The 57,450-nt window shown below is 61.9% G+C and carries 48 protein-coding genes and 1 riboswitch; of the genes, 28 read left to right on the top strand and 20 right to left on the bottom strand.

Annotated features, from left to right (window positions below; all coding sequences use genetic code 11):
- Positions 1–26: 26 nt before the first annotated feature.
- Both dnaN and dnaA read right to left on the bottom strand, forming a co-directional pair.
- Positions 27–1,133 carry a DNA polymerase III subunit beta gene (dnaN, locus tag GZ092_RS11190; protein WP_293636467.1) on the bottom strand — a complete coding sequence of 369 codons (1,107 nt, stop codon included), beginning with the start codon at positions 1,131–1,133 and terminating at the stop codon, positions 27–29.
- Between the two features lie 241 nt (positions 1,134–1,374).
- On the bottom strand, positions 1,375–2,775 hold the full coding sequence (gene dnaA, locus GZ092_RS11185; protein ID WP_293636466.1) for a chromosomal replication initiator protein DnaA: 1,401 nt from the start codon (positions 2,773–2,775) through the stop codon (positions 1,375–1,377).
- A gap of 827 nt (positions 2,776–3,602) precedes the next feature.
- On the opposite strand from dnaA, the gene rpmH reads away from it, so the two are divergent.
- The 7 genes from rpmH to GZ092_RS11150 all read left to right on the top strand — a co-directional run bounded on the left by rpmH (position 3,603) and on the right by GZ092_RS11150 (position 9,309).
- Positions 3,603–3,737: a 50S ribosomal protein L34 gene (gene rpmH, locus GZ092_RS11180; RefSeq protein ID WP_007862708.1), complete on the top strand. Its 135-nt coding sequence runs from the start codon at positions 3,603–3,605 to the stop codon at positions 3,735–3,737.
- 55 nt (positions 3,738–3,792) lie between these two features.
- Positions 3,793–4,203 (top strand): ribonuclease P protein component, encoded by a 411-nt coding sequence (locus tag GZ092_RS11175; protein ID WP_293636465.1) that lies wholly within the window; start codon positions 3,793–3,795, stop codon positions 4,201–4,203.
- A complete protein-coding gene (gene yidD, locus GZ092_RS11170; protein ID WP_293636464.1) occupies positions 4,200–4,517 on the top strand; it encodes a membrane protein insertion efficiency factor YidD in 318 nt (105 codons plus the stop codon). The genes GZ092_RS11175 and yidD overlap by 4 nt, the downstream gene beginning before the upstream one ends.
- A complete protein-coding gene (gene yidC, locus GZ092_RS11165; protein WP_293636463.1) occupies positions 4,514–6,223 on the top strand; it encodes a membrane protein insertase YidC in 1,710 nt (569 codons plus the stop codon). Before yidD ends, yidC begins: the two co-directional genes overlap by 4 nt.
- Before the next feature lie 40 nt (positions 6,224–6,263).
- Entirely contained in the window at positions 6,264–7,700 is a 1,437-nt protein-coding gene (gene mnmE / locus GZ092_RS11160; protein ID WP_293636462.1) for a tRNA uridine-5-carboxymethylaminomethyl(34) synthesis GTPase MnmE, read from the top strand.
- Between the two features lie 152 nt (positions 7,701–7,852).
- Positions 7,853–8,344, top strand: coding sequence for a cyclic nucleotide-binding domain-containing protein (locus GZ092_RS11155; protein WP_293636461.1), 492 nt, complete (start codon positions 7,853–7,855; stop codon positions 8,342–8,344).
- 140 nt (positions 8,345–8,484) lie between these two features.
- Entirely contained in the window at positions 8,485–9,309 is an 825-nt protein-coding gene (locus tag GZ092_RS11150) for a hypothetical protein (RefSeq protein WP_293636460.1), read from the top strand.
- A 146-nt stretch (positions 9,310–9,455) separates the two neighbouring features.
- Here GZ092_RS11150 and GZ092_RS11145 read toward each other — a convergent pair whose 3' ends face one another.
- A complete protein-coding gene (locus tag GZ092_RS11145) occupies positions 9,456–10,001 on the bottom strand; it encodes a histidine phosphatase family protein (RefSeq protein WP_293636459.1) in 546 nt (181 codons plus the stop codon).
- A 14-nt stretch (positions 10,002–10,015) separates the two neighbouring features.
- The gene (locus tag GZ092_RS11140; RefSeq protein ID WP_293636458.1) at positions 10,016–12,001 is read right to left on the bottom strand and encodes a monovalent cation:proton antiporter family protein; all 1,986 of its coding nucleotides are present in this window, start codon (positions 11,999–12,001) and stop codon (positions 10,016–10,018) included.
- Between the two features lie 92 nt (positions 12,002–12,093).
- On the opposite strand from GZ092_RS11140, the gene GZ092_RS11135 reads away from it, so the two are divergent.
- From GZ092_RS11135 to lptC, 3 genes are all read left to right on the top strand, one after another.
- Complete coding sequence (locus GZ092_RS11135) at positions 12,094–13,086, top strand: KpsF/GutQ family sugar-phosphate isomerase (protein WP_293636457.1); 993 nt, start codon at positions 12,094–12,096, stop codon at positions 13,084–13,086.
- Position 13,087: 1 nt separating this feature from the next.
- A complete protein-coding gene (locus tag GZ092_RS11130; RefSeq protein WP_293636456.1) occupies positions 13,088–13,705 on the top strand; it encodes an HAD hydrolase family protein in 618 nt (205 codons plus the stop codon).
- 95 nt (positions 13,706–13,800) lie between these two features.
- Positions 13,801–14,409 (top strand): LPS export ABC transporter periplasmic protein LptC, encoded by a 609-nt coding sequence (lptC, locus tag GZ092_RS11125; protein WP_293636455.1) that lies wholly within the window; start codon positions 13,801–13,803, stop codon positions 14,407–14,409.
- A gap of 327 nt (positions 14,410–14,736) precedes the next feature.
- Here the strand turns inward: lptC and GZ092_RS11120 are convergent, their stop codons facing one another.
- Positions 14,737–15,201, bottom strand: a complete 465-nt coding sequence (locus GZ092_RS11120; RefSeq protein WP_293636454.1) for an RNA-binding protein — start codon at positions 15,199–15,201, stop codon at positions 14,737–14,739.
- A gap of 320 nt (positions 15,202–15,521) precedes the next feature.
- Positions 15,522–16,724, bottom strand: coding sequence for an ammonium transporter (locus GZ092_RS11115; protein ID WP_293636453.1), 1,203 nt, complete (start codon positions 16,722–16,724; stop codon positions 15,522–15,524).
- Positions 16,725–16,896: 172 nt separating this feature from the next.
- Positions 16,897–17,047: riboswitch (yybP-ykoY riboswitch) on the top strand.
- 59 nt (positions 17,048–17,106) lie between these two features.
- Here GZ092_RS11115 and GZ092_RS11110 point away from each other — a divergent pair.
- The 5 genes from GZ092_RS11110 (at position 17,107) to GZ092_RS11090 (ending at position 23,144) form a co-directional block, all read left to right on the top strand.
- The gene (locus tag GZ092_RS11110; RefSeq protein ID WP_293636452.1) at positions 17,107–17,673 is read left to right on the top strand and encodes a TMEM165/GDT1 family protein; all 567 of its coding nucleotides are present in this window, start codon (positions 17,107–17,109) and stop codon (positions 17,671–17,673) included.
- Positions 17,674–17,820: 147 nt separating this feature from the next.
- A complete protein-coding gene (locus tag GZ092_RS11105; protein WP_293636451.1) occupies positions 17,821–19,086 on the top strand; it encodes a homoserine O-acetyltransferase in 1,266 nt (421 codons plus the stop codon).
- On the top strand, positions 19,083–19,691 hold the full coding sequence (gene metW / locus GZ092_RS11100; RefSeq protein ID WP_293636450.1) for a methionine biosynthesis protein MetW: 609 nt from the start codon (positions 19,083–19,085) through the stop codon (positions 19,689–19,691). The genes GZ092_RS11105 and metW overlap by 4 nt, the downstream gene beginning before the upstream one ends.
- A 33-nt stretch (positions 19,692–19,724) precedes the next feature.
- Entirely contained in the window at positions 19,725–21,104 is a 1,380-nt protein-coding gene (gene chrA, locus GZ092_RS11095) for a chromate efflux transporter (RefSeq protein ID WP_293636449.1), read from the top strand.
- Positions 21,105–21,173: 69 nt separating this feature from the next.
- Positions 21,174–23,144, top strand: coding sequence for a SulP family inorganic anion transporter (locus GZ092_RS11090; RefSeq protein ID WP_293636448.1), 1,971 nt, complete (start codon positions 21,174–21,176; stop codon positions 23,142–23,144).
- Between the two features lie 102 nt (positions 23,145–23,246).
- Here the strand turns inward: GZ092_RS11090 and GZ092_RS11085 are convergent, their stop codons facing one another.
- The 3 genes from GZ092_RS11085 to GZ092_RS11075 form a co-directional block, all read right to left on the bottom strand.
- Complete coding sequence (locus tag GZ092_RS11085) at positions 23,247–24,401, bottom strand: cytochrome P450 (protein WP_293636447.1); 1,155 nt, start codon at positions 24,399–24,401, stop codon at positions 23,247–23,249.
- 224 nt (positions 24,402–24,625) lie between these two features.
- On the bottom strand, positions 24,626–25,042 hold the full coding sequence (gene cueR, locus GZ092_RS11080; protein WP_293636446.1) for a Cu(I)-responsive transcriptional regulator: 417 nt from the start codon (positions 25,040–25,042) through the stop codon (positions 24,626–24,628).
- Entirely contained in the window at positions 25,039–27,510 is a 2,472-nt protein-coding gene (locus GZ092_RS11075) for a heavy metal translocating P-type ATPase (RefSeq protein WP_293636445.1), read from the bottom strand. Before GZ092_RS11075 ends, cueR begins: the two co-directional genes overlap by 4 nt.
- A gap of 251 nt (positions 27,511–27,761) precedes the next feature.
- Between GZ092_RS11075 and GZ092_RS11070 the strand changes: the two genes are divergently transcribed.
- The 4 genes from GZ092_RS11070 (at position 27,762) to GZ092_RS11055 (ending at position 31,528) form a co-directional block, all read left to right on the top strand.
- Positions 27,762–27,950 (top strand): heavy-metal-associated domain-containing protein, encoded by a 189-nt coding sequence (locus tag GZ092_RS11070; RefSeq protein ID WP_293636444.1) that lies wholly within the window; start codon positions 27,762–27,764, stop codon positions 27,948–27,950.
- An 86-nt stretch (positions 27,951–28,036) separates the two neighbouring features.
- Positions 28,037–28,906, top strand: a complete 870-nt coding sequence (asd, locus tag GZ092_RS11065) for an archaetidylserine decarboxylase (protein WP_293636443.1) — start codon at positions 28,037–28,039, stop codon at positions 28,904–28,906.
- Between the two features lie 5 nt (positions 28,907–28,911).
- Positions 28,912–29,949 (top strand): PDDEXK nuclease domain-containing protein, encoded by a 1,038-nt coding sequence (locus GZ092_RS11060; protein WP_293636442.1) that lies wholly within the window; start codon positions 28,912–28,914, stop codon positions 29,947–29,949.
- A 103-nt stretch (positions 29,950–30,052) separates the two neighbouring features.
- Positions 30,053–31,528 carry a M20 family metallopeptidase gene (locus tag GZ092_RS11055; protein ID WP_293636441.1) on the top strand — a complete coding sequence of 492 codons (1,476 nt, stop codon included), beginning with the start codon at positions 30,053–30,055 and terminating at the stop codon, positions 31,526–31,528.
- 93 nt (positions 31,529–31,621) lie between these two features.
- Here the strand turns inward: GZ092_RS11055 and GZ092_RS11050 are convergent, their stop codons facing one another.
- The 3 genes from GZ092_RS11050 to GZ092_RS11040 form a co-directional block, all read right to left on the bottom strand.
- On the bottom strand, positions 31,622–32,794 hold the full coding sequence (locus tag GZ092_RS11050) for an MFS transporter (protein WP_293636440.1): 1,173 nt from the start codon (positions 32,792–32,794) through the stop codon (positions 31,622–31,624).
- A gap of 27 nt (positions 32,795–32,821) precedes the next feature.
- Complete coding sequence (locus GZ092_RS11045; protein WP_293636439.1) at positions 32,822–33,568, bottom strand: 16S rRNA (uracil(1498)-N(3))-methyltransferase; 747 nt, start codon at positions 33,566–33,568, stop codon at positions 32,822–32,824.
- A gap of 91 nt (positions 33,569–33,659) precedes the next feature.
- Entirely contained in the window at positions 33,660–34,742 is a 1,083-nt protein-coding gene (locus GZ092_RS11040; protein WP_293636438.1) for a phosphotransferase, read from the bottom strand.
- A gap of 104 nt (positions 34,743–34,846) precedes the next feature.
- Here GZ092_RS11040 and GZ092_RS11035 point away from each other — a divergent pair, with 104 nt between their 5' ends.
- From GZ092_RS11035 to GZ092_RS11025, 3 genes are read left to right on the top strand one after another with little or no spacing between them, the layout of a single operon-like run.
- Positions 34,847–37,294 (top strand): LPS-assembly protein LptD, encoded by a 2,448-nt coding sequence (locus GZ092_RS11035; protein ID WP_293636437.1) that lies wholly within the window; start codon positions 34,847–34,849, stop codon positions 37,292–37,294.
- Positions 37,287–38,690 (top strand): peptidylprolyl isomerase, encoded by a 1,404-nt coding sequence (locus GZ092_RS11030; RefSeq protein WP_293636436.1) that lies wholly within the window; start codon positions 37,287–37,289, stop codon positions 38,688–38,690. The genes GZ092_RS11035 and GZ092_RS11030 overlap by 8 nt, the downstream gene beginning before the upstream one ends.
- A complete protein-coding gene (locus GZ092_RS11025) occupies positions 38,687–39,616 on the top strand; it encodes an rRNA adenine dimethyltransferase family protein (protein WP_293636435.1) in 930 nt (309 codons plus the stop codon). The genes GZ092_RS11030 and GZ092_RS11025 overlap by 4 nt, the downstream gene beginning before the upstream one ends.
- Positions 39,617–39,884: 268 nt before the next feature.
- On the opposite strand, the gene GZ092_RS11020 is transcribed toward GZ092_RS11025, so the two are convergent.
- From GZ092_RS11020 to GZ092_RS11010, 3 genes are all read right to left on the bottom strand, one after another.
- A complete protein-coding gene (locus GZ092_RS11020; RefSeq protein WP_029527011.1) occupies positions 39,885–40,310 on the bottom strand; it encodes a barstar family protein in 426 nt (141 codons plus the stop codon).
- A 53-nt stretch (positions 40,311–40,363) separates the two neighbouring features.
- The gene (locus GZ092_RS11015) at positions 40,364–40,735 is read right to left on the bottom strand and encodes a ribonuclease domain-containing protein (protein WP_293636481.1); all 372 of its coding nucleotides are present in this window, start codon (positions 40,733–40,735) and stop codon (positions 40,364–40,366) included.
- A gap of 232 nt (positions 40,736–40,967) precedes the next feature.
- Positions 40,968–43,298, bottom strand: a complete 2,331-nt coding sequence (locus GZ092_RS11010) for an NADP-dependent malic enzyme (RefSeq protein WP_293636434.1) — start codon at positions 43,296–43,298, stop codon at positions 40,968–40,970.
- 268 nt (positions 43,299–43,566) lie between these two features.
- On the opposite strand from GZ092_RS11010, the gene putA reads away from it, so the two are divergent.
- Positions 43,567–47,646 (top strand): trifunctional transcriptional regulator/proline dehydrogenase/L-glutamate gamma-semialdehyde dehydrogenase, encoded by a 4,080-nt coding sequence (gene putA, locus GZ092_RS11005; RefSeq protein ID WP_293636433.1) that lies wholly within the window; start codon positions 43,567–43,569, stop codon positions 47,644–47,646.
- A 147-nt stretch (positions 47,647–47,793) separates the two neighbouring features.
- Positions 47,794–49,284 (top strand): sodium/proline symporter PutP, encoded by a 1,491-nt coding sequence (putP, locus tag GZ092_RS11000; RefSeq protein WP_293636432.1) that lies wholly within the window; start codon positions 47,794–47,796, stop codon positions 49,282–49,284.
- A gap of 232 nt (positions 49,285–49,516) precedes the next feature.
- Here putP and GZ092_RS10995 read toward each other — a convergent pair whose 3' ends face one another.
- Positions 49,517–49,963 (bottom strand): CBS domain-containing protein, encoded by a 447-nt coding sequence (locus GZ092_RS10995; RefSeq protein WP_293636431.1) that lies wholly within the window; start codon positions 49,961–49,963, stop codon positions 49,517–49,519.
- A 139-nt stretch (positions 49,964–50,102) separates the two neighbouring features.
- Entirely contained in the window at positions 50,103–51,113 is a 1,011-nt protein-coding gene (locus GZ092_RS10990; RefSeq protein WP_293636430.1) for a chemotaxis protein CheB, read from the bottom strand.
- A gap of 255 nt (positions 51,114–51,368) precedes the next feature.
- On the opposite strand from GZ092_RS10990, the gene GZ092_RS10985 reads away from it, so the two are divergent.
- Both GZ092_RS10985 and GZ092_RS10980 read left to right on the top strand, forming a co-directional pair.
- Entirely contained in the window at positions 51,369–51,719 is a 351-nt protein-coding gene (locus tag GZ092_RS10985) for a hypothetical protein (RefSeq protein ID WP_293636429.1), read from the top strand.
- Positions 51,716–52,315, top strand: coding sequence for a zeta toxin family protein (locus GZ092_RS10980; RefSeq protein ID WP_293636428.1), 600 nt, complete (start codon positions 51,716–51,718; stop codon positions 52,313–52,315). The genes GZ092_RS10985 and GZ092_RS10980 overlap by 4 nt, the downstream gene beginning before the upstream one ends.
- Before the next feature lie 43 nt (positions 52,316–52,358).
- On the opposite strand, the gene GZ092_RS10975 is transcribed toward GZ092_RS10980, so the two are convergent.
- The 3 genes from GZ092_RS10975 to murU are packed head-to-tail and all read right to left on the bottom strand — an operon-like array spanning position 52,359 to position 54,976.
- Positions 52,359–52,751 (bottom strand): glutathione S-transferase N-terminal domain-containing protein, encoded by a 393-nt coding sequence (locus GZ092_RS10975; RefSeq protein ID WP_293636427.1) that lies wholly within the window; start codon positions 52,749–52,751, stop codon positions 52,359–52,361.
- A 47-nt stretch (positions 52,752–52,798) separates the two neighbouring features.
- On the bottom strand, positions 52,799–54,211 hold the full coding sequence (locus GZ092_RS10970; RefSeq protein ID WP_293636426.1) for an aminopeptidase P N-terminal domain-containing protein: 1,413 nt from the start codon (positions 54,209–54,211) through the stop codon (positions 52,799–52,801).
- A 33-nt stretch (positions 54,212–54,244) separates the two neighbouring features.
- A complete protein-coding gene (gene murU / locus GZ092_RS10965) occupies positions 54,245–54,976 on the bottom strand; it encodes an N-acetylmuramate alpha-1-phosphate uridylyltransferase MurU (protein WP_293636425.1) in 732 nt (243 codons plus the stop codon).
- A 200-nt stretch (positions 54,977–55,176) separates the two neighbouring features.
- Here murU and tkt point away from each other — a divergent pair, with 200 nt between their 5' ends.
- Together tkt and GZ092_RS10955 are read left to right on the top strand one after the other, a co-directional pair.
- A complete protein-coding gene (gene tkt, locus GZ092_RS10960) occupies positions 55,177–57,234 on the top strand; it encodes a transketolase (protein WP_293636424.1) in 2,058 nt (685 codons plus the stop codon).
- Between the two features lie 116 nt (positions 57,235–57,350).
- Positions 57,351–57,450 (top strand): glyceraldehyde 3-phosphate dehydrogenase NAD-binding domain-containing protein (locus tag GZ092_RS10955; RefSeq protein ID WP_293636480.1); only part of this gene is annotated, 100 nt, incomplete at its 3' end.

The raw sequence follows: 57,450 nt of genomic DNA, 5'->3' as shown, positions 1-57,450 counted from the left end.
TCAGCGTTCTTGCGCCTGGATACGCCTCAAATTCTCATCGGCATCACAACGTATTTGAAGGCGGCGTTGTCCGGAATGGTGAGCAGGGCCGAGCTGTTGGAGTCGGCCAGCTCGATTTTCACCATGTCCTGGTTCATGTTGTTCAGGGCGTCGATCAGGTAGGTCACGTTGAAGCCAATCTCGATCGAGTCGCCACCGTAGTCAATGTCAAGCTCATCGACCGCCTCTTCCTGCTCGGCATTGTTCGAGGCCACGCGCAGCGTGCCGGGCTCGATGTTCAACCGCACGCCCTTGAATTTTTCACTGGTCAGGATCGCGGTGCGCTGCAGGCTGGCCAGCAGCGGCGCGCGCCCCAGCGTGATGATGTTCTTGTGGTTCTTTGGAATCACGCGGTTGTAGTCGGGGAACTTGCCCTCGACCAGCTTGGTCACGAATTCCATGCCTTCAAAGCTGAACTTGGCCTGGTTGCCGGCAAACTGCATCTCGATCGCGCCTTCCTTGTCGCTGAGCAGGCGTTGCATTTCCAGCACCGTCTTGCGCGGCAAAATCACTTCCTGCTTGGGCACTTCGACATCGAGCGTGGCCGACGAAAACGCCAGCCGGTGGCCATCGGTGGCGACCAGACTGAGCTGCTTGCCTTCGGCAACGAACAGAATGCCGTTGAGGTAGTAGCGGATGTCATGCACTGCCATGGCAAACGACACCTGATTCAGCAGCTCTTTCAACACCTTTTGCGGCACCGAAAACACCGGGCCAAAGCTGGCCGCCTCCTGCACCAGCGGAAAGTCCTCGGCGGGCAGGGTCTGCAGGGTGAAGCGGCTTTTTCCGCCTTTGAGAATCAACTTGTTCTGGCTTGATTCGAGCGAGACCGTCTGGTCGCTGGGCATGGAGCGCAGTACATCGATCAGCTTGCGGGCGCCCACCGTGGTGGTGAAGTCGCCGTCATCGCCGCCAAGTTCGGCAGTGGTGCGAATCTGGATTTCCAGGTCGCTGGTCGTGAGCTGCAAATGCGCACCCGTCTTGCGGATCAGTACGTTGGCCAGGATGGGCAAGGTATGCCTGCGTTCCACGATGCCGGCGACCGATTGCAGTACGCCTAAAAACTTGTCTTGGGTGGCTTTCAGAACAATCATGTTTTCCTCTGTCTATGTCTTTAATTCTTTAATTCAAATTAGTAGCAGTAGTAAGGGCGGCGCCTTTCTGTGGACAGCGTCATTATTCCCTTTCCAATCAGGCACTTGGCGGTTGTTTAACCATGTGTTGCAGCACCATGCGGGCTGCTTGTCAAACATGAACAACTTTCGATTGTCATCTGCTCCTGTGGACAAGTCGTGACTTGTTCAAAACTTGTCCACAGCTTTAAAATTTCTGGTTTCAGCCCTTGAGTGTTTGCTCCAGCACATGGAGCTGCTGGTTGAGTTCGGTCATCAGCTGGCGTTCGGCAGCCATCTTGCGTACCGCATGCAGCACGGTGGTGTGGTCGCGCCCGCCAAACAGCTCGCCAATTTCGGGCAGACTCTTTTGCGTCAGTTCCTTGGCCAGGTACATGGCGATCTGGCGCGGCCGGGCAATGCTGGCGGGGCGCTTCTTGGAATACATGTCGGCGACCTTGATCTTGTAGTAATCGGCCACCGTTTTCTGGATGTTTTCCACCGAAATCTGACGGTTCTGGATCGACAGCAGGTCGCGCAGCGCTTCCCGGGCCAACTGGATCGAGATTTCCTTGTGGTTGAACCGTGAGTAAGCCAGGATCTTGCGCAGCGCGCCTTCGAGTTCGCGCACGTTGGAACGAACATTCTTGGCGACGAAAAAGGCTACTTCTTCCGGCATCACCGCTCCTTCGACGTCGGCCTTGCGGATCAGGATGGCGACGCGCATTTCCAGTTCGGGCGGCTCGATGGCCACCGTCAGGCCGGAGTCGAAACGCGACACCAGACGCTCATGGATGTCGGTCAGTCCCTTGGGATAGGTGTCGCTGGTCATCACGATGTGTGACTTTTTCGTCAGCAGCGCCTCAAAAGCATTGAAGAATTCTTCCTGGGTGCGGTCTTTGTTGGCCAGAAACTGCACATCGTCGATCAGCAGCAGATCGAGCGAGTGGTAGCGCTCCTTGAACTCGTCAAAGGTTTTGCGCTGGTAAGCCTTCACCACGTCCGAGACAAACTGCTCGGCATGGATGTACAACACCTTGGCTGACGGGTTGTCTGCCATCAGCTTGTTGCCGATGGCGTGCATCAGATGGGTTTTTCCCAGGCCGACGCCGCCATAGATGAACAAGGGGTTGTAGAGCTGGCCCAGACTGCTGGCCACATGCAGCGCCGCAGCCCGGCCCATGCGGTTGGCCGTGCCTTCGATCAGCGTATCGAACGTCAGGGCGGAATTGAGCCGGTTCTTGAAAGCCGAGCCAGCGGCATCTTCGGCCGCTGCGACAGTGGAGGCCTGTTCGGGAATGCCTGCGGCACTGTCGAATTTTCGGACCAGCGGCTCTGACCTGGTGGCTGCCTCCCGAGGCGCGAGTGCCAGCTCGATCGGGATTCGCTGACCAGAAACCAGCTCGAGCAGCGCTGCAATCCGTGCTGCATACTGCGCCCGGACCCAATCAAGCTTGAACCTGTTGCCGACCTGGACAGTCGCTTTGGACAGGTCGGCCGCAATGACAACCACCAGCGGCCGTATCCAGGTATTGAACTGCTGCTCAGGCAACTCCTGGGCAAGATGGTCAACGCAGAGTTGCCACAAATCGTCGGTATGACCCGACACGGACACTTCGCTCATGACAATTTTTGTCCTGCAAGCCGGTGCAAAGCAGCCGTCCGCTGCTTGTGGATATTGTTAATTTTGAACACCCGCAATTGTAGTCGGGGTGGCCGGTTATCCACAAATCAGGGATTTTTTTAAAACGTGTCCGCGCTTCCTTAACCTGGCCTGGACAACTGATTTTGTGCGCAGCTCATTAAATTTGTATGACTTATCCGTCGGTACGAAGTCTGTAACGACAGGCGCAGGCCAAACCCTGGGGATAACTTTTTAGCAACCCATGACTTATCCACAGGCATTGGCCGAAACCAAAAGTTGTTCATTTCGCACAACCCATATTCACGGGGCCTTGCCACATGGTTAAACAAGCGCCAAGTTATTGATTGGAAAGGGAATAAGGGGACTGTCCACAGAAAAGCGCTCCCCTTACTACTGCTACTAATTTGAATTAAAGAATTGAAGATAAAGACAGGAGAAAATCTGCGCTGAAAAACTGGCCCGGTGGCTCGATCTATCTCGTCTTTTTCGGGTGTGAAATCGCAGGGTCCAAGGTCTATATTTCAGGCTTTCCTGACTGTCCAGCTGTTTGGCTGGTTGCCAGCTTCAAGAAATCTGTGATAATCACGGGTTTTCCCGATTCGTAGCGGCTTGAGGCTGCCTGCGCAGCTTTGTGTGTGGGTTCGTTCTGAATTCACCTTTCAGGGTGGAGCAGATGTGTTGCCGGTTGTTGAAACTTGCCAGATTGGCCGTGGTTTCGTACAGCCACCAAGATCATTCGAATCGCCAAATAAAGCTTTACAGCTGACAGCCCAGTAACAAGCCCGTTAGGGCCACCAGGATTTATCATGAAACGCACATACCAACCTTCCAAAGTCAAGCGCGCCCGTACCCACGGTTTCCTGACACGCATGAAAACCCGCGGCGGTCGCGCCGTGATTGCTGCCCGTCGTGCCAAAGGCCGTAAACGCCTGGCTGTCTAAGCTGGTTTTTTGCGGGCAATTGGAATTTATGCGCTTGAACTGATGCCTGGCGTCCGTGCAGCGGCTTAAAACCCGTGCGCAGTTCCAAGCCGTCATGGCCGGAACCATCATTGCAAAAACACAGCACTTTGCCCTGCACCGGAGTTGGCTTGATTCCAGGCGCCCGGTATCAAAAAACGCCGAACTGGTCGAGCCTGACAAATTGTTTAGACAGCAGGACATCTGGATCGGTGCGATGGTTCCCAAACGCTGGGCCAAACGGGCTGTGACGCGCAACGCCATCAAAAGACAAATTTACACGGTGAGTGCTGATTTTTCTCAGTCATACCCGCAGGCTGCATTCGTGGTTCGCCTGCGCAGCGGCTTTGTCCGAACGGAATTTACGAGTGCCGTCTCAAATCAACTCAAGCTGGCAGTTCGCCACGAAATTCAATCCCTGATGCAAGCTGGAGCCAAGGCAGCATGAGACGTATTTTGATCCCCTTGGTACACCTTCCACAAAAGGCCTTGATGGGGATGGTCACGGCTTACCGCCTGCTGATCAGCCCTTCGCTGGGTTCGAACTGTCGTTTTGAGCCCAGTTGTTCGGCTTACTCTTTGCAGGCATTGAGCCAGCATGGTGCGGTAACAGGCAGCTACCTGACATTGCGCCGCCTGGTGCGCTGCCATCCCTGGTGCGATGGAGGGCATGATCCAGTGCCGCCGCCTCAATCTGCCTCTTTTTTCAGCCGCCTGCTCACGCCTGCGGCTCTCAATTCTTCTAAAAAGACGCCGTCATGAATGACATCCGCCGCACCATCTTGTGGGTGATTTTTGGTTTTTCCATGGTTTTGTTGTGGGACCAGTGGCAGGTCGCTCATGGCAACAAAGCCACTTTTTTTCCGTCCAGTACCCAGACGGCTAAATCGACTGTCGCTGCTGCGCCAGCGTCTGCTGGCAGCGCTGCTGTGCCGTCGCCTGCTGCCAGCGCAGCGCCTGGTTCTCCGGCTGCCGTGCCTTCGGGAGCGCCTTCGGTTGCACCGTCTGCCGCCAGGGAGCGCCTGGTCATCAATACCGATGTGCTCTCCCTTACGTTCGACAGCGAAGGCGGAAGCCTGGTTCACTCGGCGTTCATCAAATACAAGGACATGACCCACAAGGAACAGGGCTTTGTGCTGCTTGATGAAAGCGCGAACCGTGTTTACGTGGCGCAGACCGGTCTGATTGCCGGCAGCAACGGTGGCACCTTCCCCACCCACAAGACGCCAATGACTTTGCTGCCAGACGAGCGCACATTCAAGGACGGGCAAAACGAGTTGCAGGTCCGGTTTGAATCCACCGACCAGGGCGGCGTAAAACTGCTCAAGACATACACCATCAAACGTGGCGCTTATGACCTGGCCGTGCGCCATGAGGTGATTAACACCGGCAGCGCGTCAGTTACTCCGCAGCTTTACCTGCAACTGGTACGAGACGGCAACAAGCCGCCTGGCGAATCGTCGTTCTACTCGACCTTCACCGGCCCGGCGATCTACACGGAAGCCAAGAAGTACCAGAAAGTCGAATTCAAGAAAATCGAAGACAACTCGGTGGATGTCGAAAAGCAAGCGACCAACGGCTACGTGGCGATGGTGCAGCATTACTTTGCCTCGGCCTGGATATTGCCCGATGGCCTGAAACGCGACCTGTTTTTACGCAAGGTGGACACCAATCTTTACGCTGTTGGCATGATCACGCCGCTGGATCCGATTGCCCCTGGCGCGACCAAAGCCATCGACGCGAAGTTTTTCGTCGGCCCGCAGGAAGAGAAAGTGCTTGAAGCCCTGGCTCCTGGACTGGAACTGGTGAAAGACTATGGGTGGCTCACCATTCTGGCCAAGCCCTTGTACTGGCTGCTCGACAAACTGCACAGTCTCATCCAGAACTGGGGCTGGTCGATCGTAGCCTTGGTGCTGTTGCTGAAAATTGCCTTTTACTGGTTGAATGCCAAGGCCTATGCCAGCATGGCCAAGATGAAGGCAATCAACCCGAAGATCACGGAAATGCGTGAGCGTCTCAAAGACAAGCCGCAGGAAATGCAGCAGGCGATGATGAAAATCTACCGTGAGGAAAAGGTCAATCCCATGGGTGGTTGCTTTCCCATCATGATCCAGATTCCGGTATTTATTGCGTTGTACTGGGTGCTGCTGTCCAGCGTCGAGATGCGTGGTGCACCATGGATATTGTGGATCAGGGACTTGTCGTCGCCTGACCCTTATTACATTTTGCCCGTCGTGATGGCCTTGACCACCATGTTGCAGACGGCACTCAACCCCGCGCCGCCTGATCCGATGCAGGCCAAGCTGATGTGGTTCATGCCGCTGATCTTCAGTGTGATGTTCTTCTTCTTCCCCGCGGGTCTGGTGCTGTACTGGATCACCAACAACATTCTGTCGATCACCCAGCAGTGGGTCATCAATACCCGGATGGGTGTTCCGCCGCAGTTCAACCTGCCGAAATTCAAATAATAAAAAGGGCCGCTCAGCGGCCCTTTACCATTGAGGCGTCATGCTGGCCCGCCATCACCATCCCATTGTTGCGATTGCCACCGCGCCGGGTCGCGGCGCCGTCGGAATTATCCGTATTTCAGGCCAGCGCATTGCTCCGGTGGTTCAGGCACTGTGTGGCCGCACACTTTCTCCACGCCAGGCAACGTACCTGGCTTTCCGGGATGCAGGTGGGCAGGTCATTGACAAGGGCCTGGCGATTTTTTTCCCTGCACCGCATTCTTTTACCGGTGAAGACGTGCTCGAACTGCAGGCGCATGGTGGCCCGGTCGTCCTGCAGTTGTTGCTGGCGCAGTGCCTTGAAGCAGCAGCTGCGACCGATCCGGTGACTGGTCAGCCGCTGTTGGAGGCGTTGCGTGTGGCCGAGCCTGGCGAATTCTCCGAGCGGGCTTTTCTCAATGACAAGATTGACCTGGCTCAAGCCGAAGCCATTGCCGATCTGATTGATGCAAGCACCGAAACAGCCGCACGGTCCGCAGCGCGCTCGATGTCAGGCGAATTCTCTCAGGCTATCGATTTGTTGCTGCAGCAGCTGATCCATTTGCGTATGTTGGTTGAAGCTACGCTCGATTTTCCTGAGGAAGACATTGATTTCCTGCAGCAGGCCGACGCACACGGCCAGTTGATGCGCCTCCTGGAGACGTTGGACAGCGTCATGCAGCGCGCCACCCAAGGCGCGATTTTGCGCGAAGGCATCAAGGTCGTGATTGCCGGACAGCCTAATGTTGGAAAAAGTTCGCTGCTCAATGCGCTGGCTGGGGTTGAACTGGCCATCGTCACCCCGGTAGCCGGCACCACTCGCGACAAGGTGTCTCAATTGATCCAGATCGAAGGCGTGCCGCTGCACGTGGTGGACACGGCCGGCTTGCGCGAGGCGCTCGATGAAGTTGAAAAAATCGGCATTCAGCGGGCATGGACCGAAATCGAAAGTGCCGATGCCGTGTTGTTCCTGCACGACCTGACTCGGAAAAATAGCGGTGAAAGCATTGACGGTGCTATTGATTACGTAGCTGAAGAAGTCCGCCTGGAAAGCGCATTGGCTATAAAACTTCCAAAAAATACACCAATTATTGATGTGTGGAACAAATCCGACATGGCCAGCCCGGAAGTCTTGCGTCAGGTGAACGGCGGCGTTTTGATTTCTGCCAAGACCGGGGTGGGCCTTCAGACCCTGCGATCACAGTTGCTGAAGGTCGTGGGCTGGCAGGCTGTGCCTGAAGGGGTTTTCATGGCGCGTGAACGTCATGTCAGCGCATTGCGCAAGGTACGCCTGCAGTTGATGACCGCCCAGGAACAGTTGGCCACCGTGGTGCCCGCACTCGACCTGCTGGCCGAAGATTTGCGACAGGCCCAGTTGCATCTGAGTTCGATCACGGGCGCATTCACTGCCGACGATTTGCTGGGCGAAATTTTTTCCAAATTCTGCATTGGAAAATAACGAAAATTTTTTGAAAAACAAAGGATGCCAAGAACGTCTTTTTCTGTTTCTACCCTGTTTTTTTTCAAAAAATAAAAATTTTAACGTATCAAAAGTAAGTGGAAGTTTAATTAACACATGGGACATGGGGGCAAATGTATCTTTGCAACACCATGAACGCACAACTTCCCGGCGCTATCCGTTTTGATGTCCAGACCCTGGTCCAAGTCATCCAGAACTGTGAGGCGAGCGACGCTTTGCGCTGTCAGCTCAGCTTGCCACACTGGACGACGCTGGCCTCGTTCATGCATCCTTTTCCCCTGAACAAGGGGCAGGTCCTGATGGAGCAGGGTGCTCGGGACGCCACGCTCTATTTCATTGAAAGCGGCGCCTTGAGTGCCCATTGCGAGGACGAAAATGCAAAAGTCCACACGGCTCTGGTCGGCGCAGGCACCGTGCTGGGCGAAGGTTCATTTTTTTCAAACCAGCCGCGCAGGGCGACAGTCTATGCATCGAGTCCGTGCAGGATGTGGTGTCTTACCCCGCTGCGTTTCAAGGAACTGGCCCGTCATCACAGTTCCATTGCGCTTGAACTGACTTTGGCAATGGGATCAGTCATGGCCAAACGCCTGTGTATTCCTCCCAAGCGGGCCGCGGTAACCTGATTCCACTTCGAAATCAATACGATATGTCGTTGCTTCGCCTTGGTCGTTGCAGACTGTTCTCCGGCTTCGCTCCTAAGCTCGGATTGATTTGGAAACGAAACGACATAAAACACGCACCAGGTTTTTTATGAAAATATTTTGTGTGGTTAAAACATGGTAAAAAGTGCGCATCAGTTGATACAAATTTAACGTCAATGCATTGTTCGGCAGGCGTTGATTTGGTCAGCACCCAGTCGCCTGGTTTCGGCGCTTTTTCCCACCTGAAGCTGAACTCCATGTTTTTTTCACGCTGGTTTTTTGCCAAGTCCCATGTCAGCAAACCGCAGTTGTCAAAACGCGAAAAGCCGTCGTTCTCAAACCTCCAGAAAGCTGCGCCCAACGAGGCCGGGCATGGACGTCAAACCGAATTAAAAATTCAGGCAAGCCGGGAAGCGGTGTACGAGGCGATTCGCGAAGTCATGACCCGCTCCGCAATCTTGTCCGCCAGTTATAAGTTCAAGGTTCTTTCACTTGACCGGCTGGGCAGCAGCTACCTCGCGATGATTGACCTGTCCAGTATCACCAGCGATGCGGTTCTTCGTCCGGCTCAAATGGAAACCCAGATTATTCAGCGGGCGCTGACAGCTCACCAGATCACCGTTTCTGCGGTCTACTGGCGGCTCAACGAGACGGCTGCGGTGAACAAGGTGCCCCCATTTCCCACCCATGCCGAAACCGCAATGCCAGGCCAAGCTGTCAACCAAAAACTGCCGACCCGGTACCCCGTTCAGGCAGAAAAGGTTGAAACTTTCCAGAATGCCATGCTTGACGCGACGGCAGACGGCTCACCGCTTCCATCTGTAAAAAAGTTGTCATCCAGAAGCGGCCTCCGCTCTTCAAACCATTTGCGGGATTTTGATGACACCGAAGCCACACCTTCGGTTTCATACGCGGCGCTCAGCACGACCCAGTATGGCGATTTGTGATGAGCAGGCAATAGGTAGGCGATTCTGGCGTCGGTGCCTATTCCTAACGAAAAGCCCACCGGAAAGAAATCAGTCAGGCGGCATGTGAAGACAGTTGTGCGGAAAATGTCCGTGGCGCAATGGACGGTCTGCAGGGCGCTGAAATCTTAAGCAAAAATACTTCGGCCAACGACAGTACCCGTGAGGTCAAGCACAAGCGCTTCACCCATCGCCATGCCTTCCCCGGTGAGTGCGGTCATGTTGACCTGGTGCGTGACCCACACTTCAAACGTGCCTGAGGGCATGTTTTTCAATGCAGCGCGCAACTGCGCTGTCTGGGCATCTCTGGTGCGCGATTCAACAAAAAATGAATTGAGCGCCGGCCACACCTTGTGACGGCCAAACGCCAGTTCAGCGGTGTCCTTGCAGCGGCACCAGGCACTGGACTGGACCACTCTGGGTTCCAGACCACGCGATTTGAACCATTGCCCGATACGTCCGGCTTGGGCGCGTCCTTCAGTGCTGAGATTGCGCTGGGTGCTGCACCGGTCCAGTCGAAAGCCTGGAGGGTCGCCAATGCCTGGATCGGTTTGCGCATGGCGCAAAAGCACCACGCAGGCGCCAGCGCGCAATCGCGCCCCCAGCGCATCGGGTTGCGCATGCGCCAGCCAGGGAACGGCCAGAAAGGTGCCGGTAAATTGTCTTCTGTTCATGCCGATGTGAATCGCTAGCCGTCCAAAAGTTTCTGTTCTGCCAGTGCCAGCGCTTCCGGTTTACCGGAAAGGACAAGGGTGTCGCCACCCTCCAGGCTGATGTTGTCAAGCGGCTTGAGCGTTTTTCCGTTGTTTCGCCTCAGGCTGACAACGCGCACATCGACCATCTGCAGTGCCATGTCGCCGAGTGTCTGGCCAACCGAACTGAGACCTGGAACCAGGGTCACCGTGGAAAGACGTTCCTGCTCCAACTCGTCCGCCGTGTCGTCGTCAGCACCGCGAAAATAACCACGCAGCAGGTTGTAGCGTTCGTCGCGCTGGTCCTGCACCACGCGGATCACGCGGCGCATGGGCACGCCCACCAGCGCCAGCGCATGGCTGGCCAGCATCAGGCTGCCTTCAATTGCCTCCGGAACGACTTCCGTTGCACCGCCTGCCTTGAGTTTTTCCAGGTCGCGGTCATCCACGGTGCGCACAATGATCGGCACCGTGGGCGCATGCGTGCGTGCGTTGGCCAGCACTTTCAATGCGCTGGCCGTGTCCAGATAGGTCACCACCACGGCGCTGGCCCGCACCAGCCCGGCCGCGATCAACGCCTGCAAACGAACCGCATCGCCAAACACCACCGAACTGCCTGCGGCGGCCGCTTGCCGCACCCGGTCAGGGTCCAGATCCAGCGCAATATACGGAATTCCTTCGCGTTCCAGCATGCGGCCCAGGTTCTGGCCGCAACGCCCGTAGCCGCAAATGATCACGTGCTTGTTGGCGCTCATGGATTTGCTGGCAATCGTGGTCATCTGAAGCGACTGCTGCAGCCATTCGCTTGACACCAGCTTCATCACGATGCGGTTGGCGTAGAGGATGATGAAGGGCGTGGCAAGCATCGACAGCACCATGCTGGCCAGGACGGGATTCATCAAGGCAGGCGGAATGAGCTTGCTGCCTTGTGCCAGCGACAGCAAGACAAAACCAAACTCACCGGCTTGTGCCAGGTACAGGCCGGTACGAAGCGATACGCCGTCGGTGGCACCCAGAACACGCGCCAGCACCGTGACCAGGATGAGCTTGAACACGACTGGCAGCGTCAACAGCATCAGCACCAATGCCCAATGGTCAACGACCTGGTGCCAGTCCAGCATCATGCCCACGCTGATGAAAAAAAGGCCCAGCAATACATCGTGAAAAGGCCGGATGTCGGTTTCGACCTGGTGCTTGTACTGGGTTTCGGAAATCAGCATGCCTGCGATAAAGGCGCCCAGTGCCAGGCTCAGTCCAGCGAGTTCGGTCAGCCATGCCAGCGCCAGCGTCACCAGGAGCAGATTGAGTACGAACAACTCTTCACTCTTGCGCCGCGCCACGATCGTGAGCCACCAGCGCATGAGGTGTTGCCCGCCCGTCAGCAGCAGGCCCAGCAGTACCGCAGCCTTCAACGCGGCAATGCCCAGGCTCATGAACAGTTCGTCGGCAGGTGAACCGAGTGCAGGAATCAGCACCAGTAGCGGTACCACGGCCAAATCCTGGAAAAGCAGGACGCCCATCACCCGCTTGCCATGCTCGGACGCCATTTCCAGTCGCTCGGCCAGTAGTTTGACCACGATGGCGGTGCTGCTCATGGCCATGGCGCCCGATAGCGACAACGCGGTTTGCCACTGCATGGTCCAGAGCGTTGGCGCCAAGACCGCCAAAAATACGGAGCCCAGGGTGACCAGCAGCATCGTGAGCGCCACCTGAAGCAGGCCGAGGCCAAACACATGGCGACGCATTGATCTCAATTTGGGCAGGTTGAATTCCAGCCCGATCACGAACATCAGAAACACAACGCCGAATTCACCCAGATGGCGCACGCCTTCGGAGTTCTGCGACAAGGCCAGCGCATGCGGACCAATCACCACGCCGACAGCCAGGTAGCCCAACATGGGCGGCAATTTGAACGAGCGGCAAATGACCACCCCCAGCACGGCGGCCAGCAGGTACAAAAGGGTCAGTTCAAGCGCACTCATTGGCTGATGGTAGCTGAAGGATATTGCGTGGCTGGTCCGTCTGAGGGGCCTTTTGGCATGGCTGTCGGTACAGGCATCGATAGAATGCAGCCATGAATTTTGATGCTGCGACTATTGATACCGGACAGGTTTTGAACCTGGCCAGGAAAACGTTCGAAATTGAAGCCGCTGCCGTGCTGGACCTGGCCAGCCGGATTGGAGATGAGTTTGTTCAGGCGGTTGGGTTGATGGGGGCCTGCCCTGGCCGCGTGGTCGTCATGGGCATGGGAAAAAGCGGTCATATCGGGCGAAAGATTGCTGCCACGCTGGCGTCCACTGGTACAGCCGCCTTGTTTGTACATCCGGCCGAAGCCAGCCATGGCGATCTTGGGATGATCCAGGCCAGCGACGTGGTACTGGCCATTTCCAACAGCGGCGAAAGCGAAGAACTGGTCGCGATTCTTCCCGTATTGGGCCGCTTGGGCGTGGCGCTTGTTGCCATGACTGGCGGCCGGGAATCCACGCTGGCAAGACAGGCCCTTATCACGCTCGACACAAGCGTTGCCAGGGAAGCCTGCCCGTTGAATCTCGCGCCTACAGCCAGCACCACGGCGCAGCTCGCCATGGGCGATGCGCTGGCCGTGGCGCTGCTCGATGCGCGCGGCTTTCGGGAAGAAGATTTTGCCCGCTCACACCCTGGCGGTGCGCTGGGCCGCAAGTTGCTGACCCATGTGAGCGACGTGATGCGCAGCGGCAGCGCTGTTCCCCAGGTCCTTGCCGAAACCTCGTTTACCGAACTCATGCGCGAGATGAGCGCCAAGGGATTGGGCGCTGCGGCTGTCGTGGACAGCCGCCATCAGGTCCTGGGAATTTTTACAGATGGCGACTTGCGCCGGCTGGTCGAAAAGGGCGCGGACTTGCGAAGTCTCATTGCTGCTGACGTGATGCATGTCGATCCGCGTACTGTAAGCAAAAGCGCACTTGCGGTGGAAGCCGTGGCGCTGATGGAACAGCACCGCATCAACAGTGTGCTGGTGGTCGATGAAACAGGAAGGCTTTGTGGCGCTCTGAGCAGCAACGACCTGATGCGTGCAAAGGTCATCTGATATGCCGGTCTCTGGTATTGCCACGTCGGATCCGTTCCTGAATTTTTCACCGGAACTTCTGCTGAAGGCCCAAGGCGTCAAGGTTGCGTTTTTCGATGTGGATGGTGTCCTGACCGATGGCGGGTTGTATTTTTCGGAGTATCCGGACGGGCATGAACACGCCCGCGAGGTGGAAGGGTTCAGGTCGTCTGGCGAAATCATCAAACGCTTCAACACACTGGACGGCCACGGACTCAAGCTGCTGCAAAAAGCCGGCATCACGCCAGTTGTCATCACGGGCCGGGACAGTGCCGTGCTGCGTGGGCGCCTGCGGGCGCTGGGAATCAAGCATTGTCACTTCGGAACCGAAGACAAGCGCCCGGCCGCCGAGCAGACCCTGAATGCCCTTGGTCTGGACTGGAATGCAGCTGCTGCGATGGGCGACGACTGGCCGGATCTGCCGGTCATGAGCCGCGCGGCATTGAGTTGCGCGCCTGCCAATGCCCAGCTGGAAGTCAGGTCACGCGCCCACCACATCACACAGGCCCGGGGAGGCCACGGGGCCGCCCGCGAATTTTGTGATTTGCTGCTGGTTGCCGGTGGCCACTATGCCGGGCTGCTGCGCGAGTACCTGGCATGACGGAAAGCTTGGAAAGCCGCACAAACCTCGGCAATGTCTTGACGCCGAGGAAAAGTGCATGGCGACGGTTTTTATCACTCTGGGACCGGACAGCCATGTACATGCCGCTTCTCATGATGGGGGCGCTGGCCTTGGGAACCTATTGGCTGGTGCGCAACACGCCAATTTTCAGCGCCCCGGAGGCCGCCAGGGAAGTGGGGCATGAAATTGATTATTTCATGCAGAATTTCACCATCAAGACCTTTGCCGAGGACGGCAAACTCAAAAGTGAAATTGCGGGAACAGAGGCCCGGCATTTTGCCGACACTGACATTCTGGAAATTGACCAGGCACGTATCCACAGCATCAATATCAACAGCCAACTCACCACATCCACTGCTAATCGGGCTTATTCAAATGGCGACGGCTCCGAGGTTCAATTGACTGGCAATGCACGGGTCGTGCGCGAAGCAAGTCGTGATGCACAAGGAAAGGAAGCACCCAGGCTGGAATTTCGCGGTGAATTTCTTCATGCTTTTTTGAATGAAGAGCGCGTCCAGTCGCATTTGCCTGTAGTCCTGATCCGGGGTGCTGACCAGTTCACCGGCAATGTTTTTAGCTACAACAACCTGGACCAGGTGGCCGTTCTCACCGGCCGCGTTCGCGGGGTCTTGATGCCGAATTCAGCAAACCGCACCCTTGCCCCTGTTTCCAAGCCCCGATGAAGCACAGGCTGCTGTCTGTAGCGTGCAAGAATTTCTCGCACAGCCCTCAGGCAGACCTGATGGCGTCAAAGTTCGAACTCTGGAATTGCCGGCTTTAAACACAGGCTCTGTATTTGGCGTCGGATGGTGAGGAAAATCGACGAATCGCATCCAGCTTTCCAGCACGGGCAGAACCACCCGGGTTTTTGCTTGTCATGGCGATGTGCGAGCTGAAATGCAAAACGGCTTCAAAACCGAAGTCTTGAAGCCGTTTCAAGCAATCTTCAGTCATAGACTGAAGAAGCTGTTTTGGCAGGCCCGTTGGCCTGTCGGGAAATAGCGCAGAGTTTAGTAGCCGCCGCGTCCACCACCGCCGCCGCCGCCGGAACGTCCGCCGCCAGCACCGCCGCCGCCGTACGGGCTACGGAAACCACCGTCGCTGCCGCCGCCGGAAGAACGGCCACCACCGCCGCCGCCGTATCCGCCGCCACCACCGCCGCCGCCAGCGCCACCACCGTAGCCGCCGCCACCGCCGCCGAAGCCGCCGGTGCGAGGAGGACGTGCCTCCATTGGACGGGCTTCGTTCACCACAACGCTGCGGCCGCCCAGAGGCTGACCGTTCATGCCGTTGATGGCTGCTTGTGCTTCAGCATCGCTGGCCATTTCGACAAAGCCAAAGCCCTTGGAGCGACCGGTGTCGCGTTCCATCATGACTTTGGCGCTGGTGACTGCGCCAAATTGACCAAAGGATTGTTGCAGGTCTTCGTCACGCACCGAGTAAGGCAGGTTGCCGACGTATAGTTTGTTGCCCATGAAGGGACTCCTCTAAAACACATAAATAAAAGCGATGGGGTCCCGAAAGCACAACAAACCTTCAATGTACCGCTGTAGCGCGCGAAACTGACCGATCACCTAACAAGTACAAACTTCAAATTTGTACCCGGATATTATGCTTCACTTCATCTACGGGACAACAGCGAAATTTCCGTTGAAATCCCCTGTCACCAAGATTTGGTAGGTAGTAACACTGAGTTTCTGAGGATTAATTTGGCGTCAAAGTTGTTTTGAATTAACCGCTGTTCTTAACAAAACAAAACGCCTGAATTGCTTGTGATTGCACTGTTTTCATAAAGTTACCAATTGACCTCATGCTCAGGCGTTGCACCAATGCGGTGAATCGAACGGTCGGCCCCTTCAAACTCTTCTTCCTGCGTCAGGCGCAGCCCCAGCGTCAACTTGAGCGTCCCATACACCACGCAGCTCATCAGCACCGCCCATGTGACGCCCAGGGTTGTTCCGATCACTTGCGCGGCAAAGCTGACGCCGCCCAAACCGCCCAAAGCCTTGCTGCCAAAAATCCCGGCGGCCAGTCCGCCCCAGGTGCCGCATACGCCGTGCAGCGGCCAGACGCCGAGCACATCGTCAATCTTCCATTTGTTCTGCGTCAGCGTGAACATCACGACAAAGACAGCGCCAGCGACAGCGCCCACCACCAGCGCGCCCAGCGGATGCATCACGTCAGAGCCTGCGCACACCGCCACCAGTCCTGCCAATGGGCCGTTGTGCACAAAACCCGGGTCGTTCTTGCCAAAAGCCAGCGCAGCCAATGTGCCGCCGACCATGGCCATCAGTGAGTTCACCGCGACCAGGCCGGATATCTTGTCTAGCGTTTGTGCACTCATCACGTTAAAACCGAACCAGCCGACGATCAAAATCCATGCGCCCAGCGCCAGAAAAGGAATGCTCGACGGGGGATGTGCCGACACCGCGCCATCCTTGCGATAACGATTGCTGCGGGCACCGAGCAACAGGACGGCCGGAAGCGCCAGCCAGCCGCCCATGGCGTGAACCACGATCGAGCCGGCAAAATCATGAAATTCGGCACCGGTGACCGATTGAATCCAGGCCTGCACGCCAAAGTGATGGTTCCAGGCAATGCCTTCAAAAAACGGATAAACAAATCCGACAATGACGGCTGTTGCAATCAATTGGGGATAAAAGCGTGCTCGCTCGGCAATGCCGCCTGAAATGATCGCCGGAATGGCCGCCGCGAACGTCAGTAAAAAGAAGAACCTGACCAGTTCATAGCCGTTTTTCGCCGCCAATTCTTCGGCGCCCACAAAAAAATGGGTGCCATACGCCACGCCATAGCCAACGGCAAAATAAACCACGGTGGAGACTGAAAAATCCACCAGGATTTTGACCAGCGCATTGACCTGGTTCTTTTTACGCACCGTGCCAAGTTCCAGAAATGCAAAACCGGCATGCATCGCCAGGACCATGATGCCGCCCAACAAGATGAACAAGGCATCTGTGCCCTGTTTTAGTGCTTCCATAAAGCGCTTTCGTGAGTGATATGTGATTGTTTGGTGCGTTTTCTGGCGGATGCAGAAAATTGCACCAAAATAAAGCAATAAACGCGCCAAAAAAATGACTGTTCGTGGTGCGATGCCACCAAGCACCGATGGCGGTCATGCCACGGGCATTCAAAAAGGCATCTATATAATGCCCGCTGTCATTGGGGAGTAGCCGCCCTTCTTTATTGAGAGGGGTTTGCGTCAACAGACTTGTCTGGCCTTGCAACAAGGCCAACATGGCGCAAACAGCATTTAGCCTGGCGAGACCTTTGACTGCACAGCCTCCAGAACTTTTAAAAGCTCGGGCCGGGGACGTCGTGCAGTCATTGGTTTTTTTGCACCGGTCTGAGCGGTTTATTTCATGGAAGCTTTCCTCGTCTCGACCGGTATCGTCGGCCTCGCTGAAATGGGCGACAAAACCCAGCTTCTCGCGCTGGTGCTGGCGGCAAAATTCAGAAAACCCTGGCCCATCGTTCTGGGCATCCTGGTGGCCACGATTGCCAACCATGCCATGGCCGGCGCATTGGGCGCGTGGGTGACCACCTTCCTGGGAGCGCAAACCCTGCGCTGGATACTGGGCGTCTCCTTCATCGCGATGGCGGTGTGGATGCTGATCCCGGACCAACTCGATGAGGGCGACCTTGACAAGAAGCCGCCCCGCTTCGGCGTGTTCGGCACCACGGTCTTTGTTTTTTTCCTGGCTGAAATGGGCGACAAGACGCAAATCGCCACCGTGATGCTGGCTGCTCGTTACGACGCCTATTTATGGGTGGTGGCCGGCACTACGCTGGGCATGATGCTGGCCAATGCACCGGTGGTCTGGCTCGGCAGCAAATTCATGCATCTGATCCCGTTGCGCGTGGTGCATATCGTTTCGGCACTCGTCTTTGCCGTGCTGGGCCTGATGGCACTGGTCGTGACTGTGTAGCTTGCTATACTGACAATGCGCCGATTTGCTCAGCTTGCGGGCGCGTAAAAAGTACCGCTAAAGACGACTCTGCACGAACCCGGACTCGCTTTCAGCGATGCCGGGTTTTTTTTGCTCCATCGTTTTTCTATAGTGGATTCATCAACAGTGCCTACTGCCCCCGTCCTTGTCGCCAAGCCGGAATCGATGCATTTTGCCGAGGTCTTGCCCTTGCGCAGCGGTGCGTCGATTCGCGCGTATGACCTGAGTTATGAAACCTACGGTCAGCTCAATGCCGACAAGTCGAACGCGGTGTTGATCTGCCATGCGCTCAACGCCTCGCACCATGTGGCGGGCGTTTATCTGGACGAAGCGGGTCAGGTCAAGGACAAGTCCGAGGGCTGGTGGGACACCATGATCGGGCCGGCCAAACCGCTGGACACGAACCGGTTTTTTGTCATCGGCGTGAACAATCTGGGTTCGTGCTTCGGCTCCACCGGGCCGATGCAGACCAACCCGGACACGGGCGAGGTGTATGGCGCCGATTTCCCGGTCGTCACGGTGCAGGACTGGGTCAACGCCCAGGCCCGGCTGCTTGATGCGCTGGGCATCCAGACGCTGGCCGCCGTCATGGGCGGCAGCCTCGGCGGCATGCAGGCATTGGCCTGGACGCTGCAATACCCGGAGCGTGTACGCCATGCGGTGGTGGTGGCCAGCGCACCCAACCTGACGGCTGAAAACATCGCTTTCAACGAAGTCGCGCGCCGCGCCATCGTGACCGACCCCGACTTTCATGGCGGCCACTTTTACCGGCACGGCGTGCTGCCCAAACGTGGGCTGCGCATCGCCCGCATGATCGGCCACATCACCTACCTGAGTGACGACGTGATGAACGAGAAGTTCGGTCGCCAGGTGGTAGCCCCCACGCTCCCCGCTGCGCGTGGTTCGCTGCCCCCCGAGGGGGCCGCTGCGCCTGCGGACCGGCAAAGCCGGATCCGCGGCCCTGGCTTGGACGGAATGGGTGCTGCCCTGGCCAACGTTGCGCCCTACCGCTACACCACCCAGGACGTCGAGTTCCAGATCGAAAGCTACCTGCGCTATCAGGGCGACAAGTTCGCCGAATACTTCGACGCCAATACCTATTTGCTGATCACCCGGGCGCTGGACTATTTCGACCCGGCCGGCGAATTTGGCGGCGATTTGAGTCGCGCGCTGGCGCAGGCCCGTGCCAAATTTTTGCTGGTGAGCTTCACCACCGACTGGCGCTTTTCACCGGCGCGCAGCCGGGAAATCGTCAAGGCCCTGCTCGACAACCAGATTGATGTGAGCTACGCCGAGATCGACGCGCCGCACGGCCATGATGCCTTTTTGCTCGATGACGCACGCTACATGGGCGTAGTACGCTCTTATTTTAAGAGCAAGGTGACGATATGAGCGGAACCACCCAACCCCATGGCCAGCCGTCGCCGGATCAGTTGTCGATTGCCCGGCTGGTACCCAAGGGTTCCCGCGTGCTCGATCTGGGCTGCGGCAATGGCGCGCTGCTCGACTACCTGATCCGGGAGCGCGGCTGCTCGGGCTACGGCGTCGAGATTGATGACGCCAACGTGCAGGCCTGCGTGGCGTGCGGCGTCAATGTGATCCAGTTCAACCTCGAAGACGGCCTGGCGCTGTTCGGCGACGCTTCGTTCGACGTGGTGCTGCAGATCGACACGCTGCAGCATTTGCGCAATGCCGAAGTCATGCTGCGCGAAACAGCGCGCGTCGGCCGCATCGGCGTCGTCGCCTTCCCCAATTTCGGCCACTGGCCCAACCGGCTGGCCGTGTTGCGCGGCCGCATGCCGGTGACCAGGGTGCTGCCCTACCAGTGGTACGACACGCCCAATATCCGCGTCGGAACGCTGCGGGATTTCGCCGCGCTGGCCCGACAAAACCAGTTGCAGATTCTCGATTCGTTCGGTTTGGAGGACGGCCAGGAAATCCGTTTGTGGCCGAACGCCCGCGCCAGCCGAGCGGTGTTCAAGCTGCAGCGGGCTTGAGGGCGCAGCAGGCTGAGCGCGAAGTCACGGACCATGGGCATTTCGTCTTCAGCTTCTGACGCGCCCGCCCGCATTTCCTTGCGCGAGGCCTTCAAATTCTGGCTGCAGCTCGGCTTCATCAGCTTTGGCGGGCCGGCCGGGCAGATTGCCATCATGCACCGCGAGCTGGTGGAAAAGCGCCGCTGGGTGTCGGAAAAACGCTTTTTGCATGCGCTCAATTTCTGCATGCTGTTGCCCGGCCCCGAGGCGCAGCAGCTGGCCACCTATCTCGGCTGGCTGATGCACAAAACCCGGGGAGGCGTGGTGGCCGGCTCGCTCTTCGCGCTGCCCTCTCTGGTACTGCTGATTTTTCTGAGCTGGATCTACATGGCCTTTGGTCAGCTGCCGCTGGTGGCGGGCATCTTCTACGGCATCAAGCCGGCCGTGGCGGCGATTGTGTTGCATGCCTTGCACCGCATTGCCCGTAAATCATTGGGAAATCCGCTGCATGCGCCCGTTCCGTGGGCTATAGCAGCTATTAGTTTCATAGCGGTAGCGGTTTTGAAGCTGCCTTTTCCAGTGGTGGTGCTGAGTGCGTTGCTGGCGGGCGCGCTGCTGGCGCGTTTTGCGCCGGGTACGCTGGTGCGCGGTGGCAAGCATTCGTCGGCGACCTCCGTCACGCACAACCCGGCCCTGATCGACGACGACACGCCCACGCCAGCGCACGCCCTGTTCAACTCGTCGCGGCTGGCCGCCGTTCTGGCCGTGGGCGCTGCGCTCTGGCTGCTGCCGATGGCGGCGCTGTTCCTGGCCTATGGCTGGAGCGGCACGCTGACGCAAATCGGCTGGTTTTTCACCAAGGCGGCGCTGCTGACGTTTGGCGGGGCCTACGCCGTGCTGCCTTACGTGAATCAGATGACGGTCGAGCATTACCAGTGGCTTAGCACCGCGCAGATGATGGACGGCCTGGCGCTGGGCGAAACCACGCCTGGCCCGCTCATCATGGTGGTGGCGTTTGTCGGCTTTCTGGGCGGCTGGGGCCAGCAGGTGCTGGGGCACGATGCGCTGTTCCTGGGCGCCGCGCTGGCGGCCTGCGTGGCGACCTGGTTCACCTTTTTGCCGTCCTTCATCTTTATCCTGGCGGGTGGGCCGTGGGTGGAATCGACGCGCGGCAACCTCAGGCTGACCGCACCGCTGGCGGCCGTGACGGCGGCCGTGGTCGGTGTGATTGCCAATCTTGCTCTGTTTTTCATAGCTGCTGTCGCTTATCCGGAAAGCGCAAGCGTGCTTTTTGATGCAAAACCCGACGGAGTGGCGCTCACACTGGTCATGCTGGCGGCGCTGGCCTTGTGGCGGCTCAAGTGGGGCGTGATTTCTGTGATTGCCGCTTCGGCGGTTGCCGGCCTGGCGCTGCGGCTGGCTGGTTGGGCCTGATCGCTCCCGCACCGATGTCGGGCCTGCCGCGCGCTGCCGGCACCCTCAGCCAGCGGTATGCTCAGGCCCATGCACGCCTCCCCTGAAAGTACCCGCGCTGCTTCGGCGCACCGCCTTGCAAGCCGACTGCTGGAGCGGCTGTTCGGCAGCTGGATCCGCTGGGTCACGCCGGCCACACTGCGCGCCGATGCCATGGCTGGCCTGCTGGGCGCGGTGCTGGTCCTGCCGCAAGGCATTGCCTTTGCCACGCTGGCCGGGCTGCCGCCCGAATACGGGCTGTACACGGCGGTGGTTCCGTGCATCATTGCCGCGCTGTTCGGCTCCAGCTGGCATGTCATGTCGGGGCCGACCAATGCCAATTCGCTGGCGCTGTTTGCCATGCTGTCGCCGCTGGCCCTGGCTTTCAGCCCCGCCTACATCCAGCTGGCGCTGGCCGTGACCGTGATGGTCGGCGTGCTGCAATGGCTGATTGGCGCGCTGCGGCTGGGCATGCTGGCCAATTTCATTTCGCCGGCCGTGCTGTTCGGCTTCACCTCGGGGGCGGCATTGCTGATTGCCGTGCATGCCTTGCCCGATTTTCTGGGCTTGGGCGCCGCGCCCAAACACGGTGCGGGCGCGGTACTGGCGCATGTGTTCACGCAATTGCCTGCGGCCAAACCGGCCGCACTGGCTGTGGCCGCCATCACGCTGGCCGTCGCGCTGGGGCTGCGCCGTTATCGCCGCAACTGGCCCTACATGCTGATCGGGCTGGTGGTGGCGACAGCGCTGGCCTGGGTCTGGAGCCGCTTTCTGGGGAGCAGCACAACGCCGGCTTCGTCACTGCGGCTCATCGGGCAAATCGCCACGCCGTGGCCGCGTTTCGAGCTGCCGCACATCAGCTGGGCGCAGGCGTCGGAGCTGGTCGGCCTGGCGTTTGCGCTGACCATCGTGGCGCTGGGCCAGGCGATTTCGATTGCCAAGACCGTGGCGATGCACTCGGGCCAGCGCATCGATGCCAACCGCGAATTCAGGGGGCAGGGGCTGTCGAACATCATCGGCGGGTTTTTCTCCAGCTATGTGTCCTGCGGCTCGATGAACCGCTCCATGCCTAATCTGCAAGCCGGTGCCCGAACGCCGCTGGCGTCGGTGTTCTCGGCGCTGCTGCTGTTGGGGCTGGTGGCGATCAGCTCGCAACTGCTGGCGCAGATTCCCATGGCTGCGCTGTCGGCGCTGCTGCTGCTGGTGGCGCTGAGCCTGCTGGACTTTGCGCGCTGGCGCCAGCTGTTCAGCTTGAGTCACACCGATTTTGGCGTGGCGCTGGCCACGATGGTGGCCACCGTCACGATCCGGCTGGAAATGGCCATTTTGCTGGGTATGCTGTTGTCGCTGATGTCGTTTCTGTACCGCACCTCGCGGCCGGCGATGCGCAGCATGGGCTTTGACGGCCGGGGGCTGGACCGCCAGTTTGTGGTGGTTGACGATGCTCCTCAAGCCTCCGAAGAGGCCAGGGCAGCGCCATTCCAGTCAGGGCCGCAGAACCGGCTTTGCCGGGCTGCAGGCGCAGCGGCCCCCTCGGGGGGCAGCGCAGCACACGAAGTGGCAAGCGTGGGGGCGACATTCCTGCCGGAATGTCCGCAACTCAAGCTGCTGCGCATGGAAGGCGAGGTGTATTTTGGCGCGACCCAGCATGTCGCCGACATCCTGCACGCGCTGCGCAGCCAGCCCAATCCGCAAAAGCACCTGCTGGTGATGGCCAAGAGCATGAACTTCATCGATCTGGCCGGCGCCGAACTGTGGGAGGCCGAACTCGCCGCGCGCCGGGCGATGGGCGGCAACCTGTACTTTCACCGCCCGCGCCCCGAAGTGATCCGCATGTGGCGCAAGACCGGCTTCACCGACGTGCTGGGGCCGGGGCACCAGTTTCCGGACAAGTTCACCGCCATTTCCCATATCTTCGGCAAGCTTGACCCGGACATCTGCCGGCATTGCAGTGCCCGGATTTTCTGGGAGTGCAAAACTGCGCCGGGTGCCGACGATCCGGCGAACCAGTCTGCCGGCTGAAGACGAAAGTTGTGAGTAAAAGTCGCCGATAGTCCAATGAAGACGGCTACTAGCTGCTACAAAATAAATAGTAAGTGGCTGGCGATCATCGCTGCCGTTGGCTTACCGGACTTGCAGCGGCAGGCGGTCAAAACCGCTGGCCGGATAGACCGCCAGCGTGGGAGGCTTGCTGGCGGGCAGGCTGATCATTTCCGTCTGGCCCAGCAACTCCTCCATGACCACGATCAACTCCATGCGGGCCAGTGGCGCACCCGGGCAGACGTGAATTCCGGCGCCATAAAGCAGGTTGGCGGCCGGATCGCGGTCCAGGCTGAATTCGTCGGGATTGCTGAAGACCGCCGGGTCGCGGTTGGCGGCGATCCAGTTCAGCGACACACGTTCGCCGGCGTCGATCTGACGTCCGCCCAATTCCACCGGTCGGGTGGCCATGCGCCGATTGGCGACCAGCGGGCCGTGCATCCGCAGGATTTCGTCAATGGCCGCAGGCAGCAGCGAGGGCTGGGCGCGCAGGCGGTGCTGCAGCTCGGTATGTTCGGCCAGGTAATGCGCCAGGATGCCGATGGACGCCGCAATGGTGCCGACCTCGCCGACAGTCCAGTTGCGCAGGATGCTGGCAATCTCGTCGTCACGCAGCGGCCGCCCGTTGACCTCCTGCACCAGCAGGCTGGCGGCAATGTCGTGTTCGGGGTGCTGGCCCGGCGTATGCCGGCTGCGAAGCAAATCGTCCACATAGCCTTCGAACTCGCGCGCGATGCTGGCCATGGCAACACGGTCGCCAGCCAGCGTGGCCTGGTGGTTCTTGCGCGTCCACAGGCGCAGTGCCTCGTGCATGGGCGCTGGCCAGCCAAGAAATTCACATTGCACCCGCACGGCAAAGGGATGCGCCAGCGCGTCCATCAGTTCGACCTCGTCCGGCGCAAGCAAGGATGCGACCTGTAAAGCGGCAATCTGGCGGCAGGCCGGCGCGAACGCCGCCATGCGCCCGGGCGCGAAGTAAGGCTCGATCAGTCGGCGGTAGGCCGTGTGCTCGGGCGGGTCCATGCCGTTGGGCACCGATACATGGCTGGACACGACGCTGCTGAAGGTGGCGGGGTCGTGCAGCGCGCGCACCACGTCCGCGTGGCGGAACACTGACCAGCCCAGAAAATCGCTGTGCGCCACCGGGCAGCGCTCGCGCAGGGCGTCAAAAGCGGCGCGCTGGTCGCGCAGGACTTCATCGCTTGCCGGGTTCCAGTCTGCTTGGGTGGGGTGTTTCATGCCTCGGTCCGTGATCTTGAGATGTCGCGCCACGGGACCGCAAAACCCATGCTCCTTGACCCTGGCACCACCCGCCATTATTGAACTTTTCAGGCCGGTATCTATTGCGCTGGGTCAAGTCATGCAGGCGGCGGGCCGGTTCTCGGGTCTTGAATCAACAAACCGAAAATGCAGGCGCCACGATTGGGAAAAGCGTGTGAAACACATCGCCAAAACAGGTGTGGTTACCGCGCCAGCTCTTTCAATATCGGGCAATCGGGCCGGTCGTTCCCCGCGCAGCAACGCGCCAGTTGGGCCAGCGTTTGCCGCATCGCTTCCATCTCGGCAATGCGCCGCTCCAGGTCGGCCACATGCGCCTGGGCGATGCGTTTCACGTCGGCGCTGGCGCGGCCCTGGTTCTGCCACAGCTTGAGCAACTCGGCAATCTCCAGCATGCTGAAGCCGAGTGTTCGTGCGCGGCGGATGAAACGCAGGGTATGGATTTGCTTGTCGCCATACTGCCGGTAGCCCGCGTCGGTGCGGTGCACGGCGGGCAGCAGGCCCAGCGACTCGTAATGCCGGACCATCTTGGCCGACACGCCCGACTGGCTGGCGGCCTGGCCGATGTTGAAGGGGCCATTGCCCATCACAGCTGCGGTCATTTCGAACTTCCTTTCCAGCGGCGCAGCAGCAGCGCGTTCATCACCACGCTGAAACTGCTGAAGGCCATGGCCGCGCCGGCAATCACCGGGCTGAGCATTCCAAACGCCGCCAGCGGAATGCCGACCGCGTTGTAGAAAAACGCCCAGAACAGGTTTTGCCGGATCTTGGCGTAAGTACGGCGCGAGATATCGATGGCGTCGGCCACCAGCGCCGGGTCGCCGCGCATCAGCGTGATGCCGGCGGCCTGCATGGCCACGTCGGTGCCGGTGGACATGGCAATGCCGACATCGGCTGACGCCAGCGCGGGCGCGTCGTTGATGCCGTCGCCGACCATCGCCACCCGGCCGCCGTCCTTCAATTGCGCCTTGAGCTGGCCGATGATGGCCGCCTTGTTTTCAGGCAGGACCTGGAAATGCACGATGTCGATGCCGAGCTGCCTGGCCACCGCCTCGGCGCTGCCCTGGTTGTCGCCAGTGACCAGCGCGGTCCGGATGCCAAGCGCATGCAGGCTGGTGACGGCCGTGGCGGCGCTGGCCTTGACCGTGTCGCCAAAGGCCAGCAGCGCCAGCAGTTGCGGCGCACTGGTCACATCGGCCAGATAAGACACGGTGCGGCCTTCGGCCTCCAGTGCCTGCGCGCGCACTGCGAAGGCGCCAAGGTCCACGCCCAGTTCCTGCATGAAGCGCGGGCTGCCCAGCCGCAGTTCATGGCCCTCGACCACGGCCGACATGCCGCGCCCGGCCACTGCACGGACCTGGGACGCCGCCGGCACGCCGAGTTCTTCCTTCACGGCGAGTTGCGTGACCGCTTTCGCCAGCGGATGCTCGCTGCCCGCCTGAATGGCGGCGGTCCAGCCAAGGGCCGCATCGCGTGAAATCCCGGCGGGTTCCAGTGCGACCAGTTCGGGCTTGCCCTCGGTCAGCGTGCCGGTCTTGTCGAAAGCGACGATTTTCACCTGGTGCGCCACTTCCAGCGCTTCGGCGTCCTTGATCAGGATGCCGTGCCGCGCCGCCACGCCGGTGCCGGCCATGATGGCGGTCGGCGTGGCCAGCCCCAACGCGCAGGGGCAGGCAATCACCAGCACGGCGACCGCGTTCAGGATGGCGGTTTCCCAGTGGCCTTCTCCCGAGCCCGCCAGCCCCCAGCCCAGCAGCGTGACCAGAGCCAGTCCGATGACCACCGGCACAAACACCGCGCTGACCTGATCGACCAGCCGCTGGATCGGTGCTTTTTTGGCCTGCGCCGACTCGACCATGCGCACGATGCGCGCCAGCGTCGATTCGGCCCCAACCGCCGTGGTGCGCACGAGGATCAGCCCTTCGGCATTGACCGCGCCGCCCGTGACATGGTCACCAGCCTGTTTGCTGACCGGCAGGCTTTCGCCGGTGATCAGCGATTCATCGACTTCGGTCGCGCCTTCCAGAATTTCGCCATCGACCGCGATGCGTTCACCCGGCCGCACGACCACTTGGTCTCCGACCTGCACTTCGCCAATGGGCACATCCCTGTCCACGCCATCACGCCGAAGCCGTGCGGTTTCTGGCCGCAGCGCATTGAGCGCCCGGATGGCTTCGGTGGTCTGGCGCTTGGCCCGCGCTTCCAGCCATTTGCCCAGCAGCACCAGTGTGATGACAACAGCCGACGCCTCGAAGTAAAGATGCGGCATGCCGTGTTCGCCGTGGCGCAGCAGCAGATACACGCTCAACCCGTAGGCCGCCGATGTGCCGACCGCCACCAGCAAGTCCATGTTGCCGGCGCCGGCGCGAACGGCCTTCCAGCCGGCCTTGTAAAAACGCGCACCGAGCCAGAACTGCACTGGCGTGGCGAGCAGCCACTGAATCCAGCCATCGAGCATCCATTCCTTGCCAAACAGCATGCCGACCATGGGCAACGCCAGTGGCGCCGATAACGCGGCGGCGACGGCAATCGGCCACCAAGGCGCGCCGGACGGTGTTGACGGGCTGGCGCCGGTAGCGACATCGGGAATCGCTTCTGCCCGGTAGCCGGCCTTTTCCACCGCCGCAATGAGCCGGGGCAGGGCGGCCGCGTCACTCGCCAGGGTGATTTCGGCGGTCTCCGTCGCCAGGTTGACTTCGGCCGACAGCACGCCCGGCACCTGCTTCAAGGCCTTTTCCACGCGCGCGACGCAGGACGCGCAGGTCATGTCGCCAATCTTCAGCCGCAGCGACGTCTCACCCACGGCGCTGCCTGCGGTGCTGCCCACGGCGTAACCGGCTTTTTCCACAGCCGCTTTCAGCATGTCCAGGGTGACTTCGCGGCCTGCCTTGACGCTGGCCTGCTCGGTGGCGAAATTGACGCTGGCCTCCTCGACGCCTGGCGTGGCGGCCAGGGCTTTTTCGACCCGGGCCACGCACGAGCCGCAGGTCATGCCTTCGACGGGGAAGCGCCATTCTTTCAAGGCGGATGCGGGGGCCAGCGGGGCTGGAAGGGTGTGGCTGACGCTCATGCGTGTCTCCTGAAGATGCAACGATGGGGCGAGTCTGAACCTTGCCATGATGGCAGGGTCAAGCGCTGATTGACATTCATCCTGACGGATTTCAGGATTTGTACACAACCCGTTGACTTTGCCACCATGGGAAGGTTCAGACTTCGCCTTGGGAATCCGGCAAAGCATTACATTGCCTGGCGTCATTCCCGCCAAGGCGCGAAAGACAGCGCCCCCGGTTCTTTTCAACTTTTACTTCCCAAGGAAACACCATGGAATTCAATGTTCCCGACATGAGCTGCGGCCACTGCGCCGGCGTCATTACCAAGGCCCTTCAGCAACTCGATGCCGACGCCATGATCAGCATCGACCTGCCAGCCAAAAAAGTCACGGTCGAGACGGCACAGGAGCGGCAGACCGTCGCCAATGCGCTGACCGAGGCTGGCTACCCGACGCATTGAAGGCGGCGGCCTTCAGGACAAACACCCGCACGGCGATGCGGCGAGGCTCGATAGAATGATTCTTCCCTTCACTTCCGTCAGCGCCTGTGTCCGACCGTCTTGCCGTTTTGCCCCAATACCTGTTGCCCAAACAGGCGCTTACCCGCTTTGCCGGCTTTGTTGCGTCGCGCGAACGCGGCTGGGTGACCACCGAAATCATCCGCCGCTTTGTCGCCAAGTACCGGGTGAACATGGACGAGGCGCTCAATTCTGACATCAGCAGCTACCTGACCTTCAACGACTTTTTCACCCGCGCCCTCAAGCCAGGCGCGCGCCCGCTGGCAAAAGCGGCGCTGGTCTGCCCGGTCGATGGCGCGATCAGCCAGTTTGGCGCCATTGCGCATGACCAGCTTTTACAGGCCAAGGGGCACCACTATTCCACCACGGCGATGGTTGGTGGCGACAAGGCGCTGGCCGCGCAGTACGACAACGGCCATTTCGCCACGATCTACCTGAGCCCGAAGGACTACCACCGCATCCACATGCCGGCGGGCGGGCGCTTGAGCCGCATGATTTACGTGCCTGGCGACCTGTTTTCGGTCAACCCGGTGACGGCGCGCGGCGTGCCGGGGCTGTTCGCGCGCAACGAACGCGTCGTCTGCGTGTTCGAGTCGGCGCGCGGGCCTTTCGTGCTGGTGCTGGTCGGCGCGACGATTGTCGGCAGCATGGCCACCGTCTGGCATGGCGTGGTCAATCCGCCGCGCGGCAAGGTGGTGCGCGAATGGCGCTACCCGGCGTCCGGCCAGCCCGAAGTCGTGCTCAGGCAGGGCGAGGAAATGGGCCGTTTTTTGCTCGGCTCCACCGTCGTCATGCTGTTTCCCAAAGGCCCGCTGCGCTTCAATACCGACTGGGCGCCGGGGCGGGCGGTGCGGCTGGGCGAGCCGATGGCGGATGATCCGGCGGCTTCGCAGGTCTGACGGCCATGTCATCAACCCTTCAGCCGGCGCTGGCTGCCCAGGCCGATTTCGAGGAAGTCGCCGCACTCATCGCTGCCGCCCGGCAGCGCGCGGTGAAGGCCGTCAATACCACGCTGATTGATTTGTACTGGCAGGTCGGCCAGACCATCAGCCGCAAGATCGAGCAGGCGCAGTGGGGCGATGGCGTGGTCGCGCAATTGGCCGGCCACCTGGCGCGCACCCAGCCGGGGCTGCGTGGCTTTACCACGCGCAACCTGTTCCGGATGCGGCAGTTTTACGAGGCGTACCGGAACAACGAGAAAATCTCGGCACTGCCGAGACAATTGCCGTGGACGCACAACCTCATCATCCTCAACCAGAGCCAGCGGCCCGAGGAGCGCGAGTTTTACCTGCGCCAGGCGATACGCGAAAAATGGAGCAAGCGCGAACTGGAGCGCCAGTTCAAGACCGCGCTGTTCGAGCGCACGGTGCTGAGTCCGGTAAAAGTGACACCGCTGGTGTCACAAATGCATCCCGACGCCCTGAGCGTCTTCAAGGACAGTTACCTGGTCGAGTTCCTGGACCTGCCGCCAGGCCATCAGGAGGCCGACTTGCATCAGGGTTTGCTGCAGCAGCTCAAGCAGTTCCTGATCGAGCTGGGCCGTGATTTCTGCTTTGTCGGCAGCGAATACCCGCTGCAGGTGGGCGGTCGAGACTTTGCGCTGGACCTGCTGTTTTTTCACCGGGGCCTCAATTGCCTGGTGGCGATTGAATTGAAGGTCGGGCGGTTCGAGCCGGAATACCTGGGCAAGCTTGGCTTTTACATCGAAGCGCTGGACCGCGATGTCAAAAAGCCGCATGAGCAGCCGGCCATCGGCGTGCTGTTGTGTGCCAGCAAGGACGAGGAAGTCGTGGAATACGCGCTCAGCCGCAGCCTGTCCCCGGCGCTGATCGCCGCCTACCAGACCCAGTTGCCGGACAAGGCCTTGCTGCAGGCCAAGCTCCATGAGCTGTATGCGCAGAATGTGGCCATTGATGCTGCAGAAGGCAACGCCTCTTCCTGAGGGCCGGTGGATCGGCCCGGTTCAGGCGCGGGCGGGGTTATTGCCGCAGGCGTAAAGTAGCCGTCTTGCCCAGAGGCCCCACTTTTCATCTCCGGAGTCCGCCATGAACGCCCCACTGCACCGCGAAATTCCCGCCGACATCCTCAACGCCGCCCAGGCGCTGTCCCAGGTCACCGCCCAGTGGGACGGCGACATTCTCAAGCAGTTGACCGACTACATCGCCATTCCGGCCAAGTCGCCAACCTTCGACCCGGACTGGGCCAGCCACGGCCATATCGACACCGTCATGCGCCATGCCGCGACGTGGGTGGAGGCGCAGAAGGTCGAGGGCCTTGTGCTGGAAGTGGTGAAGCTCGAAGGCCGCACGCCGGTGCTGTTCTTTGAAATTCCGGCGACCCGCACCGGCTCGACACAAACCGTGCTGATGTACGGCCACCTGGACAAGCAGCCCGAGTTCACCGGCTGGCGCAACGACCTGAGCCCGTGGAAAGCCACCTACGAAGACGGCAAGCTGTACGGCCGTGGCGGCGCCGACGACGGCTATGCGGTGTATGCCAGCATCGCTGCCGTGCAGGCGTTAAAAACGCAAAACATCGCGCATCCGCGCATCGTCGGCCTGATCGAGACCTGCGAGGAAAGCGGCTCCTACGACCTGCTGCCGTATGTCGATGCGCTTAAGGACCGGCTCGGCGAGGTGGCGCTGGTGGTTTGCCTGGACTCGGGCGCCGGCAACTACGACCAGCTCTGGCTGACCACCAGCCTGCGCGGCAACGCGGCCGGCGTGCTCAAGGTGGAGGTGCTGACCGAAGGCGTGCATTCGGGTGACGCCAGCGGCCTCGTGCCGTCGAGCTTTCGCATCATGCGGCAGGTGCTGGACCGGCTGGAAGACAGCGCCACCGGCCGGCTGCTGCCGCAAAGCTTTCACTGCGAGGTGCCGGCCGACCGGCTGGCACAGGCCGAGGCCACGGCGAAAATCCTGGGCGACGAGATCTACAAGCGCTTTCCGTGGGCGCATTACGACTGCGAAGGCTCGACGGCCTTTGCGCTGCCGACGACCACCGACCCGGTCGAGGCGCTGCTCAACCGCACCTGGCGCCCGACGCTGAGCGTGACCGGCGCCGAAGGTTTTCCGTCCTTTCGCGATGCCGGCAATGTGCTGCGCCCCTACACCGCCTTCAAGCTGTCGCTGCGCTTTCCGCCACTGGTCGATGCCGGCGCGGCGGTGCAGGAACTCAAAAAGCTGCTTGAAGACAACGCGCCCTACCAGGCTAAAGTGACCTTCCAGGGCGGCGGCGGCGCGTCCGGCTGGAACGCGCCGAGCTCGGTGCCATGGTTCGAGCAAGCGCTCGATGCGGCGTCGCAAAACTTCTTCGGCGCGCCCTGCGGCACGATGGGCCAGGGCGGCACGATTCCGCTGATGGGGATGCTGAGCAAGGGCTTTCCGAAAGCGCAGATGATGGTCTGCGGCGTGCTTGGCCCCAGGAGCAATGCCCACGGGCCGAACGAGTTTTTGCATGTGCCGTATGCCAAGAAGCTGACGGCGGCGGTGGCGCAGGTAATGGCCAGCGTGCCGGGTTGAAAAGCGTCAGAAGCTGTAAATTATTGCAAAAACTGCCTTTTCCGCTTTCTGGGTAACGCTTTCAAGCTATATAAATAGTAGCAAATCGACGCCTTAAACCCTGTGCGGCCTGCGCTGCGACACGGCCAGCCAGCCCAGCGCCAGCCCGGTCAGGCTTAGGGGCAGCAACGAGCCAACATTGAGCAGCGTCCAGCCCTGCGTGGTCACCAGCACGCCCGACGCCAGCGACGACACCGCCAGCACGGCAAACACGCAAAAATTCAGCGCGCCTTGCGCCTTGTCCTTTTCTTCCGGCCGATAGGCTGTCAACGCCAGCGTGGTCGCGCCGGTGAACAGGAAGTTCCAGCCCAGGCCGAGCAAAAACAGCGCCGCCAGAAATTGTTTGAACTCGACGCCTGACAGCGCGATCAGCACGCAGGCGATGTTCAGCGCCAGCCCGGTTGCCATGACGGGCAGCGTGCCAAAGCGCTTGATCAAATGGCCGGTGAAAAAGCCAGGTGCGAACATGCCGATCACATGCCATTCCAGCACCCACGCCACGTCGGAAAACGGCAGGCCGCAGACCTGCATGGCAATCGGCGTGGCGGCCATCAGGAGGTTCATCACGCCGTAGCCCAGCGCACCGGCGCTGGCGGCGACGATGAACACCGGCTGGCGCATGATGACGCCCAGCGGCCGGCCGCCGCTGCTGGCGCCGCTTCGTGCCGGCGCGGCCGGAAAGTCGATGAAGGCCAGCAGGCCCATCGCCAGCAGCGCCACGCCGGCCAGCGCCAGGTAGGCGCCGGCAAACGGCACGGCGGTCAGGCTGCGTGTGGCGGATGCCAGATTGGGCCCCGCCACCGCGCCGATCAGGCCGCCGGCCATCACCAGCGAAATCGCCTTTTCGCGAAACGCCGGCAGTGCCAGTTCGGCAGCGGCAAAGCGGTAGAGCTGCGCATTGGCGTTGTAGTAGCCGGCCACCAGCGTGGCCGCCACCAGCAGCCAGAAGTTCCGGCTGTAGGCCGCGTAGCAGCACAGCAGGGCCGACGCCAGGCCGACGAGCAGCCCAAGCTGGAACGAGGCCTTGCGGCCAAAGCGGCGCTGGGTGTGCGCCACCAGCCCGGTGGACAGCGCACCGCCGACCACATAGGCCATCACCGGCAGCGTGGCCATCCAGCCCAGCGGCGCCAGGCTCAGGCCGACCAGGCCATTGATGGCGATGAAGGTGACGTTGTTGGTCAGGAACAGGCCCTGACAAATCGTCAGCAGCCAGAGGTTGCGGTTCATGCGTTTCAGTCCAGGTTTGGCAGGGGTTCAGTCGAGATTCAACAGCGACAGGCAGGCCAGCGGCGCGGTCTCGGCGCGCAGCACGCGCGGCCCCAGCGTGACCGGGCTGAAGCCGCAGGCGATGGCAGCGGCTTCCTCGTCCCGGCTCAGCCCGCCCTCGGGGCCGTTCAGGAAGGTCAGCGCGCTGCCTGGCGGGGTGCTGGCGATGGCCTGTAGCAGCGGGCCGCTCCCGTCCTGCAGCGACAGCAGCAGCCGCATGCCGGGCTCGGCGGGCAGGGCGGCGGTCTTTTTCAGCCAGTCGGAAAGTGTCACCACGTCATGCACGCGCAGCAGGCGGTTGCGGCCGCATTGTTCGCTGGCGGCCATCGCAATGCCTTGCCAGTGCGCGACTTTCTTGTCGGCGCGCTCGGCTTTCAGGCGCAGCACGCTGCGCTCGCTCATCACCGGCTGGATGCTGGCGGCGCCGAGTTCTGTGGCTTTTTCAATCAGCCAGTCCATGCGGTCGTTGGCCGGCATGCCGACCACCAGGTGAATGGCGCGGCGGGCCTCGCGCGCCGTGGCGGTGAAAGCGCCGATGGTGACATCCACATCGCTGCGGCCCATGCGCTCGACCGTGGCGTCGAATTCGCCCTCCGCATCGCCCCGCCCATTAAACAAGGTGATGTGTCCGCCGGGCTGCAGGCGCAGCACCTGCACATGGCGCGCGGTCTGCTCGGGCAGCGTGACGCTCTGGCCGGGAACGAGCGCGATGTCGGCGTAAAAACGGGCGCTCATGGCGTGCGAGCCAATGGGGAATTAGCCTGTTTAACTATCAAATCAATAGCTGACAGCACCCGTCCAGAATGCGCAAAAGGCATTTTTTGCATCAAAACGTGTACCCCACGCGGGTTTCATTCCCCTCAATCTCGTCGAGCAACACCATCAGCGGCCCGAGCTGGCGGTACCGGGCGCAGGTGGCGCGGGCGTACTTGATGAAGCGCGGTGTATCGGCCAGGTATTTCGGCTTGCCGTCGCGCAGACTCAAACGCGCAAAAATGCCCAGCACCTTGAGGTGACGCTGCAGGCCCATCCATTCGACCGCGCGGTAGAACTCGCCGAAATCGTCGCCGACCGGCAAGCCCGCCTTGCGCGCCTTTTGCCAGTAGCGCACGGTGATGTCGAGCACGAATTCCTCTTCCCAGCTCAGGAACGCGTCGCGCATCAGGCTGGCGATGTCATAGGTGACCGGGCCATAGACCGCGTCCTGGAAGTCAAGCACGCCGAGGTCGCCGTTGGCATCGACCATCAGGTTGCGCGGCATGAAGTCGCGGTGAACGTAGACGCGCGCGCCGTCCAGCGAATCGAGGTTGCTGGCCTTGATCTGCGCAAACAGCGAATCAAACTTGCCCATCAAGCTCGCATCCAGCGCAAAACCCCGGTGCTTGCCGACATACCACTCGGGAAACAGCGCCAGTTCGCGCGACAGCAACGCATCGTCGTAAGGCGGCAGCACGCCGGGTTTGGACGCGAGCTGCCACTGCACCAGCACGTCCACCGCCTGCATGTAAAGCTCGAAGTGCGCTGGCGTTGCCTCGATGCGGGCATCGACGGCGGCGGGCGGCGCGATCACGTCCATCATGGTCTGCGCGCCCAGGTCGCTCAGCAGCATGAAGCCCAGCGGTGCATCCCAGGCCAGCACGCGCGGCGCCTTAAGGCCGGCGTCCGCCATCAGGCCGGCGACCTTGACGAAAGGCGCGCAGTCTTCTTGCGCTGGCGGCGCGTCCATGATGATGAAGCTCTGGCCGCCCGCCGCGTCCACGCGGAAATAGCGCCGGAAGCTGGCATCGGCCGACGCCAGGCGGACGGTCTCTGGCTGCAAGCCGTGCTGCGGCGCGACGGCGGTCAGCCACTGGGAAAAAGCGCTGGCGCGCGCGGGGTCAAGCCAGTCGGGGAGAAGGGAAGCGGTCATGTTTTCAAAGCCCTTGGTCGGTGCAGCAAGCCGGCGCGGGCCGGGGCAGGAGGGTCATGGATAATCAGTCCTGATTTTACAAACGGGTTTATCTCATACAAACGATGCGCCACGCATCCCGCCCCTTCTTTATTCTTTCCCCGGTGGCCCACGCGGTCTCCCGGCTGGCGATGCTCGCCACGCTGGGGCTGGCCGTCGCTGGACCTGGTCATGCGCAGGCGCCTGCCGTGGTAGCCAACGGCACCGCGCCGTCCGCGCCGCTGACGCTCCAAAGCTCGCCCCTGCTGGCCGAGGACGTTTCCAAAGCGCCCGGGGACGAGGGGCCGACCTTCGTCTTTGGCGACACCATTTCGGGTCGTCCGGACCTGGAAACGGTAATCGAGGGCAACGCCGAACTGCGCCGTGGCGCCACCTCGATGCGCGCCGACCGGATCGAGTACTACCAGCCCGACGACCAGCTCAAGAGCACGGGCAATGTGCGCATCAACAATGCCGGCAACCGCTTTGAAGGCCCCGAGTTGCAGCTCAAGCTCGACCGTTTCGAAGGCTTTTTCACCACGCCGCGCTACCGCTTTCTGCAAAACGGCGGCAACGGCCAGGCCGAGCGCGTCGATTTCATCGACGACAAGCACTTCAGCGCGCACCGCGCCACCTACACCACGTGCGAGCGTGACAACGAGGAAAGCTGGAAGCCGGCCTGGGAAATGACCGCGACCCGGGTGGACTTTGACCTGGACCGCGAGGTCGGCGTGGCCACCGGCGCGGTCGTGCGTTTCAAGCAGGTGCCGATCCTGGCCTTCCCCAAGGTCAGCTTTCCGCTCAGCGACAAGCGCAAATCTGGCTTCCTGCCGCCCACGCTGGGCCTGGATTCTCTCAACGGCTTCGAAGTCCGCCAGCCGTATTACTTTGACATCGCGCCCAACCGGGATGCGACTTTTTCGCCCGCCATCATGACCAAGCGCGGCGTCGATCTGGCTGGCGAGTTCCGCTACCTGGAGCCGACCTACAGCGGCCAGCTGCGCGCCAATGTCCTGCCAGGCGACAAGCTGCGCGGGCGCGACCGCTGGTCGTATTCGCTGCAGCACATCGGCGCCATCGACACCGGCGTTTCGGCCATTGGCGGCGTGGGGCTGAACCTGAACCTGAACAAGGTCAGCGACAACGACTACTGGCGTGATTTTCCGGTGGCCACCGGCCAGGTCACGCAGCGGCTGCTGACGCAGGACGCCATCCTGAGCTGGAACAAGGGTTATTTTTCCTCGTCGGTGCGGGCGCTGAAGTGGCAGACGCTGCAGGATGTCAACTCGCCGATCATCCCGCCGTATGACCGCCTGCCGCAACTGACCGCGGCCTACACCCGCGTCGACGCCCCGCTGCTGGGGATGGGCAGTGGTTTTGACTGGTCCGCCGAGGCCGACTTCACCCGGTTTTCTGCCGACCAGAACCTGACGAAGCAGCCCAATGGCAACCGGGCCTTCAGCCGGCTGCAGGTCAGCCGTCCGTGGCTGGCGCCCTGGGGTTATGTCACGCCCAAGGTGCAGCTGCATGCGACCAGCTACCAGTTTGAATCGCCGCTGGCCAACGGCGCCACGTCGGCCACGCGCGTCGTGCCGACCTTCAGCCTGGACAGCGGTCTGACGTTCGAGCGCGATGCCAGCTATTTTGGCCGCAGCTTCACCCAGACGCTGGAGCCGCGCGCCTTCTATGTGCGAACGCCTTACCGCGACCAGAGTTTTCTGCCGAACTACGACTCGGGCGCCAACAGCTTCAACTTTGCCACCGTCTTCACCGAAAACGCTTTTGTCGGCAACGACCGCATCTCTGACGCCAATTTGCTCACGCTGGGCCTGACCTCGCGCCTGCTGGACCCGGCCACGGGCGCCGAGGCTGTGCGCCTGGGCGTGGCGCAGCGCCTGCGCTTTGACGACCAGCGCGTCAGCCTGCCAGCCATTGGCACGACGCCGGTGCCCGGCGCGTTGCCGGTGACCGACCGCGTCAGCGACCTGCTGGTCGGCGCGTCGGTCAACTGGGTGCCGCAGTGGACGTTCGACAGCACGGTCCAGTACAACCCCAAGATCAGGGAATCGGAACTGGCGTCCATCGGCGTGCGTTACAACCCCGGCAACTACCGCACCGTCAGCGCCGCCTTTCGCCGCCAGCGCAACATCAGCGAGCAGATTGACGTCGGCTGGCAGTGGCCGATCAACGACCTGTGGGGCGACAAGGGCCAGGACCTGGGCGCCGGACGCGGCCAGGGCGGCGGGCGCTACTACAGCGTGGGCCGGCTGAACTACAGCACGCTGGAGAAAAAGCTGGTCGATGCGGTGGTCGGCATTGAATACGATGGCTGCTGCTGGATTGGCCGCGTCGTGCTGCAGCGCTCGCAAAACAGCACGGCGACCTCCAGCACACGCATCTTGTTCCAGCTTGAAATGGTGGGTTTTTCGCGCATCGGCGCCAGTCCGCTCGAAACACTCAAAAGCAACGTGCCACGCTACCAGAACCTGCGTGACAAAATCAGCCCTCCCAGCCGCTTTACCACTTATGACTAAACACCGCTTTCCCTCTGTCCGGCCGCTGTCCGGCGCGCTGGTGCTTCTGCTGGCGCTGCCTTTGGGCGCCGTGCACGCCCAGATTGCCCGGCCCTCGGCCACGCCGCGCCTGGTGGTGCCTGCACCGCCGGCGGCCAGCACGGCGCCGCGCGCAGGCGCCCAGCGCCAGGCCGACTTCATCGTGGTCGTGGTCAATTCCGAGCCGATCACCAACAACGAAGTGCGCGCCAAGCTGCTGCGCACCGAGCAGATGCTCAAGCAGCAGGGTACCGCCGTGCCGCCGCGCAACGAGCTGCTGCCGCAGCTGATCGAACGCATGATCAGCGACAAGGCGCAATTGCAGGCGGCCCAGGCCTCGGGCCTGAAGATTGACGACAACGCCGTCGAGGGCGCGGTCCAGACGGTGGCCCGGCAGAACCAGATCACGGTGGACGAGCTGCGTTTGCGGCTGAAGGCCGACGGCATCGACTATGACCAGTTCCGCTCCGAGATCCGGGACGAACTGCTGATCAGCCGCCTGCGCCAGCGCGAAGTCAAGGTGGACGTCAGCGAGTCCGACATCGACGCCTACCTGCGCGACCAGCAGGGTCAGCCGGGTGCGGCCAGCGCAGCGCCGGCGGCGCTCAACCTGGCTGAAATTCTGGTGGCGGTGCCTGAAAACGCCACGCCCGACCAGGTCGCCAGCCTGCAGGCGAAGGCCCAGCAGGTGCTGGACCGCGCCCGCGCCGGCGCCGACTTCGCCGCGCTGGCGGCCGAGGTCTCGGCGTCGGCGTCGCGCGGCAACGGCGGCCAGATGGGCCTGCGCAGCGCTGACCGCTACCCGCCGCTGTTTGTCGAGGCGACGCAAAGCCTGCGCGCCGGCGGCCTGGCCGGTCCGGTGCGCAGCGCCGCTGGCTTTCACATCCTGAAGGTGATCGAGAAACGCCAGGGCGGCCTGCCTGACGCCATGGTTGCGCAAACCCGTGCCCGCCACATCCTGCTGCGGCTGACACCCCAGCTGACCGAAGCGGCCGCCATCGAGAAACTTGCCGGCTTCAAAAAACGCATCGTGGCCGGCCAGGCCGACTTTGCGGCGCTGGCGCGCGAGAACAGCCAGGATGGCTCGGCCAAGCAGGGCGGCGACTTGGGCTGGGCACCTGCCGGCGCCTTTGTTCCGGAATTTGAAAAGGTCATGAATGCGCTGGCGCCCAACCAGGTGTCCGACCCGCTGGTGTCGCGCTTTGGCGTTCACCTGCTGCAGGTGCTGGAACGCCGCGAGGTGCCGGTGTCGCCGCGTGACCAGCGCGAGATGGTGCGCGGCATGCTGCGCGAGAAAAAGCAGGAGGAAGCGCTGGTGCGCTGGGCAGAGGACATTCGCGGGCGTGCCTACGTGGAATTCCGCGAGCAGCCGCAATGAAGCACATTGCGCGAAAGCGCTTCGGCCAGCATTTCCTGACCGACCGGCTGATCATCGAAGGCATCGTTGACGCGATTGCGCCCTTGCCCGGCCAGCCGATGGTCGAGATCGGCCCCGGCCTGGCGGCGATGACGCGGCCGCTGGTGGCGCGGCTTGGCCACCTGACAGTGATCGAGCTGGACCGCGACCTGGCGCACCAGCTGCGTTCCAATCCCCAGCTGACCGTCATCGAATCCGATGTGCTGCGGGTCGATTTCAGGCAGCTGGCGGAGCAGGTGGGCTTGGTCAGAGATAAAGCGGGCAAAGTGGGGGCATTTCCCCTGCCAGCCGGGGCCGTGGAACCGGCTTTGCCGGGCCACAGGCGCAACGCCCCCTCGGGGGGCAGCGAACCACGCGAAGCGGGGAGCGTGGGGGCTCTTAAATTGCGTGTTGTTGGAAACCTGCCGTACAACATCTCCACGCCCATCCTTTTTCACCTGCTCGATGCGGTCGATGTGATCGAGGACCAGCATTTCATGCTGCAAAAGGAAGTCATCGACCGCATGGTGGCCATGCCCTCGACCAGTGACTATGGCCGGCTGAGCGTCATGCTGCAGTGGCGCTACGCCATGGAAAACGTGCTGCACGTTCCGCCGCAGAGCTTCGACCCGCCGCCGCGTGTGGACAGCGCCATCGTGCGCATGGTGCCGCATGCCGAGCCGGTGCAGCTCGACGTCAAGCTGCTCAGCGAACTGGTGCGGGTGGCGTTCAGCCAGCGGCGCAAGCTGCTGCGCCATACACTGGGGAAGTGGCTGGAGCAAAAAGAGTTTGCCGGTGACTTTGATGTCAAGCGACGCGCCGAAGAAGTGCCGGTGGCCGAGTACCTGGCGCTGACGCAGCAGGTCAAGGCTGGTACGGCCCAGGCTGAGGACACTGGCTCACTATAAAAATAGTAGCTATCCTTTCCCGCCAGACAAGCGGAAAAGACTGATTTCAGTCACAAAAAAACCCGCAGGATGCGGGTTTTTTTGTTTTCAGCCTGAACCGTGGTTCAGGCCGCTGCAAGCCAGTAGCTTGCATTGAAAGGACTGCTCATGCGCAGCGCCAGCGGCGATACGTCGAGAAGTTTGTCGGTCGGCATCGGTTCATCACCGTCTAGCGCGACTTGCTGGGCCTGATTAGCCCGATCCCCTTGGCCAATGTCCGGGGAGCGGGCTACAGAAAAGAATAGAAGCACCGGAACGGTATCTTGCGATCCGCCCAGTAGTCGGCTGCATCCCTGAAGATGTCCAGCAGTTGCTCGCGCGCTTCCTTGTCGAACTTGGCGTGCGCGGGAATCTGCTCCAGCACGACGATGAAGCCGGGCTGCGGCCCTGACTTGTGGACCAGATCGGTCATGCAGTCGTACAGGGCATCGAAGTTCTTGCCGAAATGCGCCGGAAAGGTGTACTGGGCCGCGATCATGTCCAGAATGTCCTGCTTGCTCTGGGCGTTGCCCAGGTTGGCATACAGGAAATGCTGGTTCAGCTTCGTGGCAGCTTCCTGCAACTCGGGCACGCGGAAGGCGCGTATGGACTGCACAATGTTGGGCCGAATGCCCTTCAAAGGTGTTTCGTCGTCCTTACGAAGTGGTGTATCCATCTCCGTTTCTCTTTCTCTTAGGTCTAAAGTCAAAATAACAACCACAGTCCTGGTTAATGAACGATTTTGCGAAAACTCGCATAGTGATCGTCGGTGTAAAAACAGGCATCGGGTGCCGCAGCTTGCAAACCGCCACATACGATGCGTCGTGCTCCGCGGCTGCGCTCTCCAGGTGTCCTGACGGTATATTCACGGTAGTAAGCGCGAACATTTGCGGGAAGCAGCCGTTCCCGGTTGCCAAACACCACGCCGTCCTTGTCATGCCTGAAAGGTCCGCCTTGGTAAATCAGCGTCAGCATGTTGCGCCCCTGGGGAGGCAACTGGGCAAGCGCAACGGTGTCGGCAACTGCCGGCGAGGATGTGTTTCTGGCATGGGCCGTGCCGCAGGGCAAAACCAACAGGCCGACTGAAACCGCCAGCAGCATCGTCAAGCCAGCTTGACGCCAGCGTTCGGACCAATCCCTCCGCAATATCCGCATGAAAAATACCTTTCTTGAATCCAGCGTTAACCTGGGAAGCTTCCGGGTTAACCCTTAAATTTCAAGAGGAGTAGTTTGCCGCATGCCGAAACAAAAGGCAAGCGAATGCTGAAATTTTAGGCATGAAAAAGAGGGCTATAAAGCCCTCTGAAGTCACTGTCGCCTGGAAAGTACTGGCTTATCGCGCGGCGTTGGCGTCAGCCACCGTGAGGGCCGTCATGTTGACGATCCGGCGCACCGTGGCCGTGGGCGTCAGGATATGCATCGGCTTGTTGGCGCCCAGCAGCACAGGGCCGATGGCAATGTTGCCGCCGGCGGCGGTCTTGAGCAGGTTGTAGGAAATATTGGCTGCATCGATATTGGGCAGCACCAGCAGGTTGGCTTCGCCGCTCAGCGTGCTGTTGGGCATGATGAGCTTGCGGGCGCCGGCGTCCAGTGCCACGTCGCCATGCATTTCGCCATCGACTTCGAGCCACGGCGTCTGCTCGCGCAGCAGCTCCAGCGTGCGGCGCATTTTCAGCGCGCTCGGGTGGTTGGACGAGCCGAAATTCGAATGCGACAGCAGGGCAGCCTTGGGTTTGATGCCGAAACGCATCATTTCCTCGGCCGCCATGGTGGTGATTTCCGCCAGCTGCTCGGCCGTCGGGTCGTAGTTGACGTGGGTGTCGAGCAGGAACACCTGACGGCCCGGAAGCATCAGGCCGTTCATGCAGGCATAGGTATTGACGCCCTGGCGTTTGCCGATCACCTGGTCCAGATAGGCCAGGTGATGCGCCGTCGTGCCCCAGGTGCCGCAGATCAGGCCATCAACATCGCCCTTGTTCAGCAGCATGCCGGCAATCAGGGTGAGCCGGCGGCGCATCTCGATCTTTGCCATCTGTACCGTCACGCCGCTGCGCTCGGTCAGGCGGTGGTAGGTCTGCCAGAAGTCGCGGTAGCGGTGATCCTGCTCGACATTGACAACGTCGTAATCCAGCTCTTCCTTCAGGCGCAGGCCGAACTTTTCGATGCGCTGGGCAATGATCGCCGGGCGGCCAATCAGCGTCGGGCGGGCCAGGTTTTCGTCCACCACGATCTGGCAGGCGCGCAGCACGCGCTCTTCCTCGCCCTCGGCATAGGCAATCCGCTTGCGGCTGGCCGCCTTGGCGGCGGTGAAGATCGGCTTCATGATGGTGCCGGAGGCATACACAAAGCTTTGCAGCCGCTCGCGGTACAGGTTCATGTCCTGGACCGGCCGCAATGCGACGCCGCTGTCGGCTGCAGCCTGAGCCACCGCCGGCGCAATTTTCATCATCAGGCGCGGGTCGAAGGGCTTGGGAATCAGGTATTCCGGGCCGAAGGTCAGCTTTTCGCCAGCATAGGCCGCCGCCACCACTTCACTTTGTTCCGCCTGCGCCAGCTCGGCAATCGCATGCACGGCAGCAATTTCCATTTCCAGCGTGATGGTCGATGCACCGGCGTCCAGCGCGCCGCGAAATATGTAGGGGAAGCACAGGACATTGTTGACCTGGTTCGGGTAATCGGCGCGGCCGGTGGCGATGATGGCGTCATCACGCACTGATTTGACGTCTTCGGGCGATATCTCCGGGTTCGGATTGGCCAGCGCAAAAATGATGGGCCGCGCGGCCATCTTCGCGACCATGGCTTTTTTAAGCACGCCGCCGGCCGACAACCCCAGAAAGATGTCCGCACCTTCAATGATGTCACCCAGTGAACGGGCCGAAGTGGCTTGCGCAAACTGGATCTTGTCTTCGTCCATCAGTTCGGTGCGGCCTTCATAGACCACACCAGCCAGATCGGTCACGTAAATGTTCTCGCGCGGAATGCCGAGCTTGAGCAGCAGCTTCAGGCAGGCCAGCGCGGCAGCGCCTGCGCCCGAGGTCACGAGCTTGACCTTTTTCGGGTCCTTTCCAGCCACCTTCAGGGCATTCAAAATGGCCGCTCCGACGGTGATGGCGGTGCCGTGCTGGTCGTCGTGAAAGACCGGAATCTTCATGCGCTTGCGCAGTTCGCGCTCGACATAAAAGCAGTCGGGCGCCTTGATGTCTTCCAGGTTGACGGCGCCGAAGGTGGGCTCCAGCGAGGCAATGATCTCGACCAGCCTGGCCGGATCTTTTTCGTCGATTTCAATATCGAATACATCGATGCCGGCGAACTTCTTGAACAGCACGCCCTTGCCTTCCATCACCGGCTTGGACGCCAGCGGGCCGATGTCGCCCAGGCCCAGCACGGCAGTGCCGTTGGTGATGACGGCCACCAGGTTGCCCCGGCTGGTGTACTTGAAGGCGGCGTTCGGGTCCTTGACGATTTCTTCACAGGGCGCCGCCACGCCGGGCGAGTAGGCCAGCGACAGGTCGCGCTGGTTGGTCAGCTGCTTGGTGGGGGCGATGGCAATCTTGCCGGGGGTGGGAAATTCGTGGTATTCGAGTGCGGCGCGGTACAGTTCGGCGCGTTTTTCGTTGCGCTCCGTTTCAAGGTCTTGGGGCGTCGCAGCGGATGGGGTGAGCATTGAGAAGGTCTCCAGCTAAAACGGTCAGTGCGGCCGTCAACTTTTTTTGTACGGTCTGCGATTGTAGGCCGCACAAATCACAGCACCAGCATGGAAAGCTGCAGTCCAGGGCGGGGCGCTTTTGACTTTTTCGCACAGATGAACACCTCCCGGGTCAGGCCTTTCACGCCATTTCAGATGTGCAGGATAAGAGGGTTAACCCGTATTCCGTTTGGGTTGCACCTTGCATAAAATTGGTTGCACTTACTTTGCAAAAAAGGTGCAACCCATGTCTACAGTCACACTCGGCCTCAAGGTTGACGAAACGCTTAGAACCCGCATCCGGGAGGCCGCCGCCCAGCAGGGCCGCGCACCGCACTGGCTGATCAAGCAAGCTGTCCTGCAATATGTCGAAAACATGGAGCGGGGGTTGTCACCTGCGGGTGCAACTTCAGGTGCAACCGGTCTGGCCGAAATGGTTGAAGCCGAAGACCTCGACGAGCTGGCGCTGCCGGCCAGCCCGGCACATTCTGCCCAGCCCTTCCTCGACTGGGCGCAAAACGTGTTGCCGCAGACCGACCTGCGCGCCGCGATCACCGCCGCCTGGCACCGGCCCGAGGAGGAATGCCTGCCGCTGCTGGTGCAACTGGCGCACACCGCTGATGCCACGCAGCGCGCCGCCATCGAATCGGTCGCCACGCGGCTGGTGGAAGGCCTGCGCGGCAAGAAGGACACCGGCGGCGTTGAAGCGCTGGTGCAGGAGTTTTCGCTCTCCAGCCAGGAAGGCGTGGCGCTGATGTGCCTGGCCGAGGCGCTGCTGCGCATTCCCGACAATGCCACGCGCGACGCACTGATTCGCGACAAGATCAGCCGGGGCGACTGGCATGCGCACCTGGGCAACTCACCGTCGATGTTTGTCAACGCCGCCGTCTGGGGCCTGATGCTGACCGGCAAGCTGACCTCGACCAGCAGCGAAAAAAGCCTGGCCTCGTCCTTGACCCGCTTGATCGGCAAGGGCGGCGAGCCGTTGATCCGCCAGGGCGTGCACCGAGCCATGAAGCTCATGGGCGAGCAGTTCGTCACCGGCCAGACCATTTCCGAAGCACTGGCCAACAGCCGCGCACTGGAAAAAGCCGGCTTTCGCTATTCCTACGACATGCTGGGCGAAGCCGCCATCACCGAGCAGGACGCCGAGCGCTACCTGGCGTCCTACGAGCAGGCGATCCACGCCATCGGCAAGGCGTCGCACGGGCGCGGCATCCATGAAGGGCCGGGCATTTCGGTCAAGCTGTCGGCGCTGCACCCGCGCTACAGCCGCGCCCAGCGCGACCGCGTGATGGGCGAGTTGCTGCCGCGCCTGCTTCAACTGGCGTTGCTGGCGCGCCAATACGACATCGGCCTGAACATCGACGCCGAGGAGGCCGACCGGCTGGAGTTGTCGCTCGACCTGCTGGAAAGCCTGTGCTTCGAGCCGTCGCTCAAGGGCTGGAACGGCATCGGTTTTGTGGTGCAGGCTTACCTGAAGCGCTGCCCCTACGTGATCGACCATCTGATCGACCTGGGGCGCCGGAGCAGCCACCGGCTGATGATCCGGCTGGTCAAGGGCGCCTACTGGGACAGCGAGATCAAGCGCGCCCAGCTCGATGGGCTGGACGGCTACCCTGTGTACACCCGCAAGGTGCACACCGACGTGTCGTATCTGGCCTGCGCGCGCAAGCTGCTGGCCGCGCCCGATGCAGTCTATCCGCAGTTCGCCACCCACAACGCGCAGACCGTGGCCAGCATTTACCACATGGCCGGCAACAACTACTACAGCGGCCAGTATGAATTCCAGTGCCTGCACGGCATGGGCGAGCCGCTGTACGACCAGGTCACGGGCAGCGTGGCCGACGGCAAGCTGGCGCGGCCGTGCCGCATTTACGCGCCGGTCGGCACGCACGAAACCTTGCTGGCCTACCTGGTACGCCGTCTGCTGGAAAACGGCGCCAACACCTCGTTCGTCAACCGCATTGGCGACGCCAACGTGCCAGTGGCCGAACTGGTGGTGGACCCGGTGGCTGAAGTGCGGCAGATCGAGCATCACACCGGCCGTCTGGGCGCGCCGCACCCGAAGATTCCATTGCCGCGCCAGATGTTTGCCGACCTGGGCACGCAGTCGCGCCTGAACTCGTCCGGCCTGAATTTGGCAAACGAGCAGCAACTGGCGTCACTCTCTGCCGGCCTGTTGCGCAGCACGCAAGGCATTTATACCGCTAGCGCAGGTGGAGCGGGCGTGAGCAGCTTCTTTATTGATAGCGCCGCTGCCGATGGCTGGCAACCGGTGCTGAACCCGGCTGATACGCGCGACCAAGTCGGCTGGGTGCGTCCGGCCACATCGCAGGATGTCGAGCAAGCCGTCAGCCGCGCTGCCCGCGCCGCGCAAATCTGGCATGGCACGCCGCCGCAAGAGCGCGCCGCCTGCCTAACACGCGCCGCCGATCTGCTGGAGCAGCGCACGCAAAGCGTGCTCGGGCTGATCGTGCGCGAAGCCGGCAAGTCGCTACCCAACGCGATTGCCGAAGTGCGCGAGGCGGTGGATTTCCTGCGTTACTACGCCGCCCAGGTCGCCGCCACCTTCGACAACCACACGCACCGCCCGCTGGGCGTGGTGCTGTGCATCAGCCCGTGGAACTTCCCGCTGGCGATTTTTGCTGGCCAGGTCGCCGCCGCGCTGGCCAGCGGCAACTGCGCGCTGGCCAAACCGGCCGAGCAGACGCCACTGGTAGCCGATGTGATGGTCAAAATTTTGCATGAAGCCGGTGTACCGGTCGATGCGGTGCAGCTGGTGCCCGGCACGGGCGACACCGTGGGCGCGGCGCTGGTGGCGCACCGCCAGGTGGCCGGCGTGATGTTCACCGGCTCGACCGAGGTGTCGCGGCTGATTGCGCAGACGCTGGCCCAACGCCTGAGCCCGCAGGGTCACCCGATTGCGCTGATTGCCGAAACCGGCGGCCAGAACGCGCTGGTGGCCGACTCGTCGGCGCTGGCCGAGCAACTGGTGGGCGACGTGCTGTCATCGGCTTTCGATTCGGCCGGCCAGCGCTGTTCGGCATTGCGTCTTTTGTGCCTGCAGGAAGACGGCGCCGAGCGCGTGGTCGACATGGTCAAGCACGCGATGCGCGAATGGGTCATGGGCAACCCGGACCGCATGCACACCGATGTCGGCCCGGTGATTGACGAGGACGCCCGCGCCCAGATCGAGCAGCACATTGCGCAGATGCAGGCCGAAGGCCAGCCCGTGACGCGCATGGGGCGCGACGAAAGCGCGGCCCAGGGCCATTTCGTGATGCCTGCGCTGATCGAGATCGACAGCATCGAGCGCCTGAAGCGCGAAGTCTTCGGCCCGGTGCTGCATGTGCTGCGCTACCGCCGCGACCAGTTGGGCAAGGTGCTTGATGCGCTCAACGCCACCGGCTACGGCCTGACCTTCGGCGTGCACAGCCGCATCGATGAAACCATTGCCCAGGTGACGCAAAAAGTGCAGGCCGGCAACATCTACGTCAACCGCAACGTGATTGGTGCGGTGGTCGGCGTGCAGCCTTTCGGCGGCATGGGACTGTCAGGCACCGGCCCCAAGGCGGGCGGCCCGCTGTATCTTTATCGCTTGCTGCAGGCTGGCCCGGCGCAGGGCAACCAGGCGCTGGCCGCGCTGCCGGCGATGCCGGTGAGCCGCAGCGCTGCGCCGGTTGCCGTGCCAAATCCGGCCGACCTGCCGGCCTTGCGGGCCTTGCAAATCCTGGGCGAAGCCCTGAAAGGCCCGGCATTTTTAGCGCTCGACGGCTGGCAGAACAGCGGTGACGCGGCCCGTGCCGAAACCGCCTGCAACGCCTACCGCGCCAGCAGCGTGCTGGGTCAGTGGTTCACCTTGCCCGGCCCGACCGGGGAGTCGAACCGTTACCGGCTGCTGCCGCGCGGCGCCGTCTGGGCCGTGCCGCAAACCGCGCTGGGCCTGGTGCAGCAGGTTGCCGCCGCTCTGGCCAGCGGCAACCCGTGCTGGCTGGAAACACCTGCGGCCGATAGCCCCGTGGCGCTGGCACTGGCCGCGCTGCCAGCCGAGGTGAAGGCCTTTGTCCAGACCCGAAGCGCCGGGCAATTGATGGGTGAAACGCAGTTGAGCGCCCTGGTGTTCGAGGGCGACGGCGATGCCTTGCAGGCCTTGTTGCCGCGCATTGCCGAGCACCCTGGCGCCATCGTCCGGGTTGAAAACCTGACGTCGGCGCAACTGGCCACTGGCGCCGTGTACGACGTGAGCGCGCTGATGCATGAGCAAAGCATCAGCACCAACACGGCCGCCGCCGGCGGCAACGCGCAACTCATGACCATGGGCTGAGCGCTGACTTCGCCCAGTAACTTTATTTCAGCGCTTTTTCTCCACGACTGCCACCCTGCTACCTCGGGGTGCGCCGACGCAATCTGCCTACCGGCAGGGACCGCGCCTATCTTTTGACACGTCACATCCCACTTTGAGGAGACATTCATGAACTTCACCGATCCCACTTTGGTCACCTTTGGCATCTACCTGTTTGCCATGCTGTTCATCGGCTTTCTGGGCTACCGCGGCACCGACAACCTGGACGACTACATTTTGGGCGGCCGCAGCCTGGGCAGCTTTGTCACTGCGCTTTCGGCCGGTGCGTCCGACATGAGCGGCTGGCTGCTCATGGGCCTGCCCGGCGCGATTTATTTGTCGGGTCTGAGCGAAGCCTGGATTGGTGTGGGCCTGGTCATGGGCGCCTACCTGAACTGGCGTTTTGTAGCGGCGCGGCTGCGGCTGTACACCGAACGGGCCGGCAATGCGCTGACGCTGCCCGACTACTTCGCCAACCGCTTCGAGGACAAGGCCAACCTGCTGCGCATTTTGACGACCGTGGTGATCCTGGTGTTCTTCACGGTTTATTGCGCCTCGGGCGTGGTGGCGGGCGCAAGGCTGTTCGAGAACATGTTCGGCCTGCCTTACCAGACTGCGCTGTGGGTGGGCGCTGCCTGCACCATCGCCTATGTGTTCATCGGCGGCTTTCTGGCCGTGAGCTGGACCGACACCATCCAGGCATCCTTGATGATCACCGCGCTGATCGTGGCGCCCGTGGTGGCCTACTTCGCCGTCACCGGCGGCCTGCAGCCTGCGCAGACCGTTGCCGACCTGATGGAGCCGGCCAAGCTCGACATGATGCGCGGTGCTTCCTTCGTCGGCATCGTCTCGTTGCTGGCCTGGGGGTTGGGTTACTTTGGCCAGCCGCACATCCTGGTGCGTTTCATGGCAGCTGAATCGGTGACGACCATTCCGGCCGCGCGCCGCATCAGCATGACCTGGATGATCCTGTGCCTGGCCGGCGCGGTAGCGGTCGGCTTTATTGGCATTCCGTACTTCCTGGCGCATCCCGAAGGTGCGACGGCCGTCAACGCCAATTCCGAAACTGTGTTCATCGAGCTGGCCAAGCAGCTGTTCAACCCGTGGGTCGCCGGCGTGCTGCTGGCCGCCATCCTGGGCGCGGTGATGAGCACGCTGTCGTGCCAGCTGCTGGTCTGCTCCAGCGCGCTGACCGAAGACATCTACCGCACCTTCCTGCGCAAGAACGCCGGCCAGACCGAACTGGTGTGGGTCGGCCGGGCCATGGTGATGGTCATTTCCCTGGTCGCCATCGGCATCGCCAGCGACCCCGAAGCCAAGGTACTGGGCATGGTCAGCTACGCCTGGGCGGGTTTTGGCGCAGCCTTCGGCCCGGTCATCATCCTGTCGCTTTTCTGGTCGCGCATGACGCGCAATGGCGCGCTGACCGGCATTCTGGTCGGCGCCGTGACGGTGGTGGTCTGGAAGCAGAACGGCTGGTTCGGCCTGTACGAGATCGTTCCCGGCTTCATCCTGGCCTGGCTCGCCACCGTGGTGGTCAGCCGCCTGGGCCAGCCTTCGGCCACCATGCTGAAGAACCACCAGGCAGTGGAAACCGAAATGAGCAAGGCCTTCGCCTGAAGGCCGACGGCCTCATGACGAGGCCGATGACAGCTGGGGCCGTCCAGTCGAGACGGCCCCAGCCCGGGATGACCAAGGAGGCTTGGATCACAGCGACACCTGTTATTGCGCGTTAACCTGAAAAGCGACCCGAGCAGTTGCGCTTTTTACGGTAAATGCGGTTTTTCCGCTGACTGCGCGGACATATCCAGCTATATTTTTAAGAGCAAAACCCGGTGCCTTCTGCGGCGGATCAGGCGCTCGTGCGGTCCGGTTCGGCGGGCGATGAGATGTCCCCCAGCGAGTTGGCCACCTCCACGTCGCCGTTCGGGCCTTTGGCGGCAATGTCGCCGAGCGACACAATGCCGATCAGCCGGTTTTGTTCGTCAACCACCGGCATGCGGCGAATCTGGCTCATGCCCATCGTTCCGAGAACGTCGTCCAGGTCGTCGTCTTCCCGGACGGTGCGCACATGGTGGCTCATCACCTCGGCCAGCGTTGCCGTTGCGGCGTCGAGTCCCTGGGCCACGCCGCGCACCACAATGTCGCGGTCCGTCACCATGCCGACCAGCTGGTCGCCGTCGCACACAGGTATCACGCCCACGTTCAACTCTTCCATGGCCTGGGCGGCCAGCACGACGCTGTCGGTCGGGCGCAGTCTGCGCGGTTCACGGGTCATGACGTCGGAAACAGTGCTCATCGAAAGACTCCTTGCATTGCTCGGCGGGTTGCCGGGACTGGCAGCCAGCTTATTCGGTCGGCCTGCCTGGCTCTATCGTCCGCCGCGCAAGCTGGCGTAGGACGGCAACGCGCCCGGCCGGCGGGCACCTCAGCCGATACTAGGCGCCAGGCACATGCTTGATCAGCCTGCGAACCGCGCTGCACAAGTCGGCTATCGCGTCGGCCTCACGCAGCGCATCTTGTGCGTTTTTCGGACTGACAGCGTGCTGGGCCTGCGCCAGCCGCCGCAGGACGGCTTGCTTTTCCTGCAACACCCGCAGGCTGGTACACAGGGCCGCGTCCGACGCTACTTCCTGCAGATGCGCCAGGCTGCGCAGGCTGAAGGCATGGCCGTTATGGCAGCGCAAGCGTACCGGGCGCTTGTCGTCCAGCTCGAACAGCACGCCGCCGCATTCGGGGCAGGTAAAGGGTGTCGGGCTGGCGATGGCCATCAGGTTTTCCATGCCCTTGTGTCCAGTGCTGACCGCATGCTCACGCCCAAGCGCGTCGGGTGCATAGGGTGGTTCGGGTGTGGCGATGGCGTCGCCCCGCGTTGCCGGACGACTGGCCAGCTTGTACAGCAGCGGCGCCAGCGCCACCAGCGGCACCACATGGTCCGCATCGACGCAGGCCAGTGCGCTCCGGGGCATGCTGGGCGCGTGCGCATCGGCCGGGTCCTGCACCACGGCCGTGCCGCCGCAGTCCTTGATGGCGCGCAGTCCGGCGCTGCCATCGTCGAGCATGCCGGTCAGCAGCACCCCGATGGCGCGCGGTCCGTAGTCCAGCGCCGCCGAGCGAAACAGCGGATCGATGGCCGGCCGCGCATGGTGTTCCTTGGGGCCGCGCGACAGCCGGATGACCGGGCCGTCAAGCAGCATGTGCTGGTCCGGCGGGGCGATGTGGATGGTGCCGGGCCGGGGCACGTCGCCATCGGACGCAGCGACCGCCGCGTTCGGGCCGCGCGCGCTCACCAGCTTCCAGAGTTCACTGGGGTGCGCGCCTATGTGCTGCACAAACAAAATGGGTGCCGGAAAGTCGCGCGGCAGGGCAGGAGCGAGTTCAAGGATTGCACTCACGCCCCCTGCCGAGGCGCCCATGACAATGACCGGTTCGGGTGGGGAAGGGCTCATGGCAATGCTCGTGGTGTTCAAAGGGATACGCATTGCCAATATGAACGAGCCCGGTGCATGAATGTGTGGGTTTTCAGCGCTTGGCGGCGTAGGTTTTCATCATGGGCCCGGCAAATCTGCCCGGTAGCTGCCATGGAGCGGCTTTGCCTTTACCTTTGCCTGGTCTGGATTTCGCCAGCTGGCGGGTAATGGCAGGCATCTCTTTCTTGTTAATCGCTCCTGTTTGGCGCAAAATGCGCCAAACAGGAGCAATTCATGGCATCACCTTCTAACGGTTTTTCATCGGTCAAGCTTCCCGCCGCCCTGGTGCAGCAAGCGCGCGAGGCGGCCCGGCCCTTGCGCCGCTCGGTCGCCGGCCAGGTCGAGTACTGGGCCACGCTGGGACGCATCGTCGAGCATTCCGGCCTGACGACGCAGGAAGCGCAAGCGGCGATCGAGGGCTATGAGGCGGCGGACAGGGAAGTGCGCAAAAAAGCGCCGGATTCGCTGGAAGCGCTCAAGCTGCGGGTGCTTGCGGCCAGTGGCAATGGGGTTTTGCAAGCCAATATCCGCAACGTGGTTGAAGAAAACCGCCAGCAGGCTGCCGTGCAGCGCGCAGCTGCTTGAGCCCGCCCATTTTTCATCTTCTGGCCGGGCCGAATGGCGCCGGCAAATCCACGCTTTACCGTGCCTTGGCAGCCAGCGGCGCTATTGAAAGCCAGCTGGAATTTGTCAATGCCGACCTGCACGAAAGAGACTGCCTGCAGCATGTTCCTGACCTGCAGAAGCGTTCCGAAGCCGCACGCGAATGGGCCGACGCGCGGCGGCAGACGCTACTTGATGCCAAGGTCGGGTTTGTCAGCGAAACGGTTTTCTCGCATCCCTCAAAACTGAGCCTCATCCGCCACGCGCAGTCGCTGGGTTACCAGGTGGTTGTGTATGTGGTTTCCCTGGACGATCCGCAGCGCCTGCTGGCTCGCGTCAGCCAGCGCGTCAGGGAAGGCGGCCATAACGTTCCGGCCAGCCGCATCCTGGGACGCTATCCGCGCACCATGGACCATCTTGGGCAGGCGGTGCGTATCGCCGATCTGGCTTTTCTCTACGATGCTGCCGAGGTCGAGCAGGGTGCGCACAGATTGGTGGCGTTGTGCGAAAAGGCGCGGACGACTTTGCTGGTGGAGGAGTTGCCGCTCTGGGCGGCGGCGATGCTGGCTGCGAAGTGACCTTTTTTACCTGCGGCAGTTTCACAACTCGCCCTGACCGCCCTCAGGCCGCCACAAACCGCTCCCGCAAATACGCAATGATCTTGTCCGAGTCATAGAGCCACTGGCTTTTGCCGGCCTTGTCGGTGATCTTCAGGCACGGCACCTTGGCCTGGCCGCCGCCCTTGAGCAAGGCCTGCCGGTCCGGGCCGGCGTGCTGCGCGTCGATCCGCTGGATGTTCAGCGACAGGCGGCTCATTTCCTGCCGGACCTTGCTGCAGAACGGGCAGGTCTTGTACTGGTACAGCGTCAGCGACTTGCATTGCCGGTTGACCTTGTCCTGCGCGGCCTGGACGCGCACCACGCCCCTGGGCCGGGTGAGCGTTTCCTTGAGCAGCACCACCGGACCGAGGACGACGCGCACGGTTTTAAAGAAGTATCGGATAAAAGTTTTCATGGCCAATTTTAGGGCGTGCGCCGCCCCGGCATGGCGACAGGCGCAGGTCAGCCGCGCATCAGGGCCTCGATCTCGCCCGCCTTCACCGGCACGCCGCGCGTCATCAGCTCGCAGCCCTGGGGCGTGACCAGCGCGTCGTCCTCGATGCGGATGCCGATGTCCCAGAATTTTTTCGGCACGCCCTTGGCTGGCCGCACGTACAGGCCGGGCTCGATGGTCAGCACCATGCCGGGCTTGAGGAGGCGCGAAGGCTTGCGCATGACCATCTGGCCGAGCGCGTCTTTTTCAGGCTGGGGCTGGCTGCCGGGCTCGGTGTAGTCACCGCAGTCATGCACGTCCATGCCCATCCAGTGGCCGGTGCGGTGCATGTAGAACTGGCGGTAGGCGCCCGATTCGAGCACGTCGTCGACGCTGCCGTGCTTGGCTTTGGCCAGCAGACCGGTGTCCAGCATGCCTTCGATGAGCACGCGCGTGGCAGCGTTGTGCGGGTCGATGAAGCGCTGGCCCGGCCGTGTCACGGCAATCGCGGCTTCCTGCGACGCCTGAACAATGTCGTAGAGGATGCGCTGCGCCGGGGTGAATTTTCCATCGGCTGGAAAGGTGCGCGTGATGTCGCTGGCATAGCCTTCGAGTTCGCAGCCGGCGTCGATCAGGCACAGCTGGCCGGCTTTCAGTTCGGCGTTGCCGGCGCGGTAGTGCAGCACGCAGGCGTTGGCGCCGGCGGCAACGATGCTGGTGTAGGCCGGAAATTCGGAACCGTGGCGCCGGAATTCGTGCAGCAGTTCGGCTTCGAGGTGGTATTCGCGCAGGCCTCCTTTCACGCCGGCACGCAGCATGGCTGCCGAAGTCTGCATGGCGCGCACATGGGCGCCGGCCGAGATGGCGCCGGCGCGCCGCAAAATGGCAATTTCATGCGCGTCCTTGACCAGCCGCATCTCGTCGAGCAGCCGGCACAGGTCGTGCTGGCTTTGCGGGCATTCGGCGCCCAGGCGCACACGGGCGCGCACCTTGTTCAGCCAGCCATCGACCTGGGTTTCCAGGCCCTTGTGCGTGGCGAAGGGAAACCACACAGCGTTCTGGTTGGCGAGCAGCTCGGGCATTTTCTCGTCCAGCATGTCCGCGCTGAAAGCTGCATCGACACCGAGTTGCGCGGGCGCGGCTTCGGGGCCCAGACGAATGCCGTCCCAGATCTCGCGCTCCAGGTCCTTGGGTCGGCAAAACAGCGTGCTCTTGATGGCTTTGCCATTGGCTTCGATGACCAGCCAGGCGCCGGGTTCGCTGAAACCGGTCAGGTAGTAAAAATAGCTGTCGTGGCGATAGGGAAAGTCGCTGTCGCGGTTGCGCGGCATCTCGGGCGCCGTCGGCAGCAGGGCGACGCCGCCGCCGGCCTTGATCAGGGCGCGGCCCATGGCGGCGCGGCGTTTGGCGTAGACGGCAGAAGGATTCAACAGGGTGCTCATGGGACAGGATGCTTTCAGTTCGAACAAATTAATTCAGGTGGGTTGGTTCAACTCGGCCAGCCGCGCCGGCGTGCCGACATCGGTCCAGGCGCCGGCATAAATCTCGGCGCTGACCTGCTGGCGGTCCATCGCCGCGCGCAGCAGTGGCGCCAGCGCGACCGCCAGCCCTTGAGAGTTGCCGAAGGGCAGGCTGTCGAACAACTCGCGCCGGTACAGGCCGATGGTGCTGTAGGTGTAGCGCGGCGCTGCATCGCCGGCCGGCAGGTTGAGCGCCTGGCCGTCTGCGTCCAGGCCAAAATCGCCGCGCGGGTTGTGCGGCGGATTGGGCACCAGCCACAGGTGGGCCAGCTTGTCGCCGGCCATGAAGCGGCTGACGGCTTGTGGCGAGAATTCAAAACCGGGCACGAACACATCGGCGGCCAGCAGCCAGAACACGTCGCCCAGCAGCGGCAGTGCGCGCGCAATGCCGCCGGCCGTCTCCAGCGCGTAGCCGAAATCATCACCTTCGTGTGAGTAGAAAAAAGATAGCTGCTCGTGCCCGCTGGTAGTGCGCAAAAGGCCTAAATGATTTGAAATTTTCTCGCCCAGCCAGGCGGTGTTGACGACCAGTTCGTGAAAGCCGCCGCGCGCCAGCGCCAGCACATGCCAGTCGATCAGCGCCTTGCCCGCTACCTGCAGCAGCGGCTTGGGGCAGGTGTCGGTCAGCGGGCGCATGCGCTCACCGCGCCCGGCAGCCAGGATCATGGCCGGAATCGGCGGGCTCATCTGCACCGCCCGAATGGCCGGTGGACGCGGCAGAAGGAAAGGCTTGCGCAGAAGGGCTTGGTTTGCATGAACACGACTTTAGGGCATTTGCCGCTGCCATTGTTGCGGCACTGCAGAAAGCGCCGGCAGGGGGATGCAGCGCATCGGCCGTTAAAATGCCGGATTACCTTGACGATCGAACTTTCCGGAGCTAAAGCCTGATGGCCAAAAACGAAATGATGGCAAATGCGATCCGCGCACTTGCAATGGACGCCGTACAACAAGCCAACTCGGGTCACCCCGGCGCCCCCATGGGCATGGCCGACATGGCCGTGGCGCTCTGGGGCGACCACCTCAGGCACAACCCCGCCAACCCGCACTGGATGAACCGCGACCGCTTCGTGCTGAGCAACGGCCATGCGTCGATGCTGATCTATTCGGTGCTGCACCTGACCGGCTACGACCTGCCGATCAGCGAGTTGAAAAACTTCCGCCAGTTTGGCTCCAAAACCCCCGGCCATCCCGAAGTGGACGTGACGCCCGGCATCGAGACCACCACCGGCCCGCTCGGCCAGGGCCTGAGCAATGCCGTCGGCATGGCGCTGTCTGAAAAGCTGCTGGCCAGCGAATTCAACCGTTCCAAGGGCAAGACCGACCTGACCATCGTCGACCACCACACCTTCGTCTTCATGGGCGACGGCTGCCTGATGGAAGGCATCAGCCACGAAGCCATCGCACTGGCCGGCGCCTGGAAGCTGAACAAGCTGATCGCCCTGTACGACGACAACGGCATTTCCATCGACGGCCAGGTCGCGCCCTGGTTCATCGACAACACGCCAATGCGTTTTGCCGCCTGCGGCTGGAACGTGATTGATGCGGTGGACGGTCATGACTCTGCCGCCGTATCGGCCGCCATTGCCGGTGCCAAAAGCAGCATCGACAAGCCCACGCTGATCGTCTGCAAAACGCACATCGGCAAGGGCTCGCCCAACCGCGCCAACACCTCCAAAGCCCACGGCGAGCCGCTGGGCGCCGAGGAAATCGGCCTGACCCGCACCGCCATCAACTGGCCGCACACTGCATTTGATGTGCCCAAGGAAACCTACGCGGCCTGGGACGCCAAGGCCAGGGGCGGCAAGCTCGAAGCCGCCTGGGACAAGAAGTTCGCCGCCTACACCAAGGCCCATCCCGAACTGGCGGCTGAATTCGTTCGCCGCATGCAGGGCGAGTTGCCAAAAAGCTTCTCGCAACTGGCCGTAGACACTGTTGTCGGCGCGCACACCAAGGCCGAAACCGTGGCGTCGCGCAAGGCGTCGCAGCTGGCTCTCGAATCGTTCACCGCCGGCCTGCCCGAACTGCTGGGCGGCTCGGCCGACCTGACCGGCTCCAACCTGACCAACACCAAGGCAACGCCTGCGCTGCGCTTTGACGCCAACGGCGATGTGGTGAAAACCGAAGCGGCCAACGGCAGCCTGGTTGGCGGCCGCCACATCAACTACGGCGTGCGCGAATTCGGCATGGCCGCGATCATGAACGGCGTGGCGCTGCATGGCGGCTTCATTCCCTACGGCGGCACGTTTTTGACGTTCAGCGACTACTCGCGCAACGCCATCCGCATGGCTGCGCTGATGAAGCTGCGCGTGATTCACGTCTTCACACATGACTCCATCGGCCTGGGCGAAGATGGCCCGACGCACCAGTCCATTGAACACGCCGCCAGCCTGCGCCTGATTCCGAACCTCGATGTCTGGCGTCCAGGCGACACCGCCGAGACCGCCGTGGCCTGGGCCGTGGCGCTGGAAAACAAGACACGGCCGACGGCCTTGCTGCTGAGCCGCCAGAACCTGCCGTATGCGCCCAAAGACGACGTCGGCCAGATCAGCAAGGGCGCTTACGTGCTGGCCGAGCCGGCAGAAGTCGGCCTGAACAAAAAGGCCCAGGCCGTCATCATTGCCACCGGCTCCGAAGTGCAGCTGGCGCTCAAGGCGCAGGAAATGCTTGCTACGCAAAAGATAGCTGTGCGCGTGGTTTCCATGCCGAGCACGACCACCTTTGACCGCCAGGACGCGGCCTACAAGTCAAAAATCCTGCCTGAAGGCATTCCGCGCATCGCCGTGGAAATGGGCGTGACCGACGGCTGGTGGAAATACGGCTGCGCCGCCGTCATCGGCATCGACACCTTCGGCGAGTCGGCACCGGCCGGCGTGCTGTTCAAGCATTTCGGCTTCACACCCGAAAATGTGGTGGCGACCGTGCGCAAGGTGCTGCGCAAAAAGTAAGGACTGGTGCCACGAACCAGGCGCCAGGCAGGCAACCCGTTCACCCTTGACCTTGCGCAAACCACGAGGTCCAGTCTGAGCGGATCATCATGAGTTAACTTCAGGAGCTAAAGAGAATGACGATCAAGATGGGTATCAACGGCTTCGGCCGCATTGGCCGCAACGTGTTGCGCGCCGCCGTTCAGAACTTCAGCGACATCGAGATCGTCGCCATCA

Origin of the sequence: Polaromonas sp. (genome assembly GCF_010365105.1) — a bacterium.
In the GTDB taxonomy this organism is placed as follows: Bacteria; Pseudomonadota; Gammaproteobacteria; order Burkholderiales; family Burkholderiaceae_C; genus Polaromonas.
Note: the sequence above shows the minus strand (reverse complement) of the source record. Positions and strands in the feature narration are given on the sequence as shown.

Bases quoted from the DNA above. Each gene is read 5' to 3' on its own strand.
- dnaN (WP_293636467.1), bottom strand. From the start codon at position 1,133: ATGATTGTTCTGAAAGCCACCCAAGACAAGTTTTTAGGCGTACTGCAA.
- dnaA (WP_293636466.1), bottom strand. From the start codon at position 2,775: ATGAGCGAAGTGTCCGTGTCGGGTCATACCGACGATTTGTGGCAACTC.
- rpmH (WP_007862708.1), top strand. From the start codon at position 3,603: ATGAAACGCACATACCAACCTTCCAAAGTCAAGCGCGCCCGTACCCAC.
- yidD (WP_293636464.1), top strand. From the start codon at position 4,200: ATGAGACGTATTTTGATCCCCTTGGTACACCTTCCACAAAAGGCCTTG.
- yidC (WP_293636463.1), top strand. From the start codon at position 4,514: ATGAATGACATCCGCCGCACCATCTTGTGGGTGATTTTTGGTTTTTCC.
- mnmE (WP_293636462.1), top strand. From the start codon at position 6,264: ATGCTGGCCCGCCATCACCATCCCATTGTTGCGATTGCCACCGCGCCG.
- GZ092_RS11155 (WP_293636461.1), top strand. From the start codon at position 7,853: ATGAACGCACAACTTCCCGGCGCTATCCGTTTTGATGTCCAGACCCTG.
- GZ092_RS11145 (WP_293636459.1), bottom strand. From the start codon at position 10,001: ATGAACAGAAGACAATTTACCGGCACCTTTCTGGCCGTTCCCTGGCTG.
- GZ092_RS11140 (WP_293636458.1), bottom strand. From the start codon at position 12,001: ATGAGTGCGCTTGAACTGACCCTTTTGTACCTGCTGGCCGCCGTGCTG.
- GZ092_RS11135 (WP_293636457.1), top strand. From the start codon at position 12,094: ATGAATTTTGATGCTGCGACTATTGATACCGGACAGGTTTTGAACCTG.
- GZ092_RS11130 (WP_293636456.1), top strand. From the start codon at position 13,088: ATGCCGGTCTCTGGTATTGCCACGTCGGATCCGTTCCTGAATTTTTCA.
- lptC (WP_293636455.1), top strand. From the start codon at position 13,801: ATGTACATGCCGCTTCTCATGATGGGGGCGCTGGCCTTGGGAACCTAT.
- GZ092_RS11120 (WP_293636454.1), bottom strand. From the start codon at position 15,201: ATGGGCAACAAACTATACGTCGGCAACCTGCCTTACTCGGTGCGTGAC.
- GZ092_RS11115 (WP_293636453.1), bottom strand. From the start codon at position 16,724: ATGGAAGCACTAAAACAGGGCACAGATGCCTTGTTCATCTTGTTGGGC.
- GZ092_RS11110 (WP_293636452.1), top strand. From the start codon at position 17,107: ATGGAAGCTTTCCTCGTCTCGACCGGTATCGTCGGCCTCGCTGAAATG.
- metW (WP_293636450.1), top strand. From the start codon at position 19,083: ATGAGCGGAACCACCCAACCCCATGGCCAGCCGTCGCCGGATCAGTTG.
- chrA (WP_293636449.1), top strand. From the start codon at position 19,725: ATGGGCATTTCGTCTTCAGCTTCTGACGCGCCCGCCCGCATTTCCTTG.
- GZ092_RS11090 (WP_293636448.1), top strand. From the start codon at position 21,174: ATGCACGCCTCCCCTGAAAGTACCCGCGCTGCTTCGGCGCACCGCCTT.
- GZ092_RS11085 (WP_293636447.1), bottom strand. From the start codon at position 24,401: ATGAAACACCCCACCCAAGCAGACTGGAACCCGGCAAGCGATGAAGTC.
- cueR (WP_293636446.1), bottom strand. From the start codon at position 25,042: ATGACCGCAGCTGTGATGGGCAATGGCCCCTTCAACATCGGCCAGGCC.
- GZ092_RS11075 (WP_293636445.1), bottom strand. From the start codon at position 27,510: ATGAGCGTCAGCCACACCCTTCCAGCCCCGCTGGCCCCCGCATCCGCC.
- GZ092_RS11070 (WP_293636444.1), top strand. From the start codon at position 27,762: ATGGAATTCAATGTTCCCGACATGAGCTGCGGCCACTGCGCCGGCGTC.
- GZ092_RS11060 (WP_293636442.1), top strand. From the start codon at position 28,912: ATGTCATCAACCCTTCAGCCGGCGCTGGCTGCCCAGGCCGATTTCGAG.
- GZ092_RS11055 (WP_293636441.1), top strand. From the start codon at position 30,053: ATGAACGCCCCACTGCACCGCGAAATTCCCGCCGACATCCTCAACGCC.
- GZ092_RS11050 (WP_293636440.1), bottom strand. From the start codon at position 32,794: ATGAACCGCAACCTCTGGCTGCTGACGATTTGTCAGGGCCTGTTCCTG.
- GZ092_RS11045 (WP_293636439.1), bottom strand. From the start codon at position 33,568: ATGAGCGCCCGTTTTTACGCCGACATCGCGCTCGTTCCCGGCCAGAGC.
- GZ092_RS11040 (WP_293636438.1), bottom strand. From the start codon at position 34,742: ATGACCGCTTCCCTTCTCCCCGACTGGCTTGACCCCGCGCGCGCCAGC.
- GZ092_RS11035 (WP_293636437.1), top strand. From the start codon at position 34,847: ATGCGCCACGCATCCCGCCCCTTCTTTATTCTTTCCCCGGTGGCCCAC.
- GZ092_RS11030 (WP_293636436.1), top strand. From the start codon at position 37,287: ATGACTAAACACCGCTTTCCCTCTGTCCGGCCGCTGTCCGGCGCGCTG.
- GZ092_RS11025 (WP_293636435.1), top strand. From the start codon at position 38,687: ATGAAGCACATTGCGCGAAAGCGCTTCGGCCAGCATTTCCTGACCGAC.
- GZ092_RS11020 (WP_029527011.1), bottom strand. From the start codon at position 40,310: ATGGATACACCACTTCGTAAGGACGACGAAACACCTTTGAAGGGCATT.
- GZ092_RS11015 (WP_293636481.1), bottom strand. From the start codon at position 40,735: ATGCTGCTGGCGGTTTCAGTCGGCCTGTTGGTTTTGCCCTGCGGCACG.
- GZ092_RS11010 (WP_293636434.1), bottom strand. From the start codon at position 43,298: ATGCTCACCCCATCCGCTGCGACGCCCCAAGACCTTGAAACGGAGCGC.
- putA (WP_293636433.1), top strand. From the start codon at position 43,567: ATGTCTACAGTCACACTCGGCCTCAAGGTTGACGAAACGCTTAGAACC.
- putP (WP_293636432.1), top strand. From the start codon at position 47,794: ATGAACTTCACCGATCCCACTTTGGTCACCTTTGGCATCTACCTGTTT.
- GZ092_RS10995 (WP_293636431.1), bottom strand. From the start codon at position 49,963: ATGAGCACTGTTTCCGACGTCATGACCCGTGAACCGCGCAGACTGCGC.
- GZ092_RS10990 (WP_293636430.1), bottom strand. From the start codon at position 51,113: ATGAGCCCTTCCCCACCCGAACCGGTCATTGTCATGGGCGCCTCGGCA.
- GZ092_RS10985 (WP_293636429.1), top strand. From the start codon at position 51,369: ATGGCATCACCTTCTAACGGTTTTTCATCGGTCAAGCTTCCCGCCGCC.
- GZ092_RS10975 (WP_293636427.1), bottom strand. From the start codon at position 52,751: ATGAAAACTTTTATCCGATACTTCTTTAAAACCGTGCGCGTCGTCCTC.
- GZ092_RS10970 (WP_293636426.1), bottom strand. From the start codon at position 54,211: ATGAGCACCCTGTTGAATCCTTCTGCCGTCTACGCCAAACGCCGCGCC.
- murU (WP_293636425.1), bottom strand. From the start codon at position 54,976: ATGAGCCCGCCGATTCCGGCCATGATCCTGGCTGCCGGGCGCGGTGAG.
- tkt (WP_293636424.1), top strand. From the start codon at position 55,177: ATGGCCAAAAACGAAATGATGGCAAATGCGATCCGCGCACTTGCAATG.